The sequence below is a fragment of the Vreelandella venusta genome (assembly GCF_007989605.1).
In the GTDB taxonomy this organism is placed as follows: Bacteria; Pseudomonadota; Gammaproteobacteria; order Pseudomonadales; family Halomonadaceae; genus Vreelandella; species Vreelandella venusta.
Genome location: NZ_BJUL01000018.1, coordinates 1 through 56,757, shown reverse-complemented (window position 1 = coordinate 56,757; position 56,757 = coordinate 1). Strand labels below are relative to the sequence as shown.

The 56,757-nt window shown below is 51.5% G+C and carries 56 protein-coding genes and 2 pseudogenes (1 of these 58 only partly in view); 34 read left to right on the top strand and 24 right to left on the bottom strand.

The annotated features are described in order from the left end of the window. Positions 1-515: the 5' portion of an AraC family transcriptional regulator gene (locus HVE01_RS16365; protein WP_146945125.1), read on the bottom strand. The gene continues 499 nt to the left of window position 1, outside the view; the window shows 515 of its 1,014 coding nt (coding positions 1-515); it begins with the start codon at positions 513-515; the stop codon falls past the left edge of the window. A gap of 153 nt (positions 516-668) precedes the next feature. On the opposite strand from HVE01_RS16365, the gene HVE01_RS16360 reads away from it, so the two are divergent. Beyond that, positions 669-2,588, top strand: coding sequence for an ATP-binding cassette domain-containing protein (locus tag HVE01_RS16360; RefSeq protein ID WP_146945124.1), 1,920 nt, complete (start codon positions 669-671; stop codon positions 2,586-2,588). 50 nt (positions 2,589-2,638) lie between these two features. On the opposite strand, the gene HVE01_RS16355 is transcribed toward HVE01_RS16360, so the two are convergent. After that, positions 2,639-3,091, bottom strand: coding sequence for a universal stress protein (locus HVE01_RS16355; RefSeq protein WP_125746931.1), 453 nt, complete (start codon positions 3,089-3,091; stop codon positions 2,639-2,641). 180 nt (positions 3,092-3,271) lie between these two features. Here HVE01_RS16355 and HVE01_RS16350 point away from each other — a divergent pair, with 180 nt between their 5' ends. After that, complete coding sequence (locus HVE01_RS16350) at positions 3,272-3,814, top strand: preprotein translocase subunit YajC (protein WP_146945123.1); 543 nt, start codon at positions 3,272-3,274, stop codon at positions 3,812-3,814. 8 nt (positions 3,815-3,822) lie between these two features. Here HVE01_RS16350 and slyA read toward each other — a convergent pair whose 3' ends face one another. Both slyA and HVE01_RS16340 read right to left on the bottom strand, forming a co-directional pair. Further along, entirely contained in the window at positions 3,823-4,275 is a 453-nt protein-coding gene (slyA, locus tag HVE01_RS16345; RefSeq protein ID WP_125746935.1) for a transcriptional regulator SlyA, read from the bottom strand. Between the two features lie 71 nt (positions 4,276-4,346). Beyond that, positions 4,347-5,504 (bottom strand): DUF5924 family protein, encoded by a 1,158-nt coding sequence (locus HVE01_RS16340; RefSeq protein WP_146945122.1) that lies wholly within the window; start codon positions 5,502-5,504, stop codon positions 4,347-4,349. Positions 5,505-5,775: 271 nt separating this feature from the next. On the opposite strand from HVE01_RS16340, the gene fadB reads away from it, so the two are divergent. Beyond that, complete coding sequence (gene fadB / locus HVE01_RS16335; protein WP_125746939.1) at positions 5,776-7,950, top strand: fatty acid oxidation complex subunit alpha FadB; 2,175 nt, start codon at positions 5,776-5,778, stop codon at positions 7,948-7,950. 23 nt (positions 7,951-7,973) lie between these two features. Continuing rightward, positions 7,974-9,152 carry an acetyl-CoA C-acyltransferase FadA gene (fadA, locus tag HVE01_RS16330; RefSeq protein ID WP_125746941.1) on the top strand — a complete coding sequence of 393 codons (1,179 nt, stop codon included), beginning with the start codon at positions 7,974-7,976 and terminating at the stop codon, positions 9,150-9,152. 60 nt (positions 9,153-9,212) lie between these two features. On the opposite strand, the gene HVE01_RS16325 is transcribed toward fadA, so the two are convergent. Beyond that, positions 9,213-9,674: a flavodoxin family protein gene (locus HVE01_RS16325; RefSeq protein ID WP_146945121.1), complete on the bottom strand. Its 462-nt coding sequence runs from the start codon at positions 9,672-9,674 to the stop codon at positions 9,213-9,215. Between the two features lie 81 nt (positions 9,675-9,755). On the opposite strand from HVE01_RS16325, the gene HVE01_RS16320 reads away from it, so the two are divergent. The 11 genes from HVE01_RS16320 to HVE01_RS16275 all read left to right on the top strand — a co-directional run bounded on the left by HVE01_RS16320 (position 9,756) and on the right by HVE01_RS16275 (position 18,305). Further along, the gene (locus HVE01_RS16320; RefSeq protein WP_125746944.1) at positions 9,756-10,130 is read left to right on the top strand and encodes a thiol-disulfide oxidoreductase DCC family protein; all 375 of its coding nucleotides are present in this window, start codon (positions 9,756-9,758) and stop codon (positions 10,128-10,130) included. Between the two features lie 28 nt (positions 10,131-10,158). Then, positions 10,159-10,350: a hypothetical protein gene (locus HVE01_RS20070; RefSeq protein WP_244973788.1), complete on the top strand. Its 192-nt coding sequence runs from the start codon at positions 10,159-10,161 to the stop codon at positions 10,348-10,350. 8 nt (positions 10,351-10,358) lie between these two features. Next, positions 10,359-10,730, top strand: a complete 372-nt coding sequence (locus HVE01_RS16315) for a hypothetical protein (protein WP_244973789.1) — start codon at positions 10,359-10,361, stop codon at positions 10,728-10,730. A gap of 149 nt (positions 10,731-10,879) precedes the next feature. After that, on the top strand, positions 10,880-11,221 hold the full coding sequence (locus tag HVE01_RS16310; protein WP_146945120.1) for a zinc ribbon domain-containing protein YjdM: 342 nt from the start codon (positions 10,880-10,882) through the stop codon (positions 11,219-11,221). 275 nt (positions 11,222-11,496) lie between these two features. Next, entirely contained in the window at positions 11,497-11,955 is a 459-nt protein-coding gene (locus tag HVE01_RS16305; RefSeq protein WP_083002775.1) for an SUF system Fe-S cluster assembly regulator, read from the top strand. A gap of 71 nt (positions 11,956-12,026) precedes the next feature. Further along, positions 12,027-13,469, top strand: a complete 1,443-nt coding sequence (gene sufB / locus HVE01_RS16300) for a Fe-S cluster assembly protein SufB (protein WP_125746950.1) — start codon at positions 12,027-12,029, stop codon at positions 13,467-13,469. 69 nt (positions 13,470-13,538) lie between these two features. Then, positions 13,539-14,288, top strand: a complete 750-nt coding sequence (sufC, locus tag HVE01_RS16295) for a Fe-S cluster assembly ATPase SufC (RefSeq protein ID WP_125746952.1) — start codon at positions 13,539-13,541, stop codon at positions 14,286-14,288. Next, positions 14,285-15,625, top strand: coding sequence for a Fe-S cluster assembly protein SufD (gene sufD / locus HVE01_RS16290; protein ID WP_146945119.1), 1,341 nt, complete (start codon positions 14,285-14,287; stop codon positions 15,623-15,625). The genes sufC and sufD overlap by 4 nt, the downstream gene beginning before the upstream one ends. Before the next feature lie 30 nt (positions 15,626-15,655). Beyond that, positions 15,656-16,921, top strand: a complete 1,266-nt coding sequence (locus tag HVE01_RS16285; RefSeq protein WP_146945118.1) for an aminotransferase class V-fold PLP-dependent enzyme — start codon at positions 15,656-15,658, stop codon at positions 16,919-16,921. Between the two features lie 22 nt (positions 16,922-16,943). Next, positions 16,944-17,513, top strand: coding sequence for a putative Fe-S cluster assembly protein SufT (gene sufT, locus HVE01_RS16280; RefSeq protein WP_038483092.1), 570 nt, complete (start codon positions 16,944-16,946; stop codon positions 17,511-17,513). A gap of 18 nt (positions 17,514-17,531) precedes the next feature. Next, complete coding sequence (locus HVE01_RS16275) at positions 17,532-18,305, top strand: SanA/YdcF family protein (protein ID WP_244973790.1); 774 nt, start codon at positions 17,532-17,534, stop codon at positions 18,303-18,305. A 1-nt stretch (position 18,306) separates the two neighbouring features. On the opposite strand, the gene HVE01_RS16270 is transcribed toward HVE01_RS16275, so the two are convergent. The 4 genes from HVE01_RS16270 to HVE01_RS16255 form a co-directional block, all read right to left on the bottom strand. Then, positions 18,307-18,753: a hypothetical protein gene (locus HVE01_RS16270; protein WP_125746958.1), complete on the bottom strand. Its 447-nt coding sequence runs from the start codon at positions 18,751-18,753 to the stop codon at positions 18,307-18,309. 87 nt (positions 18,754-18,840) lie between these two features. After that, positions 18,841-19,749 (bottom strand): 30S ribosomal protein S6--L-glutamate ligase, encoded by a 909-nt coding sequence (rimK, locus tag HVE01_RS16265; RefSeq protein ID WP_125746960.1) that lies wholly within the window; start codon positions 19,747-19,749, stop codon positions 18,841-18,843. A 40-nt stretch (positions 19,750-19,789) separates the two neighbouring features. Then, positions 19,790-20,230, bottom strand: a complete 441-nt coding sequence (locus HVE01_RS16260; RefSeq protein ID WP_009724956.1) for an ATP-dependent zinc protease family protein — start codon at positions 20,228-20,230, stop codon at positions 19,790-19,792. Positions 20,231-20,299: 69 nt separating this feature from the next. Further along, positions 20,300-21,352: a DUF3549 family protein gene (locus tag HVE01_RS16255; protein ID WP_146945117.1), complete on the bottom strand. Its 1,053-nt coding sequence runs from the start codon at positions 21,350-21,352 to the stop codon at positions 20,300-20,302. A 286-nt stretch (positions 21,353-21,638) separates the two neighbouring features. Between HVE01_RS16255 and HVE01_RS16250 the strand changes: the two genes are divergently transcribed. Next, positions 21,639-21,971 carry a YqcC family protein gene (locus tag HVE01_RS16250; RefSeq protein ID WP_120387184.1) on the top strand — a complete coding sequence of 111 codons (333 nt, stop codon included), beginning with the start codon at positions 21,639-21,641 and terminating at the stop codon, positions 21,969-21,971. A gap of 151 nt (positions 21,972-22,122) precedes the next feature. Here the strand turns inward: HVE01_RS16250 and HVE01_RS16245 are convergent, their stop codons facing one another. The 7 genes from HVE01_RS16245 to HVE01_RS16220 form a co-directional block, all read right to left on the bottom strand. Further along, on the bottom strand, positions 22,123-22,749 hold the full coding sequence (locus tag HVE01_RS16245; RefSeq protein ID WP_125746964.1) for an OmpW/AlkL family protein: 627 nt from the start codon (positions 22,747-22,749) through the stop codon (positions 22,123-22,125). A gap of 262 nt (positions 22,750-23,011) precedes the next feature. Continuing rightward, a complete protein-coding gene (putP, locus tag HVE01_RS16240) occupies positions 23,012-24,502 on the bottom strand; it encodes a sodium/proline symporter PutP (RefSeq protein WP_125746966.1) in 1,491 nt (496 codons plus the stop codon). Positions 24,503-24,738: 236 nt separating this feature from the next. Continuing rightward, positions 24,739-28,404, bottom strand: coding sequence for a bifunctional proline dehydrogenase/L-glutamate gamma-semialdehyde dehydrogenase PutA (gene putA / locus HVE01_RS16235; RefSeq protein ID WP_146945116.1), 3,666 nt, complete (start codon positions 28,402-28,404; stop codon positions 24,739-24,741). 132 nt (positions 28,405-28,536) lie between these two features. Continuing rightward, positions 28,537-28,683: a hypothetical protein gene (locus HVE01_RS19905; protein WP_164517070.1), complete on the bottom strand. Its 147-nt coding sequence runs from the start codon at positions 28,681-28,683 to the stop codon at positions 28,537-28,539. A 248-nt stretch (positions 28,684-28,931) separates the two neighbouring features. Continuing rightward, positions 28,932-29,825, bottom strand: a complete 894-nt coding sequence (locus tag HVE01_RS16230) for an AraC family transcriptional regulator (protein ID WP_125746970.1) — start codon at positions 29,823-29,825, stop codon at positions 28,932-28,934. A gap of 26 nt (positions 29,826-29,851) precedes the next feature. After that, positions 29,852-30,211 carry a hypothetical protein gene (locus tag HVE01_RS16225; RefSeq protein WP_125746972.1) on the bottom strand — a complete coding sequence of 120 codons (360 nt, stop codon included), beginning with the start codon at positions 30,209-30,211 and terminating at the stop codon, positions 29,852-29,854. A gap of 328 nt (positions 30,212-30,539) precedes the next feature. Further along, positions 30,540-30,947, bottom strand: a complete 408-nt coding sequence (locus HVE01_RS16220; protein WP_146945115.1) for a CBS domain-containing protein — start codon at positions 30,945-30,947, stop codon at positions 30,540-30,542. 225 nt (positions 30,948-31,172) lie between these two features. Between HVE01_RS16220 and HVE01_RS16215 the strand changes: the two genes are divergently transcribed. From HVE01_RS16215 to HVE01_RS16185, 7 genes are all read left to right on the top strand, one after another. Continuing rightward, the gene (locus HVE01_RS16215; protein WP_146945114.1) at positions 31,173-31,718 is read left to right on the top strand and encodes a YqaE/Pmp3 family membrane protein; all 546 of its coding nucleotides are present in this window, start codon (positions 31,173-31,175) and stop codon (positions 31,716-31,718) included. Positions 31,719-31,803: 85 nt separating this feature from the next. Next, entirely contained in the window at positions 31,804-32,673 is an 870-nt protein-coding gene (locus HVE01_RS16210) for a carboxylate/amino acid/amine transporter (protein WP_125746978.1), read from the top strand. A 116-nt stretch (positions 32,674-32,789) separates the two neighbouring features. Further along, positions 32,790-33,755 carry an NAD(+) kinase gene (locus HVE01_RS16205; RefSeq protein WP_146945113.1) on the top strand — a complete coding sequence of 322 codons (966 nt, stop codon included), beginning with the start codon at positions 32,790-32,792 and terminating at the stop codon, positions 33,753-33,755. 1 nt (position 33,756) lies between these two features. Next, complete coding sequence (locus HVE01_RS16200) at positions 33,757-34,743, top strand: metallophosphoesterase (RefSeq protein WP_125746980.1); 987 nt, start codon at positions 33,757-33,759, stop codon at positions 34,741-34,743. 206 nt (positions 34,744-34,949) lie between these two features. After that, positions 34,950-35,801, top strand: coding sequence for a rhomboid family intramembrane serine protease (locus HVE01_RS16195; RefSeq protein WP_146945112.1), 852 nt, complete (start codon positions 34,950-34,952; stop codon positions 35,799-35,801). Between the two features lie 11 nt (positions 35,802-35,812). Beyond that, the gene (locus HVE01_RS16190; RefSeq protein ID WP_038483142.1) at positions 35,813-36,097 is read left to right on the top strand and encodes a YeaC family protein; all 285 of its coding nucleotides are present in this window, start codon (positions 35,813-35,815) and stop codon (positions 36,095-36,097) included. Then, positions 36,081-36,962, top strand: coding sequence for a DUF2797 domain-containing protein (locus HVE01_RS16185; RefSeq protein WP_146945111.1), 882 nt, complete (start codon positions 36,081-36,083; stop codon positions 36,960-36,962). The genes HVE01_RS16190 and HVE01_RS16185 overlap by 17 nt, the downstream gene beginning before the upstream one ends. Before the next feature lie 109 nt (positions 36,963-37,071). Here HVE01_RS16185 and HVE01_RS16180 read toward each other — a convergent pair whose 3' ends face one another. After that, a complete protein-coding gene (locus tag HVE01_RS16180) occupies positions 37,072-37,956 on the bottom strand; it encodes a LysR family transcriptional regulator (protein WP_146945110.1) in 885 nt (294 codons plus the stop codon). A 57-nt stretch (positions 37,957-38,013) separates the two neighbouring features. On the opposite strand from HVE01_RS16180, the gene HVE01_RS16175 reads away from it, so the two are divergent. Beyond that, entirely contained in the window at positions 38,014-38,793 is a 780-nt protein-coding gene (locus tag HVE01_RS16175; protein WP_198350428.1) for a sulfite exporter TauE/SafE family protein, read from the top strand. A gap of 11 nt (positions 38,794-38,804) precedes the next feature. Here the strand turns inward: HVE01_RS16175 and HVE01_RS16170 are convergent, their stop codons facing one another. Then, positions 38,805-39,104 carry a winged helix-turn-helix domain-containing protein gene (locus HVE01_RS16170; protein ID WP_125746988.1) on the bottom strand — a complete coding sequence of 100 codons (300 nt, stop codon included), beginning with the start codon at positions 39,102-39,104 and terminating at the stop codon, positions 38,805-38,807. 76 nt (positions 39,105-39,180) lie between these two features. Here HVE01_RS16170 and HVE01_RS16165 point away from each other — a divergent pair, with 76 nt between their 5' ends. Both HVE01_RS16165 and tyrS read left to right on the top strand, forming a co-directional pair. Next, positions 39,181-40,023, top strand: coding sequence for a helix-turn-helix transcriptional regulator (locus HVE01_RS16165; RefSeq protein ID WP_198350429.1), 843 nt, complete (start codon positions 39,181-39,183; stop codon positions 40,021-40,023). 117 nt (positions 40,024-40,140) lie between these two features. After that, positions 40,141-41,409 carry a tyrosine--tRNA ligase gene (gene tyrS / locus HVE01_RS16160; RefSeq protein WP_146945109.1) on the top strand — a complete coding sequence of 423 codons (1,269 nt, stop codon included), beginning with the start codon at positions 40,141-40,143 and terminating at the stop codon, positions 41,407-41,409. Here the strand turns inward: tyrS and HVE01_RS16155 are convergent. The 5 genes and pseudogenes from HVE01_RS16155 to HVE01_RS16135 form a co-directional block, all read right to left on the bottom strand. Beyond that, positions 41,406-42,245: pseudogene (locus tag HVE01_RS16155) on the bottom strand (PA0069 family radical SAM protein); the annotation flags it as partial. The gene tyrS and the pseudogene HVE01_RS16155 overlap by 4 nt on opposite strands. A 210-nt stretch (positions 42,246-42,455) precedes the next feature. After that, positions 42,456-43,343, bottom strand: a complete 888-nt coding sequence (locus HVE01_RS16150; RefSeq protein WP_146945108.1) for a restriction endonuclease — start codon at positions 43,341-43,343, stop codon at positions 42,456-42,458. 98 nt (positions 43,344-43,441) lie between these two features. Beyond that, positions 43,442-43,699: pseudogene (locus tag HVE01_RS16145) on the bottom strand (PA0069 family radical SAM protein); the annotation flags it as partial. Positions 43,700-43,767: 68 nt separating this feature from the next. Further along, positions 43,768-45,405 (bottom strand): methyl-accepting chemotaxis protein, encoded by a 1,638-nt coding sequence (locus HVE01_RS16140; RefSeq protein WP_125746994.1) that lies wholly within the window; start codon positions 45,403-45,405, stop codon positions 43,768-43,770. 121 nt (positions 45,406-45,526) lie between these two features. After that, entirely contained in the window at positions 45,527-46,981 is a 1,455-nt protein-coding gene (locus HVE01_RS16135) for a uracil-xanthine permease family protein (protein ID WP_146945107.1), read from the bottom strand. Between the two features lie 517 nt (positions 46,982-47,498). On the opposite strand from HVE01_RS16135, the gene uraH reads away from it, so the two are divergent. The 8 genes from uraH (at position 47,499) to HVE01_RS16095 (ending at position 56,492) form a co-directional block, all read left to right on the top strand. Continuing rightward, complete coding sequence (gene uraH, locus HVE01_RS16130) at positions 47,499-47,861, top strand: hydroxyisourate hydrolase (RefSeq protein ID WP_125746999.1); 363 nt, start codon at positions 47,499-47,501, stop codon at positions 47,859-47,861. 92 nt (positions 47,862-47,953) lie between these two features. Further along, a complete protein-coding gene (locus HVE01_RS16125) occupies positions 47,954-49,153 on the top strand; it encodes a urate hydroxylase PuuD (RefSeq protein ID WP_125747001.1) in 1,200 nt (399 codons plus the stop codon). A 190-nt stretch (positions 49,154-49,343) separates the two neighbouring features. Continuing rightward, positions 49,344-50,141, top strand: coding sequence for an IclR family transcriptional regulator (locus HVE01_RS16120; protein WP_038483184.1), 798 nt, complete (start codon positions 49,344-49,346; stop codon positions 50,139-50,141). A 351-nt stretch (positions 50,142-50,492) separates the two neighbouring features. Continuing rightward, positions 50,493-52,280, top strand: coding sequence for a glyoxylate carboligase (gene gcl, locus HVE01_RS16115; RefSeq protein WP_146945106.1), 1,788 nt, complete (start codon positions 50,493-50,495; stop codon positions 52,278-52,280). A 68-nt stretch (positions 52,281-52,348) separates the two neighbouring features. Then, entirely contained in the window at positions 52,349-53,125 is a 777-nt protein-coding gene (gene hyi, locus HVE01_RS16110) for a hydroxypyruvate isomerase (RefSeq protein ID WP_125747005.1), read from the top strand. Between the two features lie 146 nt (positions 53,126-53,271). Then, a complete protein-coding gene (locus HVE01_RS16105; protein WP_146945105.1) occupies positions 53,272-54,156 on the top strand; it encodes a 2-hydroxy-3-oxopropionate reductase in 885 nt (294 codons plus the stop codon). Positions 54,157-54,314: 158 nt separating this feature from the next. Next, positions 54,315-55,637 carry a glycerate kinase type-2 family protein gene (locus HVE01_RS16100; RefSeq protein ID WP_146945104.1) on the top strand — a complete coding sequence of 441 codons (1,323 nt, stop codon included), beginning with the start codon at positions 54,315-54,317 and terminating at the stop codon, positions 55,635-55,637. A 123-nt stretch (positions 55,638-55,760) separates the two neighbouring features. Beyond that, complete coding sequence (locus HVE01_RS16095; protein ID WP_146945103.1) at positions 55,761-56,492, top strand: GntR family transcriptional regulator; 732 nt, start codon at positions 55,761-55,763, stop codon at positions 56,490-56,492. 140 nt (positions 56,493-56,632) lie between these two features. On the opposite strand, the gene HVE01_RS16090 is transcribed toward HVE01_RS16095, so the two are convergent. Continuing rightward, the coding region (locus tag HVE01_RS16090; RefSeq protein WP_146945102.1) for a 2-oxo acid dehydrogenase subunit E2 at positions 56,633-56,757 on the bottom strand (125 nt) is incomplete at its 5' end.

The following is a 56,757-nucleotide window of genomic DNA, read 5'->3' as shown; positions in this document are numbered from 1 at the left end:
CTATGAGCGGGCTGGGCGTAGCCGCACTCCATCAGGATAGGTGGAATTTTGCGTGCGATCATCCAGGAGGCGATACCGTGAAACAGTTTCAACATCAATTCATGGATCAATATACGGCTGCCATGCAGCGGTGCGCGTTCTTCAAGCGCCATGCGGGCAAACTCGCCTTCAATAGTAAAGTCGTAGCCGAAATCATCTAAGAGAATCCGGAAAAACTGCGTATAGCGATGAAGCGCAACATGCAGCGTAGGTGCATCTAGCAAGCTCAAGCACAGCAGCTTTAGTGTTCCACAGCGTAGCGGCCTGGAGAAAAAGCAGGGTGTTTCATCATCTAGCTCAAGGGCAAGGAGGCGGTAAAGCTCGGCAAACTGTTCAACAGTGACTCGTCCGTTTGGTGCGCTGAGTAGAAAAGGGGAAATTCCAGCAAGCTCCAGATAGCGGACAGGGGAGTGCTCAGTGGCGGGTAAGCCACACAACAGTTCGTTCACAAAGTGCATTGAGACGGTAACGGTCACGATGTCAGCCCTAAACGAGTAGCTTGACGCTACCTTGTTATTATCACGTGATGGTGGGACGTTAGCACGATGTGTCGTTTGGCTCTATAAGGGCTCTCCTTAACGCGAGCGCATGCGTTACACTGTGCGGCTCATGATGAAGGAGGACACTGCGTGACCTTGTTACGACTCGAACAGCTGCAACTCGCTTACGGCACCCAAGTACTGCTTAACCGCGCCGACCTAACGGTTGAAAAAGGCGAGCGGCTGGCGCTGGTCGGGCGCAACGGCACCGGTAAATCAACGCTATTAAAACTAGTCGCGGGCGATATTCATGCCGATGACGGTTCGATTTGGCGTGCGCCGGGCTTGAAGATCGGCGTATTGTCCCAGGAGCTACCTGAGTCCTCAGGTATGACGATTTTTGACATGGTTGCTCAGGGGCTGCCGGAAGCGGGGGAGCTGCTTTCTGAATACCAGCATTTAATCAATGATCCCGACCCCGACATGAGCCGCATGGCCAAGCTGCAAACTCGCATAGAGGCTATCGACGGCTGGTCTTTCCATCAGAACATTGACGTTGTACTCACCCGCTTAGGATTACCTCCTGAAGCTGAAATGAGTGCGCTTTCCGGTGGCTGGCGCCGCCGTGTTGCGTTGGCGCGCGCCTTGGTTTCCGAGCCAGATTTACTGCTTCTTGACGAGCCTACCAACCATCTCGACCTAGACACGATTGCTTGGTTGGAAGAGCAACTGCTAGCTTTCAACGGCGCGGTATTACTGATTACCCACGACCGTGCCTTTCTATCTAAGCTGGCCACCTCCATCCTTGAACTAGATCGCGGCAAGCTTGGCCGTTATCCCGGCAACTATGCCGAGTATCAAGAGCGTAAGCAGCACGAGCTAGAAGTCGAAGCGCGAGAAAACGCGCTTTTCGATAAAAAACTGGCCCAAGAAGAAGTCTGGATTCGTCAAGGCGTCAAAGCGCGGCGTACACGCAACGAGGGGCGTGTGCGGGAGCTTGAGCAGATGCGCTTGGAGCGTAGCCAGCGACGTGAGCGTCAGGGGACTGCCAATCTCACTGTCGACAGTGGCGAGCGTACCGGTAAGCGGGTAGTCGAGCTGAAAGGCGTAACACAGCGCTTTGGTAATGATGTCATTCTGCGTGACGTGAATCTTGAAGTGATGCGTGGCGACCGTATAGGTTTCCTTGGTCGCAACGGTGCAGGTAAAACAACGCTGCTGAAAATCTTGCTCGGCGAGCTTACTCCAACAGAAGGTAGCGTTCAGCTGGGGACCAATTTAAAGGTCGCTTACTTCGATCAGTTGCGTGCCGGTTTAGAGCTGGAAAAAACCGTCTACGACAACGTCGCCCAAGGCAGCGATCGGGTAACCGTTGGCGGAAAAGATCGCCACGTAATGAGCTACCTTCAGGACTTTCTATTCACACCTGACCGCGTTCGGCAGCCGGTAAAAGCCCTTTCCGGCGGCGAATCCAACCGCCTGTTGCTAGCCAAGTTGTTTACTCAGCCTGCCAACGTATTGGTGTTGGATGAGCCTACCAACGACCTGGATATGGAAACCCTGGAGTTGCTTGAAGAGCTGCTACTGGACTTTGATGGCACGCTGCTCCTGGTCTCCCACGACCGGACATTTATGGATAACGTCGTGACCAGCATGCTGGCCTTTGAGGGCGAGGGGGTTGTGCGTGAATACGTAGGTGGTTACACAGATTGGATTCGCCAAGGCGGCAAATTACCACCTGCTCCGTGGGAGGGCGCTGCCCGTCAGAACACCGAGCCGACCAGCGCTGTCATTGAAAAAGCGCCAGAGAAGCCGGTTGCCGAGCCTGTTAAAAAAACCGTTAAGCTGTCTTACAAAGTGCAGCGGGAGTTAGATGCGTTACCTGCGGAGATTGAGCGTCTTGAGGGTGAAGTAGAGGCATTAGAGCAAGAAATTGGCGACCCCGCTTTCTATCAGCAAGAAGCCAGTACTATCACTGCTAAGCTGCAAACGTTAGAGAACGTACAGCAAGCACTTGAAACGGCCATGGAGCGTTGGATGGAGCTTGAGGCGATGGCCAGCGGTGACTGATATGAGTATTGAATGAGTCAAGGCACCCAGTGGGTGCCTTTCTATACGAATTACTCGTCGCTCTCTTCACCTTTTTTGCCGACCCGAACGGCCAAAACGTCGCACTGTGCACCGTGCAGTACACCGGTAGACGTGGAACCTAGCAGCAGGGCAAAGCCATGGCGCCCATGCGAGCCAACAACGATTAGATCGACGTTGTGCTCTTCTGCAAAGCGATGAATTTCAGTGTCCGGCATGCCGACGACGACATGTTGGTCAGCGGGCTCGACGTGAGGAGCGGCAATTTCAGCCAGCCGCTTCTTCGCATGATCATCCAACTGGTCTTGAATGCTGGTGAGATCCATCGGAATGTCACCACCGTAAGCGAAGCCCAGTGGCTCAAGGGTGTGCATGATTGAAATCTTAGCGTCGTTGTTGCGAGCAGCAATCGCGACTGCGCGCTCTAAGATTTTATGGGAGTCCTTAGTTAAATCAACGGCTACTAAAATGTGGTGATAGCTCATGGCTTATCTCCTTCGTGATAATTAACAAAGAGAACGCGTTGTTAGATGACCTTTACTTTAGGCTTCAAGTGCCATCTTAACAACGATCTATGTCATGCTTTTTTAAGTTAATTCGCTAGTATGACCAATTTTTAACATCAATGCTGATGGCCAGTATTTGCGACGAGGGGAAGTGATTAGATGGAGTGGCTTATTGTTATTTTTATATCGCTGTTTGTTATCGCGCCGGTAATGTGGCTTAAGCCCAGCCCGCGGCAGAAGCGCCATATGGCGCTGCGTTTGAATGCCGCCAAGAAGCATGGGGTAGTGATCAAGATGGAGAAGCCCCCGTTGCACAACTTTCGAGGCACGATGCCCGCTTATCGGTGGTATTTTCCCCATCACGCGCCAGGGCCTGATTTTGTGTTAGTGCGTGAATCGAACGCAAGTGAAGCGCTGGAGCTTTATCATGCTGGGTGGCGTTGGCGCATTGCACCGTTACGGCCATTGCCTGAAATGGCAAGCGCTACTTTGAAAACCCTGCTAGAGCGCCTTCCACAAGATGCTTTGGTGGTTGAGTCGAACGCGACGGCGTTAACACTATGGTGGTGGGAGTCACAGACTGCGGAGCGTTTTGCTATCTATGGAGAAGATTTTCAGACGCTAAGAAAGGCGCTTAGCGGATTGTCAGACCGCCCTGCTGCAAAGCCGCTAAACGGGGCTGGCGAAACAGCAGGGCAGTAATACATGTCTTACGCCGTGGGACTGTCTTGGTCTCTTAACTGGATCGCCATACCATTGGCTTCTATTAGCGCTAGCCACTTGTCTAATTGATCTAGATCGCTCTCACTGAGGCCAGCCAGCATCTCTTTGCGTGCCTCTTGGACGACACTGTCGATTTGTTCAAGTAGCGGCATTGCCGCTGGCGTCAGATAGAGTCGTTTGCTGCGCCGATCATTATCGCAGGCTCGCCGCTCAACCAGTCCCTGCTCCTCAAGTTGTCCGAGGGTTCTAACTAATGAGGGCGCTTCTACGCCAATCACCCTTGCTAGATCACACTGAGGGTTGCCTTCACCTAACTTCCATAAATGGTAAAGCGTCACCCAGCGTGTTTGTGTTAACCCCAAGGGCGCCAGCCTTCGATCAAGAATAGAGCGCCACAAGTGGGGCAGACGTGCAATGCGAAAACCAATTGTTGAAGCCATAGTAAACAGCTACCGAAAAATGTAAGTAGGCGAATTGTCATAAGCTGCGCCGCTGAATGCAAGGCGTTATGTTATTCGTCCGTTGGCCGATCGTTGTCAGAATTGGTATTTCCGGGGATAAAACGCCGCAAATTTAGCGCACTCAAGCCGCTAGGTTGGATTTTGCTATCCGCTATCGTGGCTTTTTCCAAATCTTCCGAAACAGTAAACCGGATCAGTCCCAGCCGTTGTCCGCTAGCGGTCATAATGTCGATACGCCACTCTCCCGACGGTGCTTCTGGGAAATTTTGCTTATGGCTCCAAGCCCGATAGCCCTGTTCCCGTCCACCGTTGATAGCAAGTTCTACTTCATCTAACAATTCGCCGTTGTGGTGCCATGCATGATGAATCGTCTCACTTAATCCACGCGGCGCTCGAATGGCGGTGTAAACGTAAAGGCCTTTAGAGCGAATTGCGTCTGGCGTAAGCGCCATTGTTCCCTGCGGTTCGCGGCTCTGAATATCTAGCGCTGGAGAAAGTGCGCTGTTTGTCATCCATAAGCTGGCGGGAGGCACCCATATTTTGCCGAGCCAAGCCATATAGGCTAATGCGATAGTGAGCACAAAGAGCCCACACCAGCGCGTTAACGAACGTTTTTTAAGTAAGTGCCAAAAACTGGGCAGTGCTACCAAGATGGTGATCACTAGCGCAAGGATTAAGCTTTGGCCAGTCGTCAGCTGCAGCATGATCGGCAGAATAACCAGTACCACTAAAAAAACACATTGGGCATGAAAGATAAAATAGAGGCTTCGCCAACGCCCTGCGAGCTTGTAATAGAGCGGATCTATGATCGACAGTATTGCCATTGCGATCACTAGCAGCGCAAACAGTGTCTGTCCGCTATTCCACACGGTTGTAACCAGGATAAACGGCAACGTAAAGAAAAGTGTTTCCTGGTGAATCATTTGGGCGATAAAGGTAGTAACGCCGCGGGGTAAGGTGGGGTGGCCGCGCTTAGCAAGCCAGCGCCCGATGAGACTCTCGGAAAGCAGTAGCAGCCAGGCAAAAAGAAGCCCCAGCGCTAATACCACTCCTAGCCACTGTTGGCGGTCCACCAGAAAGAAACTACCCAGCCCAGCGCCAAACGCGATGGGTGGCCACAGCCAGCTCCAGGGTTTTAAGCGTTCGACGGTGCGTTCAACCCGTGTTTGTAGTGCCGCTATACGGGCGGGAGTAAAGAAACTACCCATGGCGTTGTTGGCTCATAAATGAAAACTGCATGATCGTTGGATTCGTTGGCAAAGTCGATGCGTTCCCTATTGTGTCTATTAAAAGCGCAAAAAATGTGCGCCTGCTGTAAGTTGATTTGTGTAAGTGCACTTGAGAGATAAGCGCATTAGCCAAAAGTCAGGGCTTGACGTTCCTCATTATCTCAACCAAGCTTACGCAATCAAACGACCGTATGAAATGCGTGGCAGGTCCGATTAATGGTGCCAGCCCGAACTTGTGGAGAGAGCGCGGATGATCTATCAAGGCAATGCCATCACGGTGGAGCGTCGTGACACCCAAGGTGGCAATGACATCGCTAAGCTCACTTTCGATCTGAAAGATGAGTCCGTTAATAAGCTGTCTAGCGCTGTTGTGGCAGAGCTGGGTGAGGCAGTTAAAGCGCTTCAAGCTGAAAGCGGCCTGCAGGGGCTGATGATTAGCAGTGGCAAAGATGCGTTTATTGTCGGCGCTGACATCACCGAATTTCACAGCCTTTTTGATAAAGGCGAAGAGTATCTCGTCGAGATGAACCTTAAGGTTCACGACATCTTCAATGCGATTGAAGACCTGCCTTTTCCAACCGTGACGGCCATTAATGGCTTGGCTCTTGGCGGCGGCTGCGAAGTACTGTTGACGACTGACTTCCGAGTAATGAGTGAGAAAGCCAAAATTGGCTTGCCCGAAACCAAGCTAGGCATTCTGCCCGGTTGGGGGGGATGTGTACGTTTACCCCGCCTGATTGGTGCGGATAACGCTATTGAGTGGATTGCTGGCGGTACTGAAAACCGTGCTAACGCAGCGCTTAAAGTTGGCGCGGTCGACGCTGTCGTTACTCACGAGCTACTTGAAGAAGCCGCGCTGGACATTCTGGATCGTGCCAATGCCGGTGATTTAGATTACCAGGCGCGCCGTGAAGAGAAGAAAGCTCCGCTGAATCTTAATGCCATTGAGCAAATGATGGCGTTTGAAACTGCCAAAGGGTATGTCGCTGGCAAGGCTGGCCCTCACTATCCCGCGCCAGTAGCGTCGATTAAAGTGATTCAGAAAGGCGCTGGCGAGACCCGTGCCCGCGCCCAGGCGATTGAAGCAAAAGCGTTTGCCAAGCTAGCACTCAGTAGCGTTGCCTTTAACTTGGTTGGCTTGTTCCTTAACGATCAAGTTGTGAAGAAAAAAGGTAGCAAATACGAGAAGCAGTCGCAGCCAGTTAAGCAGACCGCTGTGCTGGGTGCTGGCATTATGGGCGGTGGTATCGCCTATCAGAGCGCCAGCAAAGGCACGCCCATCATAATGAAAGATATTAATGATGAGGCGATTGAGCTGGGTCTGAAAGAGGCGCGTAAGCTATTTGCTAAGCAGGTAGAGCGTAAAAAGCTGACGACTGAGCAGATGGCTGAAAAGCTGACCAACATTCGCCCCACGCTTTCTTACGGTGATTTCGGCAATGTTGATCTAGTGGTTGAAGCTGTGGTTGAAAATCCCAAGGTCAAGGACGCCGTGTTGACCGAAGTGGAAGGCATGGTGAGCGAAAACACCATCCTGACTTCTAACACCTCGACGATTTCTATCAATCGCCTGGCCAAAAACCTTAAGCGTCCAGAAAACTTCTGCGGCATGCACTTTTTTAACCCTGTGCACCGTATGCCGCTGGTGGAAGTTATTCGTGGCGAGAAGACGTCAGATGCGGCGGTGGCCGCAACAGTTGCCTACGCTCGTGCAATGGGCAAAACCCCGATTGTTGTGAATGACTGCCCCGGCTTTTTGGTCAACCGCGTACTGTTCCCATATTTCGGTGGCTTTAGCTTCCTGGTAGAGCAGGGCGCTGATTTCCAACGCGTTGACAAAGTGATGGAAAAATTTGGCTGGCCCATGGGCCCTGCTTATCTGCTGGACGTAGTAGGGCTTGATACGGCGGTACACGCTAACGAAGTGATGGCAGAAGGTTTCCCTGATCGCATGGCGCGTGACGGCAAAACCGCAATTCAGGTGATGTACGACAATAAGCGTCTGGGCCAGAAGAACGACAAAGGCTTCTATGCCTATGAAGAAGATAAGAAAGGCAAACCTAAGAAAGTGACCGACGAACAAGCCTACGCGCTGGTGAAAGACGTCGTGAAAGAGCAGAAAGAGTTTTCTGATGAAGACATTATTGCTCGCATGATGGTACCGCTGTGTCTGGAAACTGTTCGTTGCCTTGAAGATGGCATCGTGGAAACTCCCGCTGAAGCCGATATGGCATTAATCTACGGCATCGGTTTCCCTCCCTTCCGCGGTGGCGCACTGCGCTACATTGACGCGATGGGTGTTGCCGAATTCGTCAAGCTGGCCGAAAACCTTGCAGAAGAGTTAGGCCCGCTTTACGCGCCCACTGAGAAGCTGCGTCAGATGGCGCAAAATAACCAGCAATTTTATGCTGGCTCTCAGGCCTAACCACCACGCAAAGGAGATATAAGATGAGTTTGAATCCAAGAGATATCGTGGTGGTTGACGGTGTACGTACCGCCATGGCGAAAGCTAAAAATGGTGCATTCCGCAATGTGCGCGCCGAGAATCTGTCAGCAGCCGTCATGCAGGCACTGTTTGATCGTAACGCCAATTTAGACCCGTCCGAAGTGGACGATGTGATCTGGGGCTGTGTTAACCAGACGCTTGAGCAATCCATGAATATTGCGCGTAATGCGGCAATCATGACCGGTATTCCGCGCTCGGTGCCTGCGCAAACGGTTAACCGTCTGTGTGGCTCCTCGATGACGGCACTGCATATTGCGGCGGCCAATATTAAAGCAGGCATGGGCGACTTTTACGTGATCGGTGGCGTAGAGCACATGGAGCACGTGCCCATGGCTCACGGTGTTGATGTGAACCCCGCTGCCAGTAAATACGCCGCAAAAGCCGCCATGATGATGGGGTTGACCGCTGAGTTGTTGGGCAAAATGCACGGTATTTCTCGTGAAGACCAGGATAAGTTTGGCGTGCGTTCTCACCAGCGTGCCCAGGCCGCCATGGAAAAAGGCTACTTCGATAACGAAATCATTGGTGTTGAAGGTCACGACCAGCGCGGTTTTAAAATTCTGGTCAAGAACGATGAAGTGATTCGACCTGAGGCGAGTATCGAGTCAATGGCTAGCCTCAAGCCGGTATTTGATCCTCGCAATGGTACCGTTACTGCAGGCACGTCATCTGCACTGTCGGTAGGGGCTTCGGCAATGGCTGTTATGAGCTACGAGCGCGCTCAGGCGCTGGGGCTTGAGCCGATTGCAAAAGTGCTTTCAACCGGTGTTGCAGGCTGTGATGCCTCTATCATGGGTTACGGCCCAGTGCCTGCGTCTAAAAAAGCGCTGAAAGCCGCTGGCTTGTCGGCAGCCGATATTCAAACGGTTGAGCTTAACGAAGCGTTCGCTGCACAAGGTCTGCCCGTGTTGAAAGATCTAGGCTTCCTGGATGCCATGGATGAAAAAGTAAACCTCAATGGTGGTGCCATCGCACTAGGCCACCCGCTAGGCTGCTCGGGTTCGCGTATCTGTACGACGCTACTTAACGTTATGCAGCAGCGTGATACTACCCTCGGCCTTGCCACTATGTGTATCGGCATGGGGCAAGGGGTTGCGACCGTGTTTGAACGACTCAAATAAACACAGCGTTTACCCACACAACGGCACCCATGCGGTGCCGTTTTTGCGTTTATAGCGGCCTTAAAATAAACCGTTATCCAGTCCCGCTGCCATGTAGAGGCCTAGTTCTTCGACTTGGTCGGCAAAAGTGTCCTGCCATTGACCACGTAACGTGAGTGGTTCCTGAACCCAACGCCAACGTAGCCCTGTCACAATGCTTTCGACTGCCCGCCGGGTGCCGGTGCCGTCGTGCCCTGCGCGAATATAGAGTGCGCATGGAAGCCCTTGTTTCTCTTCCAATATGCTGTAGTAACTGCGATCAAAAAAATCCTTAAGTGCACCGCTCATGTAGCCCAGGTTTTCTGTTGTGCCCAGCAAAATGCCATCGCAGGCGCGAATATCATCAGGGCCAGCCTCGAAAGGCGTTTTTACTATGCAGGCCACCTGCTCAACAACGTTTTGGCTTGCGCCCCGCTGGGCGGCATCACGCAGAGTGCGTGTATTAACGGATGGCGCATGGGCAACGATCAATAGCTGTTTCATTGGAGTGCCCCCGTGAACTGGAAATTTGCGTAGTAAGCGCAAAGTGTCACACTGCTAAGTATGACCACGATGAGAGCCTATATGCCTGACAATGACTCTATCAATGTTTTCTACGATGCCGTTTGCCCTACTTGTCGGAAGGATCGACGTCTGTTTGAAAGTTGGGCAGGTAAGCATGGTAACGGGATTAGCTGGTGTGATGTGACTGAGCATCAGCAGCAATTGCGTGACAAAGGAGTCGCACCAGATGCTGCTTTACGCTCGCTGCATATCGAAAAAGCTGATGGCACGCTTATCGAAGGTATTGATGCCTACCGTTTGCTGATGATGCGTATTCCTCTGCTTGTGCCAATCGCATGGCTTATTGGTCTGCCAGGGATCAAAACAGCGTTACGCTGGTATTATGATCGCTGGGTGAGAAAACGCCTAAAGCAGGAAGGGCGTTGGTATGAATAAGTATGGATATTGATATAGGGAATGTGTCATGAAGCAGTGTCCTCTATGGTTAGTGCCAGCCTTTGCAGTGTTTACTATGTTAGCGGGATGCGCTGGGCAGCCAGCTTCCTCTCAGGCACCGGATGCCGTGGCACAGAAGGTGTCGCCTGACGTGGCGCAGGTATCTTCAGGAGCGGCGCAGCCAGGCTACGTAACTAACCGACAGGTAACCGACAGGTAACCGACTGGGTGCCGCCGCTGTTAACCAGCCCTGAAGAGAAGGCGGCCTACTATGTCAGCCGGTTGGCAGATAGGCGCTTTGTCTCGCAGTACGGCGGACAAGACAATCCCCGAACTTGGTATATCGCGGCAGAGCGGTTGGGCGAAATTGGCTTGCCCGCCGTACCTTTGCTGTTTGCACGTCTCAATACAGCCGATGACTATGAGTTGATGTTAGCCCTATATGCGCTTCAGCTTGCCACCCAAGATCCGCTATTAATGGCAAGAACTCGAGGTGACTATATACAGTTACCCACCGTGTTAGATGTGACGGCAAATGCTGAAAATGTGCGCATCGCACGTCACTGGTGGCAGCAGCATTCGGCACAGCTAGGTGGGTAATAACGCTGTATTGATAGCACAAGTTAACGTGCCCAACTGGAGTATTGTGCTCAAGCCGTGTAGGCTCCATCGCTTTCTAAGTTCTGTGTCTGACTAAGTTCTGTGTGTGACTAAGTCCTGTGTATTAGCCTGATGCGTTGGAGCCTATCATGAGTGATCTACCCAATTGTCCTGCCTGTGCCTCTGAATTTACCTACGATGATGGTATTCAGTATGTCTGCCCGGAATGCGGCAACGAATGGTCAAAAGTAGCAGAAGAGGGCACTGAAGCAGCTGGCTCGGGTATTCGTGATGCTAACGGCAATATGCTGGCAGATGGTGACAGCGTTACTGTTATAAAAGACCTCAAGGTCAAAGGCAGTTCGCTGGTGGTTAAGGTAGGCACTAAAGTTAAAAATATCCGTTTAGTCGATGGTGATCACGATATTGATTGTAAAGTCGATGGTATTGGGCCCATGAAGCTTAAGTCCGAGTTCGTCAAAAAAGCATAGTGCTCAAAGGCAGTGGCTCAAAGGTATAGCACCCTCACCACCAAGTAGTGTTCTGTTAAAAGCCTGCGAAATCATCGCAGGTTTTTTTGTTTGGCCCATCGATAGTTTTTTCAAATGATAATGATTGTTGTTTTTGATGCTATCAGAGCCGAACGTGCTGTTATTTTGCACAAATTGATAACGATTTTGCTCTAGGGCTTCACATCAAATTTATACAGGACTAAAATGGTACCCATTAACGGGTAAGCCAACTGTAACTGCGAATAGGAGTCAACATGCTCAAGCTTTCTCGGCTGACAGACTATGCCGCTGTCGTGATGGCGCAAATTGCTCGCCATCCACAGGCGTCGCATGCGGCGGCTGATTTAGCAGATGCAGTACAGTTACCTCATCCAACTGTTAGTAAGACGCTCAAGATGTTGGTGAAAGCCGGTCTTCTGGAGTCACAGCGCGGTGTCCAGGGTGGTTATCGACTGGCGCGACCAGCGTCGCATATTACGGCTGCCGATATTATTGCTGCAATTGAAGGGCCGGTGGCAATGACCGAGTGTAGCCAAGCGGAGGGTGAGTGCGATCTGGCTGCTACCTGCGGTGTCGCTGATAACTGGCAGCGAGTCTCACTGGCGATTCGTACGTTACTGGAAAGCGTTACGCTGGCGCACCTAGCCGATACGACGCCAATCAAGCTACCCGTACAGTTACCGATTCAAAGCATTAGCCTGGCATCTGCTTAGGCAGTGCAACATAGACTAACTCTATTGACGGCGAGCTAGGCTCGCCACCCAACTGCCCGGAGGGTATCACCATGGCAAGCGAAGAAATGGAACAGTTGGTTCGTCGCGAATACAAAGATGGTTTTATAACCGATATTGAAAGCGACACCCTGCCACCTGGCCTTGATGAAAACACCATTGCCTTTATCTCTAATAAGAAAGGCGAGCCGGAATGGATGCTGGAGTGGCGCCTAGATGCTTATCGTCAGTGGTTGAAAATGAAAGAGCCGTCCTGGGCGCATCTTGATTATCCGCCCATTGACTATCAATCGATCTCTTATTTCAGTGCGCCCAAGCGCCCGGAAGATCGCCCTCAGAGCCTGGATGAAGTTGATCCTAAGCTTCTCGAAACATATGAAAAGCTTGGTATTCCTTTGCATGAGCGTGCAGCGCTTGCTGGCGTGGCCGTCGATGCCGTATTCGACTCTGTTTCCGTGGCAACCACGTTTAAAAAACAGCTCGGCGAAGCGGGCGTTATTTTCTGCTCGATTTCTGAAGCTATTCGCGATTACCCAGATCTTATCAAACAGTATCTCGGTACGGTCGTTCCGGTAGCTGATAACTATTTTGCCGCACTGAACTCGGCTGTATTTACCGATGGGTCGTTTGTGTTTGTTCCTGAAGGCGTAACGTGCCCGATGGAACTGTCGACCTACTTCCGGATTAACGCGGCCAATACCGGCCAGTTCGAGCGCACCCTGATTATCTGTGAGAGCCGTGCTCAGGTGTCTTACTTGGAAGGCTGTACGGCGCCAATGCGTGATGAAAACCAGCTGCACGCAGCAGTCGTAGAGCTCGTTGCGCTGGATGATGCTTACATTAAGTATTCCACCGTTCAGAACTGGTATCCCGGTGATGAAGACGGTAAAGGCGGAATTTATAACTTCGTTACCAAACGTGGTGATTGTCGCGGTGAACGTTCGCGCATCAGTTGGACACAGGTCGAAACCGGTTCAGCGATCACCTGGAAATATCCTTCTTGTGTTTTGCGTGGCAAAGACAGTATCGGTGAGTTCTACTCTGTGGCGGTGACTAACGGCCGTCAGCAAGCGGATACTGGCACCAAAATGATTCATATTGGCGAAGGCACCCGCTCCTATATCGTTGCCAAAGGTATTTCGGCAGGTAAGAGCGATCAATCTTATCGTGGCTTAGTCAAAATTGGCCCTCGTGCCAAAGGGGCACGTAATTTCACTCAGTGTGATTCGTTGTTAATTGGCGATAAGTGTGGTGCGCACACATTCCCTTACCAAGAAATTGGTAACAGTACAGCGACGATTGAGCACGAAGCCACCACGTCTAAGATTGGCGAAGATCAGCTGTTCTACTGCCAAAGCCGTGGAATTTCTGAAGAAGATGCGGTCAGCATGATTGTTAACGGCTTCTGTAAAGACGTTTTCCAAGAGCTGCCGATGGAGTTCGCGGTAGAAGCCGAAGCGCTTCTAAGTGTCACGCTTGAAGGTGCAGTGGGTTAACCACTTCAGCCCCGACTTATTTTACCGGAGACGCGCAAGCGTCCCGCAAGAATTCAAAAGGTTATGACTATGTTGCAAGTTAAAGATTTACACGTCACCGTCGACGGCAAAGAAATTTTGAAAGGTTTAACGCTCACCATCAATGCCGGTGAAGTACATGCCATTATGGGCCCGAACGGCGCGGGTAAATCCACCTTGTCGGCAGTTATTGCCGGTAAAGACGGCTACGAAGTGACCCAGGGTAGCATTACCTTTGAGGGGCAGGACGTGCTGGAAATGGAAATTGAAGAGCGTGCTCAAGCGGGCTTGCTATTAGGTTTCCAATACCCAGTGGAAATTCCAGGGGTGAAAAATATCTATCTGCTCAAGTCGGCGCTTAATGCACAGCGTGCCGCACGTGGTGAAGCAGAAATGCCCGCTCCTGAGTTTATGAAGCTCGTCAAAGAGAAGCTGGGCTTTATGAAGATGGATGCCAGTTTCCTACAGCGTGCCGTCAATGAAGGTTTCTCTGGCGGTGAGAAAAAGCGCAACGAAATTCTTCAGATGCTAGTGCTTCAGCCAAAGCTTGCCATGCTTGATGAAATTGACTCTGGTCTCGATATTGACGCGATGAAAGTCGTTGCCGATGGCGTTAACAGTCTGCGGGCTGAAGAACGCGCTATTTTGCTGGTCACTCACTATCAGCGTCTGCTTGACTATATCGTACCGGATAAAGTGCACGTGTTAGTCGACGGTCGTATTGTGAAGAGCGGCGACGCTGAGCTTGCTAAAGAGCTGGAAGCCAACGGCTATGAAGGCATTGAGGAGTCTGTGGCATGAGCGATACGCAAACGTTTTTGGACACGCTGAAAGCGCGTAGCCAACAGCGCGGAGTTGAGCCAACCTGGATCGCGGCTCGCCGCCAAGCGGGAGCTGCCCGCTTTGAAGCCATGGGATTTCCTACTCGCCGCGATGAAGAGTGGAAATATACTGACGTTCGCACGATAGCCCAGGGTAACTTTGCGCTGGCTGAGACTGCAGATTTTTCCCAGGCACAAGCAGCTGCGCTTACCTTGCCGTTGGATGCGTACCGACTGACCTTTGTGGATGGCATTTTCTCAGCCGCATTGTCGGACTTAGAAGCGCTGCCGAGTAGCGTTCAGGTAATGCCGCTCTCTAAGGCTCTGGCTGATAACCATGAGGCTGTGGGTGGGCCGCTGGGTCGCTTAACGGGAGTAGACTTCTCTCCGTTCGCAGCGTTGAACACCGCGTTTATGGAAGAGGGTGCGGTAGTACGCATTGCGCCGGGTACCGTGGTGGAAAAGCCCATCTTGCTGCAATTTTTGTCCCGTGCGGGCACGCCAGTAATGAGCCATCCGCGCATTTTGGTTGAAGCAGCAGGGCGCAGTGAAGCAACGTTAATTGAGCACTATATCGGTGAAGCCGATGCGGCCAACTTCACCAACGTGGTTGCAGAGCTGATGCTTGATCGCGGTGCGATTTTGAATCACTACAAATTGCAAGAAGCGCCCTTGGGTGATCTGCATGTTGCCAGTATTCATGTTGAACAGAGCCGAGATAGCCGCTACAGCTCCTACAATCTGAATTTGGGCGGTGCGCTGGTGCGCAACGACCTGATTAGTGATTTAAACGGCCAAGGCGCAGAAACCAACTTCTATGGTCTGTTCTTTGGTCAAGGCCGCCAGCACGTGGATAACCACACCAAGGTTAATCACAATGCGCCGCTGACGTTCTCGAACGAGAACTACAAAGGCATTTTGGATGACCGTGCCCATGGCGTGTTTAACGGTAAAGTGTACGTCAAGCGCGATAGCCAGAAGATCGAAGGTTTCCAAAGTAACCAAAACTTATTGCTTTCCGATCGCGCGCAGATTGATGCCAAGCCTGAGCTTGAAATTTATGCTGATGACGTGAAGTGCTCTCATGGCACCACCACGGGGCAGTTGGATGAAGACGCGATCTACGCGTTGCGTACCCGCGGTATCGACAAAGCGACAGCGCGAGGTTTGTTAACGCTTGCATTTGCTGGCGAGGTGCTTGAACAGGTCGCGCTAGATGTGATTGCTGAACGAGTAGAGTTAGCGGTAGCAGGCAAGTTGCCGGAGCGCTTTAACCTTGCTGGATTGGTAGAAGCAGCGGCTGCGCTCAACGACTAACGCACTCAACGACTAGCCAAGGAGTCATCGATGCCCCATAGCGTGATTGAGAAACCTACCGTGATTGCCCCTGCGGCCTTTGATGTTGAGGCGCTGCGCAACGATTTTCCGATACTAAACCGGGAAGTACATGGCAAGCCGTTGGTATACCTAGATAATGCCGCGACAAGTCAAACGCCCCAGCAGGTCATTGACGTATTTAGCGACTATTACTCGCGCTATAACGCCAATATCCATCGGGGGCTGCACACTTTGTCAGATGAGGCGACAGCAGCGTTTGAAGCCACACGGCATCGTGTTAAGGCGTTTCTCAATGCGGAAGATGCGCGCCAGATTATCTTTACTCGGGGCACGACTGAAGCGCTCAATCTAGTGGTGCAAAGTTGGGGACGCTCCCAGCTTGCTGCGGGTGATGAAGTGCTAATTTCAATGCTGGAGCATCACTCCAACATTGTTCCTTGGCAGCTATTGGCGGCTGAAATCGGCTTTACCATTAAGGTCATTCCCGTTGAGGCGAATGGGGCGCTAGATATGGCAGCGTACCGCGCGCTGCTCAATGAGCGCACTAAACTTGTGGCCGTCAATCATGTCTCTAATGCGTTGGGTACCATTAATCCAGTAAAAGAGATGGCCACGCTTGCTCATCAGCACGGTGCGCTTATTCTGGTGGATGGTGCTCAGGCTACGCCGCATCAGCAGGTTGATGTTCAGGATATTGATGCTGATTTCTATGCGTTTTCTGGGCATAAGATTTATGGCCCTACTGGGGTTGGCGTGCTGTACGGTAAGCAGACCTTATTAGAAGCGATGCCGCCTTGGCAGGGTGGCGGCGAGATGATTAAAACGGTCTCTTTTGACGCCGGCACCACCTTTGCAGAACTCCCGCATAAGTTCGAGGCTGGTACTCCCGCCATTGCGGAGGTGATTGCCTTGGGACGCGCTATTGAGTGGTTAGATAGCGTGGGCGTGGAGGCGATTGGCGCTTGGGAGGCCGTGCTGCTGGAACATACCACTGCAGCGGTAAATCAAATAGATGGTTTGCGCATTCTTGGCACCGCGCCGCATAAAGCTGGCGTGCTGTCGTTCGTGGTCGAAGGCGCCCACTCCCAGGACATTGGGCTGTTGATTGATCAGCTAGGCGTCGCTATTCGTACCGGGCATCACTGCGCGCAACCATTACTACATCACTTTGGCGTAGATGCCACGTGTCGTGCATCATTTGCGGCGTATAATACGCTTCAAGAGATAGATACGTTTGTTGCAGCGCTAAAGCGTGTGATTGGAATGGTGCGTTAAAAGCCGTCATTTAAGGACCGTTATGGATATTGAGCAAGTGGCCAGCCTTGAACGTGGTCAAAAACTGCCGCTTCAGCGAGATGTTGACGCCATTGCTATTCCGTTTGGCAAAACGGAGACACTGGCTGAGGACAGTGTCGTCAGCGTGATGCAAGCGAAGGGCAGCTCGGTAAGTGTTGGCTTTGAAGGACGGCTTTATCTGATTGAAGGGCGTAATTTGGATGCGTTAGGGCTCGAGCCATTGCCGCGTCCAACACTGCCTGAAAGCGCCAGTGATGAAGAAATTGAACAGTTTGTCTGGGAGCAGCTGCGCACCTGCTTTGATCCCGAAATACCGGTTAATATTGTTGATCTAGGACTGGTCTATGGCTGCCGTCTTGAGCGTTTGATCAGTGGCGAGCGGATGGTCACTATTCGTATGACGCTTACTGCACCAGGCTGTGGAATGGGCGATGTCATTGCGGCGGACGCACGCAATAAAATCCTAGGTGCACCTCAGATTAACAAGGTACATACTGAAATTGTCTTCAGCCCGCCCTGGAGTCGTGACATGATGAGCGATGAAGCCAAGCTTGAGCTCGGCATGTTTTAACCCCTGGTGGGGAGCTGGATGCACAGCCTGCTATCGCGGTACATAAAACGTTTTTTGATGTCGCTAGGAGCACTTATGCTGCTGGCGACATTGCTGTTTATAGTTGGTAATTTTTGGGTGGTTGCTAGCACGGCACGCTATATTGATGACAGCTTGGCGGAGTGCCGCTCAACCGATGTGGCGATCGTGTTTGGTACCTCTAATTGGACACGCAGCGGCTTTCGCAATCCTCATTTTAGCGCTCGTATGCGAACCTCTGCGCGCCTGATTGCCGATCAGCGGGTAAGTCATTTACTAATCTCTGGGGATAATCGTACTCAAGCCTATAACGAGCCTCGCGCTATGTGGCGTGATCTTTATCGTCGCGGTGTGCCAGCAGACCAGCTCACCATGGACTTTGCTGGGTTCAGTACCTATGACACGCTTGCGCGAGCAAGAGATGTCTTCCAGTTAGATCAGGCACTGTTGGTTACCCAGAGTTGGCATCTTCCTCGGGCGGTTTTTATTGGGCGCGCATTAGGAATGGATGTTACTGGCTGTGTCGCGGAAGAGGAATCTGTTGCTGGGGAGTGGCGGTTGAAAATTCGCGAATGGGTGGCGCGGGTCGCTACCTTAGGTGATCTATATATTTGGGGAAGAGAGCCTCACTTTCTAGGCTCTCCAGAACCTATCGAATTAAACGCCAGTAGCAACGTCGACGAAGTGTCTCGCCTTCCTATTGGCCTTGATATTTACCACTACCTTGTGGGGTCGGCGAAGACATCACATGTGCAGGCGGTGAGTGGTCAATAGGTTAGCGATACGTTTTGCGCTTTTGTAAGTTATACAATTCGCGTATTAACTTGCGGCAACCTTGCATGCACTCATCCACTACCGGCTCAATAGGATCGGGCAGGGGGTGGGTGAATAGCGTTGAAAGGGCCTGCATCAGTACACGCTCTTGTTCCAACAGCTCATTGATTAATACCTGACTATCGTTGCCCACAAAGCTTTTTAAACGACTCCATAGCCATAAAAAGTCATCACGCTCAACGTCAGCATCTCGAGGCAGCATTTTTAAGTGCGCACGGGCCAGTTCCTGAAGTTTACGCATCTGATTTAACCGCTCGGTATAGTGCGGCTTCAGTGCATCACGCAGCGTGGGTCTCAGGCGTTCAATATTATCCTGGAAATAATCAATGCTATCGGCCAGCGCTTCCAGCACGCTGTCCATCGCCACTTGGCGATTGTCGAGAAACATGAGCGTCTACCTCCTTCGGTGACGCAGATTGTGGGGGTGGCAGCGCTAATTTGCCACCCCTAATACGGATTATTTTTGCATTCAGCCTTAGCCTTTAGGCTTGGGTGGCGTTTTACGCACTGGCATGGCATTTTTTTCGATGTGTTCGATGATCATGCTGGCGATATCTTTACCTGTTGCATTCTCAATGCCCTGTAAGCCAGGTGATGAGTTGACCTCCATAATCACCGGTCCATGGTTAGAGCGCAATAGGTCGACACCTGCAACGCGCAGCCCCATCGCCTTTGCCGCGCGAATGGCCGTTGAGCGCTCTTCGGGGGTAATGCGGATGACGCTGGCGGTGCCCCCACGGTGCAGATTTGAACGGAATTCACCTTCGGCGGCCTGGCGCTTCATCGACGCAACCACTTTATCGCCAATCACCAGACAGCGAATATCGGCACCGCGTGCCTCTTTAATGTACTCCTGCACCATGATGTTGGTTTTCATGCCCATAAACGCTTGAATAACCGACTCGGCTGCTTGGTTCGTTTCAGCAAGTACAACACCGATACCTTGCGTTCCTTCCAGCAGCTTGATGACCAGCGGAGCACCTTTGACCATGGTAATCAGGTCAGGAATGTCATCAGGCGAGTGGGCGAACCCCGTGATGGGAAGGCCCAACCCCTTTCTAGAGAGCAGCTGTAGCGAGCGCAGCTTGTCCCGTGAACGAGTGATGGCAACTGAATCGTTTATAACGTAGGTGCCCATCATTTCAAATTGGCGCAGTACGGCGCAGCCGTAAAAGGTAACCGATGCCCCTATGCGAGGAATAACGGCATCGAAGGGCTCGATTTCAGCGCCTTTATAATGAATCGACGGATGGTGGGAGGCGATGCTCATATAGCAGCGCAGCGTGTCGACCACGCGAGCGGTGTGCCCACGCTGCTCGGCGGCCTCAATAAGGCGGCGAGTAGAATATAGATTGCGATTGCGCGAAAGCAGGGCAATATGCATGCAGGGCTCCGGGGCCAAAAGATATGGCTAATAAGTAAGTTTAAGGCTCGCCGTGCAAAAATGCAGCACCAGGGGCGATAAGCAAGCGTCGCATAGCGCGGCGCCCAAGCAGCATGGGATGGCGCATATTGCTACGGTCAGTCAGGGTTAGTTCAACCGGAAAATTTAGTTCACCCAATTGCATCGGGGTGCGAATCACATAGCGCCACTCGCTGTGCCCATTAGAACTGGTAACGCGCCGCCGGTCGTGCAAGTGGAGTTGGTAACGGTGGGCAGGCGTTTGCGGGCCACCGCTATGGGTAATAAAACTTACCCACAGCTGCCCATCCTCGTCTTCATGAGTGTCAATCTCTTCGGCATGCAAAGCAGAGGTGCGCGCGCCAGTATCGGCTTTGCAGCAAAGGTGAAGCCCTAACTCAGGTAACGTCACCATTTCACGGCGGCCGATGACTGCTTTGGCCTGATAGGGTAATTCCTTCACGGCTTACTCCTGGCAAATGAAGGTTTGTCATCAATAAATGCGTCGTTCTAGCGTCTCATAAATAAATAGCTAGCTTCTAGCTTGGTTAATCAACGCACTTAGCCGTCGCTGAATCGCAGAATCAGACGGCGCGTCGCGTAGTGTCAGCATAACCAATAGGCGAAGTCTAGGTATCAGTGCAAGATCACGTACGACGGCATTAAAGTTAGTGCGTTTGTCTTCTGCTAAACGCTGTAACAGCAACGGTAAACGTTCAGCGTCTTCTAACAATAGCCATCCGCGGCCAGCGATGGCTGCGATAATATCTGGACCGCCGGCAGCGGGGTCATTCAACAGGCTTGAGTACCATTGGCCAACATCTGCTGATGGAGTGCAGCCCACGGCGCGCACGCAGGCGCACAGGGTTTCTACGTCTCCATCAATGGCTGCCTGCTCTCCACGCGCCCGTAATGCACTTACCAGCGGCTCTGCAAGAGGTCTATGCTCAAGGCAATAGCACAGCGAGTGAGTGACACTAGTGGGCAACTGGGGAAGGCGCAGCGCAAGCGCTTCTGATGTGGATAAATCGAGGCGTACCACATAATCAGCGATGCCTTGTAGCCCTAGTGCTTGCCAGTCAATGGTCTGCTGACCACTTAGATAGGCCTCGACAGGCTCTAAGTGTTGGCTAGCAGCAAGTTCTAATGCATAAGTGGCCTGAGCATTAAGCATTGCTTGAAAAGTAATATCCGGCGAAAAAGCGAGCGGATTATCCTTCATTAGATGATCCACGTCTGCAGTTTCCGCTTGGCCTAGCGGTTTATTTTCTATCTGCACAGCATTTCGCCCAAGGGTCTCGAGCAAGCGATTAATAAAACCGTCTCGTTGGGCGGGGGAGAGCTTGCCTTGCTCGTCTAGCGGCAGCGCCAAAAACCAGATGGCTGGTTCAGGCATGTCACCCATACGAAATACTACGCCAAGACGAGCCTGCTGCTGCCAGGGTTCTGGCCAGGCTATCTCGCCGTTTTCAAATGCTCGCAGCGTTTCTCGTGGGCAGTCTGTTACTCGTCGTCCCATATGGTAGAGAGAAACGTCCGCGCCGCTTCGGGTAAAAAACTCATCAAGTGTCTGGATTGGTTGCATGACATCCTTCCGCATTTCAAGCCTGCACTCTACCTTGCTGATGTGTCACTGTCAGCCGCAAACGCTGATTAATCCGTGCTTTATTATCAACGTGGTTAAAAATTGCACAACTTGGTGTAACCCGCATGAGAGTAACAGTAGCGACATCTTTCCATAGTTTATCCACAGCCTCTTGCAGGTTTTCTGTGAATCTGTGAATAAGGCACAAATTCCTGCCTGACGGTTGGCAACTTACTCACAGTGCTGGGATAATAAAGGTTCATAGATTTAAATGGAAAAGGTGCTTATGAGCGTCCATCAACAGCTTCAAACCGCGCTTCTTGAGCTTGAAGCCACTATGAAGGCCGCTAACTTATGGCGCATGCCAACGCCTGATATTTCGGCATTTAACAGCCAGCAACCCTTCTGTATCGACACGATGTCGCTGCCTCAGTGGATTCGATTTGTTTTTATCGCTCGACTAAATGCACTGATTGATGCCCAGGCTGCCATGCCTGCCAAGTGCGATGTGGCGCCGGCAGTGGCTGCCTACCTGATGCAGGAAAAGGTTCGTGCCAGCGACCAGCTACTGGTTGTTCGAGCTGTTGAAAAGATAGATCGGCTAGTGACTGAAAGCTAGGTCGCGCTAATGCGAGGAGCTGAAGCCTAGTGTGGTGAAGGTATCAGCAAAGACAATGCCCAGCACCCTAAGAGCGGTACTGGGCATTTTCATGCGACTATGCAACTAGCACGGCGCAACTAGCACAGCTGTTTGCGCCGCCGTAATAGTGTTAGAAGCGGTAACTCAAGCCTGCCATAACCACCAACGGATCAATCTCTACCGTGCCTGCCGCGGCGCCGTTAACGGTCGCGTCAGTATCGATGTCGATATACCACGCTGCTGCGTTAAGTGCCCAGTTCTCATCGATTAGCAAATCGATACCCACTTGAGCAGCGGCACCCCAAGAGTCGTCCAGCTCAAGTTCGCCTATGGCTAGCTCTTCGTCGGAGAAAAAGGTGTAGTTAATACCCGCGCCGACATAAGGCTGTACACGCGCATCCGTTCCACCTAGTGGGTAGTACTGGAGCGTTAGAGTTGGCGGAAGGTGTTTGGTAGAGGCAAGATTATCCCCATTCAGAGCAATGTCATGCTCAAACGGTAGAGCTGCCAGTAGCTCGACGCCCATTTTGTCGTGGAAGCGGTAGCCCAGGGTAAATGCGAAATCGGTTTTGTCTTGAACATCAACCGCGAACGCACCTCCGGCTAATGAACCGTTGTCGCTTTTGGGCTCCACTTTGGCAACACCCACGCGAGTGAAGAAATCGCCAGCGCCGTAAGCTAAAACTTGGCCGCTTGCCATCAATGTGGCTGCTGCAAGTCCAGTGGTAAGCAGTGTTGAAAGAGAGTTATGGCGCATAGCATCGCTCCTGACCATTGATGTGAGTCTTCGCAGTAGTGGTTAACGTGAACCGTTGTTCGGCGTGATCGCGAACCATGTAAAGAGTGTATCGAGGAGAGGAGGGCAGGTTATTGACCTGGGGCAAAGAGTGGAACTCCGCCGCTAAATAATGGGGTTAAAAAGAGCCTATCAGAAGTGAAAAAGGCCTTCCCATGGTATGGGAAGGCCTCGATGATCAGCTTAATTGTTTAATTAAGCTGAGCGTGTCATTGACGCTCGTCTAGCGGTCAATATGCTGATATTCACCCGCATCGGCAGTAATGCTGCTAACCACCAAGATGGCAATAAAGGCAGCGATGAAGCCTGGGATGATCTCGTACACGCCGGGGCCACCCATAAATTCTCCGTTCCAGCCTAATGCAATCCAAATCATGACAGTTGCAGCGCCCACTACCATACCGGCAATGGCGCCAGCTCCGTTCGTGCGAGACCACATCAGCGACAGAATGATCAGCGGGCCAAATGCTGCGCCAAAGCCAGCCCAGGCGTTACTGACGAGCCCAAGAACTTGGGAGTCCGGATTTGATGCAATTACAGCGGCTACCAAGCCAACCAGTACGACACAGATTCGGCCCACTGTTACGCACTCTTTATCGGTGGCTTCTTTTCTTAGGAACAGACGATAGAAGTCCTCGGTCAGTGAAGACGATGATACTAACAACTGGCTGGAAATGGTGCTCATAATCGCAGCAAGCAGTGCCGCATAGAGGAAGCCGGTGACCAGCGGGTGGAAGAGTAGATTCGCCAGAATGATGAAGATCGTTTCGGGGTCCTCGATATCCATGCCATTGCGAATTGCATAGGCCCGGCCAAATAAACCAAGAGAGACTGCGCCAATCAGGGAGATAAGCATCCAGCTCATGCCGATGTTACGGGCAGTAGGAACATCCTTCAGCGTCCGGATGGCCATAAAGCGTACAATGATGTGGGGTTGACCAAAATAGCCTAGCCCCCAGGTTACCGCAGAGAGCCAGCCAATAAAGGTCAGCCCTGACGTCCAGGATAGCAGGGTGGGGTCAACTTCATTGAGCGTCTGTGATGCTTGGGAGAACCCGCCGCCGCCTTCGCCAAATAGCACCACTGCAGGCATGATTACTAGCGCTAGCATCATGATACAGCCTTGCACGAAGTCGGTCATACTCACGGCCAGGAAGCCGCCAACAACGGTGTAGACAAGTACCACGCCAAGTGTAATGAGAATGCCGATCGCGTAGTCGCTCATGCCGCCGATGTTAAAAATACCGGCAAACGCGCTCTCAAACAGTTTGCCCCCAGCGACGAGGCCTGAGGCCGTGTAAACCGCGAAAAAGATGACGATAACGATCGCGGACACCGTGCGCAGTGAAAGCGCACGTGTCGGAAATCGGTTGGCCAAAAAGGCTGGAATGGTAATCGCATTGCCGTAGTGAACGGTCTGTTCACGCAGTCGGGGGGCGACCAGGGTCCAGTTGAAGAACGCACCCACCAAAAGGCCAATGCCGATCCAAGCCGATCCCAAGCCGGACACAAACATGGCGCCGGGCAACCCAAGCAGCAGCCAGCCGCTCATGTCCGAAGCGCCAGCCGACAGCGCGGCTACTTGTGGACTGAGGCCACGTCCCCCCAGCATGTAATCTTCTGATGAAGATGTCGCTTTGCGCATGGCATAGATGCCGATGGCGATCATGAGCGCAAAGTAGGCAAAAAGACTAATCCAAACACCGATAGCCATGAAAGTTCTCCAATTTGTCAGGACGGAGCTAGCTCCGACAGGTTAGCGCGCTTGCCGTGCAGAACCGCTAGTAGCACGCATGTTTAACTCCGCTTCTTATTCGTGTAGCAAGGCGCTACCGCTTGGTCCTCGATATTTCTTGCTAGGGAAGCGCCTGTACTGGCGCCTCCCGGCAACACGAGGTTATTGTCGTCTAAGTTTAGTTGAGAAGGTTGACGCCGACAAAGCCAGCGAGCCTATTCGGCCGTTGCCAGCAAGCTGGCGTTGCCACCCGCTGCGGTCGTATCGATGCACAGATGACGTTCCACCACGTAGCGATCTGGTGAAATGGTCTGAGTCTCGAGCGGCACAATGGCACCGTCGCGCTTAGCGAGTGCTATCCGCAGTTCATGCGTCCAATCACTTTTGCCAGCCGCGGCGACGGCGGCAATCCCTTGAACCTCGCTTAGTGTATCTGGCGTGATGCTACCGTCGAGTCCAATCACTGGTGCGCCAGCATCGACCAGCGGCTGGACGGCTTGCACTGCGCCTGGTGCGATCACGACTGCCGTACAGCCCGCGCCAAGCGCCTGTACTGCTTGGGCAGCGGCGATATCCAGCGTTGGTCCAAGGCAGAGCACCGCTCCTTTGGGGTACATCGCCAAGCGGTTGCTTTCCCCTGTTGGTCCTGGAAGCGTCTGCGGTGTCATATCGAGAGCTGCTGTCTCGTTAAGGGCCTTGCGGATCACGCCGCCCTTGCCGGAGAGTGCCTTGCGGAGTACTTCGATCCGATTAGGCCGTACCGCCCAGTTGCGCGCGTCTAACCCATCTAAGGCCGATTGGAGGTCGCTGAGTGAGAGGGTCTTGCCCTCCGGAGCCTCGTGGTGCTCGGCGGTGGCAGTGCGGCGGAAGCGCGTGACATAGAGCGGGCCGCCAGCCTTGGGCCCGGTGCCTGAAAGGCCTTCACCGCCGAATGGTTGGGAGCCGACAATGGCGCCGATTTGGTTGCGGTTAACATAAACGTTGCCGACATGGATGCGCTCGACGATTTGCTGCACACGATCATCGATGCGGGTATGTAGGCCAAAGGTCAATCCGTAGCCTTTGCCATTGATGTCGTCGACCACGTTGTCGATGTCTCGCGCCTTGAAAGTCGCCACGTGTAGAACCGGGCCGAATATCTCGCGTTCGAGATCTGCGATGCCCCCAACCTCAATGACCGCGGGGGTCACGAAGGTGCCGGTCTGCGGTGCGGACAGTTTCTTCAGCACCTTGCCTGTCTTCTCGTGAGCTGCGATGTAATCGCTGATCTCGGCTTGGGCGTCGGCGTCGATCACTGGTGAGACGTCGGTGTCAGTATTCCAAGGGTCACCGATGGTGAGCGAGTCCATGGCGCCATCAAGCATGTTGAGCAACCGGTCGCGCGCCTCTTCCTGGACATACAGCATGCGCAGTGCTGAACAACGCTGCCCAGCCGATTGGAAGGAGGAGATTAAGATATCGCGGACTGCCTGTTCGGTCAGCGCCGTAGAGTCCACGATCATCGAATTGAGGCCGCCGGTTTCGGCAACCAGTATCGCATCGGGTCCTGCGTTCTGCGCTAGAGCTTTGTGGATAATCTGAGCCACTGGGGTCGAACCCGTGAAACAGACACCAGCGATACGCGGATCGCTAGTCAGTGGGCCACCCACCGTGGGTCCATCGCCAGGCAGCAGTTGAAGTGCCGCTTCTGGCAGGCCAGCCTCGCGCATTAATTCGACGGCACGAGCGGCGATCAACGGTGTTTGCTCGGCGGGCTTGGCAAGCACCGCGTTGCCAGCCACCAAGGCTGCAGCAATCTGCCCGGTGGTAATGGCCAGCGGGAAGTTCCAAGGGCTGATGCAGACGAAGATGCCACGGGCGCTGCCGGGTTCTTCTGCTTCTAGCCGTTCGCCCTCATTGGCGTAGTAGCGCAGGAAGTCAACCGCTTCGCGCACTTCAGCGATGCCATCAAACATCATCTTGCCGGCTTCGCGGGTGGTGATGACGGTCAGCTCAGCGATATGTTCTTCATAGAGATCGGCGGTACGACGGAGCACTTCGGCACGCTCGGCCACAGGACGTGCTGACCACTCGCGGAAACCCTGCTCTGCAGCGTCGAGCGCAGCGGCTACCTCTTCTGGGGTGGCCTCATGCACCTTGCCGATAATACGCGACCCGTCGGCGGGAGAAACTGCATCGCGAGCCGGGCCTTGGGGAGCAGGGCTTCCCACTAACATCGGGCCTGCTGTCCAGGTCTTGTCGGCAAAGGCTTCCCGTGCATTAAGCAGCGGCAGGATTGAAGCGGGTTCATTGATACGATAACCCTTGGAGTTCTTGCGATCTGGCGCAAACAGCTCACCTGGCTGGCGGATCAACGGACTTGAGATGGCGTCGCCAAGCTGTTTAAACCCTTCAACTGGATCTCTTGATACCTCGCTGGGGGGAATTGAGCTATCGACTACTTGGTTAACGAACGAGGAGTTCGCGCCATTCTCTAGTAGGCGACGCACCAAGTAGGCCAGCAGGTCGCGGTGAGCACCAACCGGAGCGTAGATGCGGCAGTGCGTGCCCTCTGCCTCCTTGACGATGTGGTGCAGCGATTCGCCCATGCCGTGCAGGCGCTGAAACTCGTAGCTGTCCTTGTCATCGCCTGCCATGGCCACGACGGCGGCGCAGGTATGGGCGTTGTGTGTGGCGAACTGAGGATAGATGCGGTCGCGACGGTCGAGCAGCATCTGGGCGCAGGCCATGTAACTGACATCAGTGTTGACCTTGCGGGTGAAGACCGGGAAGGTTTTAACACCCATTTCCTGGGACAGCTTGATCTCGGTATCCCAGTAGGCACCCTTGACCAAGCGCACCATGATCTTGCGGTTGAACCGCTCGGCAAGTTCGTAAAGTGTTTCTATCACTGGCGCTGCGCGGCGCCCGTAGGCTTGTACAACGACCCCGAAACCATCCCATCCATCTAGGCTGGGATCGGACATCAATGCCTCGATCACATCGAGCGATAGATCCAGTCGATCCTGCTCTTCTGCGTCAATATTGAAACCGATATTGGCTTTGGCCGCTTGTTTGACCAGTTCCAACGCACGGGGTACAAGCTCTGCCATTACCGTGTCACGGTGGGTGTATTCATAACGCGGATGCAGGGCTGATAGTTTTACCGATATACCGGGACTGCCACGGACATCGCCTTTGGCCTGTTCGGCGATTGCGGTGATCGCCTTGGCATAGGCCTGGTGGTAGCGAACGGCATCCTCATCTGTGCGAGCCGCCTCGCCAAGCATGTCGTAGGAATACGTATAGCCCTGTTTCTCAAGCTCGCGGGCATTTTTCATGCCTTCTTCGATGGTCTGGCCGAGTACGAACTGGCGACCGAGAATCTTCATCGACTGACCAACCGCCTTACGCACTACCGGCTCGCCCATGCGGCGTACTAGGCCGCGTAGCGCCCGGGTTGGGCCCTTGGGGTCTTCTTCCAGCACTTTACCAGTTAGCAAAAGTGCCCAGGTCGAGGCATTAACCATCGATGAGGACGATTTTCCCAGGTGTGCGCCCCAGTCGGATGGCTCGATTTTATCGTGGATCAAGTCGTCGATGGTTTCCGCATCAGGCACGCGCAGCAGGGCTTCAGCCAGACACATCAGGCCGACGCCCTCGGTGGTGGAAAGGCCGTACTCAGCGAGGAACGCTTCCATCATCGAGGGCGATCTCTCTTTGCGAACGCGCTGTACGTAGTTGGCTCCGGCGGCGGCAACTTGGCGTCGGTCATCCTCTGACAGCTTGATACGTTCGATCAGCTCATGCAGCACTGCCGCTTCATCGGCGTCATAGTTGCTGCGGATACGTGAGCGTAGATCACTCACGTCGCTATGCGAATTGAAGTTAGCTTTGTTCATGATGGGGTTCTCCTTGCAAGTCGACACATCAGCATTGCTGAGCTGTTCACTTATCGCCAAGCGCCAGAAGCGACGCGTTACCACCCAGCGCGGCAGTGCTGTTGGTGATTGTTTATTCAGTCACAAAACGCTTTAGGTAGTGTGGGCCAGCGTTGAGAGCCTTGATTCACTGACAAAGGCATCCTCATCGACAAGATAGTGATCACTGATACGCTCCATAAGCGTATCAAGATCAGTTTGCCAAATGGCAGGGTCACGCATTTTCTTGGCATTGAGCATTGAGGCCCCCATAAGTCTAAACAGAAAGCGAAAAGCTGGATCAAATAACCGAAATAAAGCGATGGTAGGGCACTGCGCCCAAGGTAACGGTCGAATGTAGAGCGAGCTGCCATTAGGTGTATGTCGTTTTCATGGCAAAACGTGTCAAATTCTCGGTAAGAAACGCTTTTTAAGACTTTAGTTTAGTCTCTAAACGGCTGCCAGCACGCAAAAGCACGTGTTATGTGCCCAAGCTAACTGCTTTGCCATCAGCGAGATGAGAGTGCGCTAGTCTTAACGCTTGCCCCTGAAGACGTCGCGGAAGATGCTAATGAGGTTGCACAAGATATTGAGGAAGGCGTTAACTGGTTTGCTGAATCGAGCGGCGTATTGGTTGCGCCTACTCCTTGGCGTAACTGGCGGGGTGATAAACCGTAATTACGCCGAAAAGCATGCGAAAGAGCGCTCTGATTCGCAAAGCCTGTTTGGATAGCTATGTCAGTAAGTGGTAGACGGCTTTGCAATACAAGTTGGCGAGCCGCATGTAGGCGTTGGCGTCGCACATACTGCCAGGGCGACAGGCCTGTCTGGACGCGAAAGCGTTCAGAAAAGTGTGCCTCACTAAGGCAAGCCAATTTTGCTAAATCAGCGACTCTCAGTTCATCGGCTAAGTGACGGCGAATAAATCGATCTATTTGATCGAGATTGAGCCGCCGTTGTGATGCGCTCTCTGGTGCACCCAGGCGCGCTTTTAATGAACCTAACAACGTGGCAGCAAGCCGATCCTGCTGAAAAGACATTGCCAACGTGTCAAAACCTTGGGCAAGCTCGCTTTCTACGAAAGCAAGGTAATGGCGTAATGGGTTGTCGAGTGCAAAAAAGCGCGGTGCATCAAACAGTGCTACCAGCTCACGATGTTCACCCGTTAAGGCAGGTGCATCTTCAGGCAGGTCCAGTATCAGTTGACGATTATAGCCGCTACCGGAATAGAAGTGCTCGTGATTAGCGGGAACAATGCAGCCTGAAAACGCGTTTATCCGGCCGCCGAGGCCTTCGATTTCAAATTCTGAAGAGCCGCATAACGTAATGACGATTTGGTGAAAATCGTGGGAGTGGTGTTTTGTGGCACTTTCTAAAGGGATTTGACGAATAGTACTCGGCATGGGGTCTCCTCGGCACGGCTGGCCGGTTACTGCTGGCGCAGCGCTGTGTGTGCCGCTAAATGATCACGTAATGCTTTCAGTTCCGCGTAACCCTCTTGGTTAAGTAACGGCTTGCTTCGAGCAATTTGCCAATGGCGACCGTGGATGTCCATTAAATGTGATGCACGGCGGCGGACACTCTCCAGATACTCATCGTGGCGAATGGGGTAGCCAATGATCGCATTCCACTCTGTTTCGCTGATGCTGCTTTCCAGCGCTTTGTCGAACAAATTGATCAGATCGTTAGGCTCAGTGCGATAGCGTGGCGTACCTACGGTCATTAATATTACCAGTACACCACCTATTACCAGCAAACAGACGCCAAACACTAATAGGTACAGCGCCATACTCCACTCCCTGCAAAATCGGTATCAGCATTCGTTTAACAATCCACAACAGTATACGCCTGCTGCTCGTTAAGACGAAAATTTTGCAGTTTTGCGAACTTTTCCTCAGCAAGGTGTCAGAGTGTGTACAGGCAACATCGCGATAGCAGTCGTTAAGAGTGTTGTTCTGGCTATTGTTTTCGATCCCTTGCTTCCGCTGCTCATCAAGCAGCGGTTTTTTTTGCTTATCAGTCGGCCGTTTTGTGGCTATGAACGATGGTTTGATTGGCTGGAAGTCGCTAGCTTGGCGAATAGGTCGTGCCAGTGAATAGGTCGTGACAGTGAATAGTTAATGTCGGCGAATGGTTAGCAGCGCCATTAAGATGTCACGGCGCGTCACAATCCCTACTAAGCGTTGTTGCTCCACAACGGGATAAACCTTTGGTTTTGCTCCGAGCATTTCCTGCGCTAGGTCGGTGATGCTTTTATTGGGCGTTGTGGTGAGCACGTCTCGACGCATTAGCTCACGTACTAGCGGCGCTTCATCATCATGGTAGATGCTGTCTAATACGCGTCCCATCACATCTTGTTCGGATATAAAGCCAATCAACCGATCAGACTCATCTACCACAGGAGCGCCTGGTAGGCGATGCAATGCCAAACCTTGAGCTAAGTTGGTGATCGAGGTTTGGCCAGTGACGCGGTAGCAGTCCCGTGACATGACATCGCGTACGGTATCGGGGGTTCTTTTATTCATCTTGACACTCCTTGACGCAATACGCGCAGTTTCACTCTTAAAGAGAATAGGTCAATAACCGCTTGCGGCATGCAGGCCATGAATCACAAGAGCCATCAATCACAAGAGCTATGAGCCACGAGACCTATAATTCTATTAATGTAGAAGATTTAACTCACCCTGCGTTGTCCTTATTATTGTTACATTCAACGCTTTGCTTCATTCCAGAAGCTGCAAGGAGCCATTATGGACGCACGTGAATATCTCAATCGCAAGGGCGTAGGCATAGAGAGGGACCCTGAGCGGCCCAACACATTAGAAGAAAAAGCGTGGGAGAGAGCTCGTGGGTCAGGTAGCCAGCGTCCAAAATCCGGTACACCACATGATTGGGAAGACTGGGAGCGCTATCACGACGATTTGGCAGACGGTGCGGAAACGCTAGAGCAGAAAATTGATAAACAGGCTCACCAAAAAGCACTAGCTAAGGAAAAACAGCAAGCTAAGCAAGCGCAAGCGGCGGTAGAGCACTTTACGCCTACCGCGCCAACCAGCGAGACTGATAGTGCGCTTAAGCATCAAACCCCATCACCCATTGCTTCTGAAGGCGTGCCAGCATCGCCTCAACCGACATCGGTTCTGTTCGCCTACCGCGCGTTAGCCGTTTTGCTACCGCCTTTGGCCGTTGGGTTAACAGAGGGCGGGACAAAACGTGTTGCCCTTAGTGTTGTGTTGACGTTGTTGGGCTGGCTTCCTGGCGTAGTGCATGCGTTTATATGGTTAAAAAAGCACTAAGCTAGCGATTCTTCGTCTAGCCCATTGGCAGTTGTTGTGAAGCGCGTATAATTCCAGTCAACTTTTCTTTTGGGTGGGGTTTACTATGGGCTACCTTGTTGGCGTGACGGCGTTGTGGGCGTTCTCATTCTCGTTGATTGGTGTATATCTGGCAGGCCAAGTCGATAGCTACTTTGCGGTGCTTGTACGGGTAACGCTCGCTATGCTGGTGTTCCTGCCATTTTTACGGCCCAGTTTGCTGCGTGGAAAACAGCGTTTAGCGTTAATGGCACTGGGTGCGGTGCAGCTAGGCGTCATGTATACCTTCTTCTATCACTCGTTTTTGCTGCTATCGGTTCCTGAAGTTCTGTTATTCACGATTTTCACGCCAGTTTATATTGCGCTTCTAGATGACCTAATGTTTAAGCGCTTCACGCCTATTTATCTAGTGACTGCACTATTGGCGGTAATCGGGGCCGGCGTGATTCGTTACGATGGTATCGATAGCGGGTTCTGGCTGGGCTTTTTGGTAGTCCAGGGAGCCAATCTTTGTTTTGCGTTAGGTCAGGTTGGCTATCGTCGTCTCGCGGCTGATTTGCCGCCTACCTTGGCGTGGCATAACGTGTTTGGCTGGTTCTTTATTGGTGCAATGCTAGTAGCACTCCCAGCCTTTTTGCTGTTTGGTAATACTGCAGCTCTGCCCAGTACACCGGTGCAGTGGAGCGTATTGGCATGGCTTGGGTTAGTCGCTTCTGGCGTCGGCTATTTCGCTTGGAACCAAGGGGCCACCAAGGTCGATGCAGGAACGCTGGCAGTAATGAACAATGCGCTGGTGCCCGCTGGCTTAGTGGTTAATTTGATGATTTGGAATCGGGATGCAGATATAGGCAAGCTCCTATTGGGCGCTGCTATCATGGCTGCTTCTCTGTGGTTAAATCACTGGTGGTTGCAGCGCCGTCGCGTTATACCGGTCTAACTAGTTCAAGCGATTGTTTTTGCCCAGAGTAGCCAGCGGTTTTGCGTCGCGCTGGGCAATTTGCTCGACACCCTCATACTCTCCATAATGTGGGCTGATGCCAGCGAGAGTTGTCCATGTCTAACACCCCATCGTCAGGTTTAGCACCCTTGAGCCATGCCGAGCGCACGCAGCCTTCAGAAGATGCGCCACTTAAAAAAGCGACTTCCTTTAAAACAATCGGCTTAATCGGTCGTTTAGGCAGCGACAAAGTGGTCGATTCGCTTAAGCGGTTGGTCAGCTATCTAGTTGCCCACGACTATAAAGTTCTGATTGAAGACCGCACAGCAACGGCTCTACCGAACCATGGACTGCCTGAAGCTAGCCGACGCATGCTGGGGGAACTGTGCGATTTGGTTATTGTTGTGGGGGGGGATGGTAGCCTGCTTGGGGCTGCTCGTACGCTATGTCTTAGCGGTACATTGATGTTAGGTGTGAACCGGGGGCGGCTAGGCTTTTTAACGGATATTTCCCCTGATGAGCTAGAAAGCCGGGTTGGCGAAGTGCTGGCGGGAGAGTTTGAAGTTGAAGAGCGGTTCTTGCTAGATGCCGTGTTGTACCGAAACGGTAAAGCGGTGGGTAGTGGTGCTGCGCTCAATGAAGTGGTGGTTCATCCCGGTAAAGCGGTGCGCATGATTGAGTTCGAACTGTTTATTGATGGACAGTTTGTGTATAGCCAACGTAGTGATGGCTTAATTATTGCCACGCCCACCGGTTCAACTGCCTATGCACTTTCTGGCGGCGGGCCAATCATGCACCCCAAGCTGGATGTGGTGACGTTGGTGCCTATGTTCCCCCATACGCTGTCGAGTCGTCCTATTGTGATTGACGCTGCCAGTGAAATCCGTGTCCACATTGGTGAAACCAATCAGACCTATCCCCATATCAGCTGCGACGGGCAAACTCGTGCCGTGGCAAAACCTGACGATGTGCTCGTTATCCAACGAAAACCAGAGCGCGTTCAGCTCGTGCATCCTATTGGGCATAACTTCTATGAAGTGTTGCGCAGTAAACTCGGCTGGAGCCATCGGCTAGGGGATTGATATGGAGGGTTACGATTTAATCGGAGATGTACATGGCTGTGGCGCAACACTGGCAGCGTTATTAGAGCGACTTGGCTATCATCAGCGGGGTGGGGTGTATCGTCATCCACGCCGAAAAGTGATTTTTTTAGGCGATTTAATTGATCGTGGTCCGCGTATTCGTCTAGCGGTTACCATCGCTCGCCGGATGGTTGAAGAGGGCGAAGCATATATTGTTATGGGTAACCATGAATACAATGCCCTGGCCTATACGCATCCTGCGCCCCCTGGGAGCAACAAACGCTGGCTGCGCGAACATACGCCGCGCCATAACCGTATTATTGAAGACACGTTGGCCCAGTACCGCGATTATACCAATGAGTGGGAAGACACCTTGGCGTGGTTTAAGACGATTCCGCTATGTCTTGAACTGGATGGGATTCGTGTGGTGCATGCCTGCTGGGATGACGAGTTAATTCGACAGCTTAAACAGCGCGCCCCCAACGCCTGCATGGACAACCACTTTCTGGTTGAGTCCACGGACCCCTCAACACAAGCCTTTCGTATACTTGATCGTCTAACCCGTGGGCCTCATATACCGTTACCCAAGGGCATTGCGATACACTCAGGCGATGGCTTTACTAGGCAGAGTTTTCGTGCGCACTTTTGGTCAGCAAACCCTCAACAGTGGGGGGACGTGGTATTTCAACCAGATAACCTTCCTGGCGATCTAGAGACCAGGGCGCTGACCGATACTGAACGACAGCGCCTTAGTTATTATGGCCCTGAACAGCCACCTTTATTTATCGGCCATTACTGGTGCGAAGGTATTCCCGCCTTACCAGCACACAATATTGCCTGCTTGGATTATAGTGCGGTGAAATTTGGCCGTTTAGTGGCTTATCGCTGGAGCGGAGAAACACGCCTAAATGCCGATCATTTTGTATGGATACAAGTGCCAAGAGAGGAGCGTGCACTGCCTAAACCGTGGGAAATAGATTTTGATTAATAGCGATATTGTTAATCTTTACACTCGGTTACATATTTTTTTCAAAATAGCTGAACTAACGGTGTTGTCGGTTATCAGAGTAAGTGTTCCCTTGAATGATCCCTTGCTTTTTGATCCGGCGGCCCCCTCCGCCGGATTTTTTTCGTCTATCCGTTGGTGACGCGGCGTGACGTTGCGCCGATTCTTATTGGTTGAAAGGAACTGCCATGCATCCAGTAATGCTTTTACCCACGGGCGCGGACACAAAAGAGCTGCGTAAAGCGCTATGGCACTACCGTATTGGTCATCGTATAACCGATGAAGCAGATGGCCAGCTGCTATGGGTTGCCGACCCGCGTCAGCATGATGAAATGAGATCGTTGGTTAGCCGCTGGGAGCGAGGCGAGCCGCTAATTACCGAGACTGTTCGACCCCACCACCGAAGCGGGATGAATCGCTTGGTGCCGGTGTTGCGCCAAGTGCCGGTTACAGCGCTAATCATTGGTATTAGCCTATTAGTTTTTGCCCTAACAGGGGTATTTGGCGACTTACTGATTGTAGGGCTGACCATCGTGCCGGTGGGCGTTTCAGGCGGGCAGCTCGTATATGGCAGCCTTAGTGACACTGTTATGTCTGGCCAAGTATGGCGTTTACTGTCGCCTGCGTTTTTACACTTTGGTTGGATGCATTTGATCTTCAACCTGATGTGGGTATGGTACTTCGGGCGTCAAATCGAGCAGCTCCAGGGTAGCCGTACCATGCTGCTACTGCTTGTGGTTGCCGGTATTGGCGCTAACATTGCGCAATATGTCACTGGCACCGTGCTGTTTGGCGGTATGTCGGGTGTGGTTTATGCCTTGCTGGCTCATGTGTGGCTGATGTCCTATCGTGCCCCGCAATGCGGATTCTTCGTCCCCCAGATGCTGGTCGTCTTCATGCTGGGCTGGATGGTGTTCACCATGACCGATATTGCCGGTAGCGTGGGGTTTGGCAATGTAGCGAATGAAGCACACTTGGGCGGGTTGCTCGTGGGGCTGGTTACAGGCTGGTATTATTCATCTAAACGAAGCAAACATTAAAGGTGCCTACGATGAGTGACATGACCTTCGATAAAATGATTAACCAAATGACGCCTGCTATTTACGAAAGCCTTAAGCAGGCAGTTGCGTTGCGCAAATGGCCCGATGGCCGGTATTTAACGCCAGAACAGACCGAGTTGTGCCTGGAGGCGGTAATGCGTTTTGAGGTGGAGAATAACGTTCCTGAAGAGAGCCGTGTTGGTTATCTGGAGCAGCGTACCTGTGGTGCTGGTGCGACCGGTGCCGGTGTTTCCCCAGAAATGGCAGGCCTTGCCCGGGATGCCACGCGTGACTGATGATCTGTTTGCCTCGGTAGCATCGCCGGTGCAAGGATGTTTGCAGAAAATGGCGGCTGACTTACCAAGCCGCCAAGATGGTCAGGTGGTGTATCACCTTCGTGCGGGCGACCATCGAATGCCACTCAATGAGCGTATTGGCTCATCGATGCGTCTTACCTGGAGCGGCGCGATTGCTTGCACCCACTGCGGGCGGGCAACCAAAAAAAGTTTTGCTCAAGGCTACTGTTACCCCTGCTTTAAGCGCTTAGCCCAGTGTGATACCTGCATCATGAAACCTGAGACTTGCCACTATCATCAGGGCACCTGCCGAGACCCCGAGTGGGGTGAAAAGCACTGCTTCCAGCCACACGTAGTCTACTTAGCCAACTCATCCGGTTTGAAGGTAGGTATCACCCGCAAAACGCAAATGCCGACCCGCTGGCTGGACCAAGGTGCCATACAGGCGCTGCCTATTCTTGAGGTAAACACCCGGCAACAGTCTGGTTTTGTCGAAATGCTCTTTAAAGAGCAGGTGGCAGACCGAACTAATTGGCGCGCCATGCTTAAAGGCGAAGTGAAGCCACTGGATTTGTGCGCAGAGCGTGACCGTCTTTTTCACCTGCTAGCCGATGGGTTAGGGCAGTTACGTGATATGCACGGCGAGGATGCCATTCGCACGCTGGATGAAACGCCATTGAACTTCCATTATCCCGTGGCGACTTTTCCAACTAAAGTCACGTCCCATAACTTTGATAAGCAGCCGCTGATTGAAGGTACTCTTCAAGGTGTAAAAGGGCAGTACCTGATCTTTGATACCGGGGTTATTAACCTGCGTAAATTCACCGGTTACGAAATTGCTGTCTCGTCGTCGCCGCCTAACTAGCCATCATTAATGTTAGTGCTCGCCATGGCAGTAAGCTCGCTCAGCGTGCCGCTTAATGCTGAGTGATTAGGATAGCCCAAACGGCGGGCGGGCAGTTCTCGTTCAGTGCTTAGGGAAGCCGTAAATGAGTAAACAGGCTTTGCATAGCCGGTGACAGTGATGCTTCATCGCGATAGCACAAGCACAGTTGCCGTTTGGCCCACGGGTCGTTTAGGTTTACAGCGCTAAGGTCGTAACGCCGTAGCCATTGTTGCGCAATGCCTTTAGGAATAATGGCGATGCCTACTTGGTGGGCTACTAAGTTGCACAGCTCACCAAACCCTTTCATGCGTATCCGTAGGGTTAATGAAGCCCCAAGCTGGCGAGCCTGCTCTTCGATTTGAGTTTGCAAGGCACTTTCCTCGCTCAATCCAACCATTGGCAGCCCGACAACTTCGTGAAAACTAATCCATGATTGGCTAGATAGTGGATGCTCCTTGGCCACCACAACGACTAAATGGTCAGGCGCCAGAATGTCGCGTTTTAAGCCCTCTGCGTTAGCCACATCGGTGATGATTCCCCCCTCAATAATGCCGGCTTGGATTGACTGAATGATCGCTAGACTGGTTCGCTCCTTAACGTCCATATGCAGCGAAGGGTGGGCCTGTAACCAGGGCGCGAGCTTGCCAGGTAAAAACGAGGCAAGTGCAGCCGTATTGGCATGCAGTCTTAGCGTTCCTGACAGCCCCTCAGCAAATGCCTTAAGCTCACCACGCATTTTTTTATGCTGCAGTAACATTTGCCGAGCGTGGTGGGCTAGGGCTTCTCCGGCCTCTGTTGGCATGACACCGCGAGGATGGCGTTCAAGCAGTTTGATTTCAACATCGGCCTCAATACGGCGCAGGCGTTCACTGGCAGAACCCAAGGCTAGGTGAGCATTCATGGCCCCTTGAGTGATGCTACCTGCTTCAACAATGCACAGAAAAAGATGAAGGTCTGATAAATCCAAGCGCATAAAAGCTCCTATTGCACCCTAAGGCTGAGCCGAAGCCTGAGAGGAAAATACCTGATTGTGGCGGGGCTCCCGCCGCGCTTCAATGTCGCCATGACAAACGATATTGCTACGCTAATTTGGTTGTTGGGCGCATTCCTGCTGGCAGGCTTGGTCAAAGGGGTAACCGGAATGGGGTTGCCTACCGTTGCTATGGCTCTGCTGGGGGCACTTTACTCACCCGTTGTTGCCGCTGCGTTATTGATAGTTCCTTCATTAATTACCAATGTCTGGCAGTTCTTGAAGGGCGGTTATCGCTGGCACGTGCTAAGCCGCTTTTCCAGCATGATGCTTGGTATTCCCGTGGGGGCCTTTTTGGGGGCGCCGCTATTGAGCCAGCTAGATGCAGACTGGGCAGCGTTTAGTCTGGGGAGCGCCTTAATGCTCTATTCCATATACTCTTTTTGGGCACCTGCTATTAATATTTTGCCCAAACATGAGTCCTGGTTGTCACCCATTATCGGCCTTTTGACCGGATGGATTACAGGCGCAACAGGTGTGTTTGTACTTCCTGCTGTGCCTTATTTGCAAGCGCTTGGGATAGCCAGGAACGAACTGATCCAAGCATTGGGACTCTCGTTTACGGTTTCTACCCTGGCGCTACTCAGCAGCCTAGCGCTGCAACACTCTTTGGAAACCGTGCACCTGGCACTTTCGCTGTACGCGGTACTGCCTGCATTAGCCGGTATGTGGTTGGGGGGCTTGATTAGAAGCCGTATATCGACAGGGCAGTTTCGTGGTTGGTTTTTGCTAACCTTGTCGCTGCTGGCCGTAGACCTGATGTCACGTCCCTTTCGCTAAGTACTTGTGCGTCAGCAATAGCCAAGTGCCACCTTTAGCCGTTCCGCATGAGCAGCAACCCAGCTAGGATCTATCGCCCCCCAGTCACGTATCTGGTAGTGGCCAATATTATGCCGCTCACCTTCGCCTTTCTCGAATACGCACTCGATATCCAGCTCCGCAAGTGAGGCGATAGTATCCTGCGCGGTACGCCGAGGCATACCGGTGGCCTCGATTAACGCTGGTACGCTTGCGACGCCATGGTCAATTAAATGCGCGACATACAAGCGGCGGTAAAAACTTGATTTGGTCTTGCTCAAAGCAACAGTCATGCATTGTCCTGTGGGAAATCAAAAGTGTTGTAGAATAATGCAAGCAGCATAACGTAACTTTAAGGTTTATAGAGTCATGGTTAACGATAACGTGATGCATCGTAACGTGGCTGCATCTTCGAGTGAGCTTAGTAAAGCACTTGCTAATGCTATCAGTGCACTGCGCACTACCCAATTTACGTCCGCTTTTATCAAGCTGCTAAATCGGTTAGTCGCCTTCGACTGCGCTGTAATTATCGGTTACCGGCCCGGTAAGCATCCTATTTATTTATTCGATTCTTTGCATCAGCAGCGAGAGCTTCTGTTCCAGCGCTACTTAATGGATGCCTACCAGGATGACCCGTTTTTGTTACTGCTTGCCCAGCACCAACAAGAGGGAGTGTTTACACCAAAAGATACTCGCTCATTTAGTGACAAAAATGCCTATTACCAACAAGATTTTTACCAGCAAACAGGCTGGCGAGATGAATTGTGTATAACGTTGCGCCTAAGTGAAGCCCGTTGGATTGTCGTATATCTGGGAAAGCTAGAGGGTCACGCTGTACAGCAGGCGCGCTTTGCTGACGTCGAGCTTAATCAGATAGCTGGCTACCTGAGCGTACTTTCTGCGCTTTGCCAGCAGCACTGGAATACTCCTTTCCACTTGGCTAGTGCGACAGTGAATTGTGATATCGCGGCAATGCTGCGCCAATCTGTTGGTAGCTTTGGGAAAACGCTATTAACAGTAAGGGAGCAACAGGTTGCTGCATTGTTGGTACAGGGAATGGATAGCCAGGAAATTGCTGAATACTTAGCCATCGGCCACGGTACGGTAAAGAATCACCGTAAACGCATTTATGCCCAGTTGGGCGTTGTCTCACTGAGTGAGCTATTCAGCCTGTTTCTAAATCATGTTGTAGCGGCGTCGGCTAGGCCCTGATCGCTGCGGGGCAATGCCTTTGTCTCTATTGTCGCTATTTATCCCTATCGGGATATCGTTCTTTACCGAGGTGCGCCTTAGCCTAATGCTATTAATTAACTGCAAAAGGGCAGCATCATGGACGCGACGGCATTATTGCAGGACCTGCAGCAACGTGGGCTGATTGCGCAGTCAACGCATGAACAGCAGGCGCTTAACGAGCTACTCAGTACCCCGCAAACCATCTATTGTGGCTTCGACCCGACAGCGGGCAGTCTACACATTGGGCATCTAGTGCCACTTTTGATGCTTAAGCGCTTTCAAGATGCTGGGCATCATGGTGTTGCCTTGGTTGGCGGTGCGACAGGCATGATTGGTGACCCTAGTTTCAAAGCCACCGAGCGATCGCTCAACTCTGCTGACACTGTTAAAGGCTGGGGGAAGTCGCTAAAAGAGCAGATCTACTGGCTGATGGCTGCGCACTTAGAGGCGCCATTTAAGGTAGTCAATAATGCAGATTGGATGAACGAAATTAATGTGATTGAGTTCTTCCGTGATGTGGGCAAGCACTTCTCCGTAAATGCTATGGTTAATCGGGAATCGGTCAAGCAGCGGCTAGAGCGCCCCGATCAGGGAATGTCGTTCACCGAGTTTAGCTACGCACTACTGCAATCCTACGACTTTGCCTATTTAAACCGCACGCTGCGTTGCACTATACAGATTGGCGGTAACGATCAGTGGGGCAATATTGTCAGCGGTATTGATTTAACCCGCCGTCTTAATGGTGAGCAGGTCATGGGGATGACGCTGCCCCTTATTACCAAGTCAGACGGTGCTAAGTTTGGCAAAACCGAAAGTGGCACTGTATGGCTCGATCCAGAGCAAACGTCGCCCTATAACTTCTACCAGTTTTGGCTAAACACGGATGATAGCGATGTCTACCGGTTTTTACGCTACTACACCTTTATTAGCTGCAATGAGATTGACGAGATTGAAGCCAATGATCGAGCCGTGGCAGGTAAGCCCCAGGCACAAAAGGTACTGGCGGAAACTGTCACGCGTTTCGTGCATGGAAGTGAAGGGCTAAAGACTGCACAGCGTATTTCCCAAGCGCTCTTCAGCGGCAACGTAGCTACGCTAACGCAGCATGAACTTGAACAACTAGCGTTAGATGGTTTGCCATGTATTCAGGTATCGCCAGAAGAGTCGTTAGACAGCGTACTGGTTAAAGGTGGTTTAGTTGGCTCTAAACGCCAAGCCCGTGAGCTGATTGAGCAGGGGGCAGTACGTCTCAACGGCGAACGGGCCGTGCAATCCCGCTTGGAGGAAAGCTTCGCGTTATTTGATACCTATTGGGTCGTACAAAAAGGCAAAAAGCACTTCTGTCTGTTTAAGCGCGCACGCTAATAGAATAAATCTCCTTGCGCCCGTGGTGGTCTAAAGTCGTGGGTGTTCAGGCCCTGTTCGGTGCGTGGCTGCATGTTCCACTTGCGGCTGGCGCGATTAAAGCGTTGGGCAATCAAGTCGGCAAAGACGCCTTCACCACGGAAGCGTTTACCAAATTGTGCATCGTAGTGTTGGCCGCTTCGGCATTGGCGAATCAGGCTCATTACCTTAGTGGCTCGCTCCGGGTAGTGGGCTTGTAGCCATGCTTCAAACATCGGTGCGACTTCATGGGGTAGGCGCAGCAGCATCCACGTTGCTGTGCGCGCGCCTGCACGGCTGGCTGCTTCTAGAATACGTTCAATTTCGTGATCAGTAAGGCCAGGAATAATCGGTGAGACCAGCGTACTCACTGGAATGCCTGCGGTGTTGAGCTCGCGGATCACTTTTAAGCGCGCCTGAGGCGAGGCCGCCCGGGGTTCCAAGGTACGCTTTAGATTGGCATCCAGACTTGTCAGGCTAACAAACACCCGTACTAAGCGATGCTCGGCCATTGCTGCGAGCAGGTCTAAATCCCGCAGTATTAGCGTACTTTTAGTCACCAGGGTGACCGGGTGCCTGCATGCTAGTAGCAGCTCTAATAAACGACGAGTTGTTTGGTATTTTGCTTCCAATGGCTGGTAACAGTCGGTGTTGCCGGAAAGGTTGATAGGACGACAGACATAATGGGGATGGCTAAGCTCGTCTGTTAAGTGCTCAACTAAGCCTGTGCGGGCGATTAATTTAGTTTCAAAATCGAGCCCCGGTGACAAATCCCAGTAGGCGTGGGAAGGGCGAGCGTAGCAGTAAATGCAGCCGTGTTACTCTAAAAGACACAACGTCTTTTGAGGCTGGTCAGATGCCACGGAAATGCTACCCCTACATTCGTTTCTCATCGAAAAAGCAGGAGCTTGGCACCTCATACGCACCGGATCACCATCTGATACAGAATCCGAGCTATGCAAAGTAGTGAGTATCGCCATAAACCATGCAATACACAAAAGTCATGTATTGCATGGTCTTTTAGACTTTTAGCTAAGAAAATCCATCAGCTCTCCATCTGAAAATAATCTAACACCAGTTGCATCAGCCAATTCACCTGCCGAGTTAGTAAATCCAGAGTTAGAAATCACAAAGGCCAAATCCGCACCATAGTATTTTTTAGCAGAAAACGCTTCTTGAACGGCGCTATTCCCAACCTTCGCAGCATGATATTTTGTTTGAACGACAATCGTCATTTGAGATTTTGATAGCAGAATATCTGCACCTTGGTCGCCAGATGCCTTGGTTAGTGTGGCATGCCAAGCCGTATCGGCATTAATTTGGCTGGCAAGTTTCGCCTCATATTCTGCCCCAGACATATCAATATCTGACGGAACAAAATCAGCTCTCTTGAACTCAATGAAAAAATCTAAGGTTTTTAATGTTGCACGAACAACATCGTCCTTATTCATTGCATTCCAGGCAAAGTGATTCATCCGAGCTGTATCGAAATGTTCGAAGACATCATCACCTACGCTGTCAAGCAAACCAGCGGTAAACGGTTCGATTTTCTCTTTATAATATTTGCCAAGGTAGTTTAACCAATCCTTGTGAACAGTGTCGCCAAACTCATCCTTGCGTATCGCCCTATCCTTTTTTGTCAAAAGAATTGGAAGATGTTCTTCAAATTTTGGAGAAATGGTTTTCAGAAATACGGAGTGTATTCCAACATGCTTCAAAAAATCATCTTCCAGTTGCATCAGCGATAAGACCATATCGTCAGCAGAGAAATCTGCGCCTCTACAAAATCCAAATGTCCAAGCCGCAGAATTAAATTCTTGAATTTTGTTTATAACATGCATTCTCGGCCCAAAGCTCGACATAGGTATCGAACCGCCCATGACAAGCCTTTCAAGCTCTTTCTGCATTTCAGACATTTTCGTTCCTTGATGGTGGTCAGTAAATTACACAATGATCCTCAGTCATCTATACGAAAGCAAGAGGTTGAGCTTCGCAAAATGGCCTTGTGTCTTATAGCGTGACATAGGCAGCCATGCTCGCAGCCGCGAAATGGATTGAGTGAGCGGTCAAAGGGTAAATCTGGTGAACGGTTCCAGGAAAGCGCGCTTTTGCTGGGTTCCTCGCGTACCTCCGTTGCAAGCGAAGTAGAGGCCTCCTCATGCCACCAGCCATCATCCTCTACCACGCTGCAGGTTGGTGCGAAGCGGTTATGCGGATCGTAGGTCGCACCGCGCCCTTTATATACAGTAGTGCTGGAAGGGGAATAAGCCATTAGTTGCCACCTCTGCACGGACTAGAATTGCCATATATGTTTTTATATACAGTATATGGCGTTTAGCTCTAGGTGCAAGGTACAGCTTGGTGAGTTAGCGAAACCAACTGGGCACCTGATTGGGTGTTTGCAGCGCTGGCGTTGAGTTTAAACCTAAGCACAACCTCGGTTAACCGTTCAGCTTCATGCTCTAACTGAGTGGCGGAGGTGCTGGCTTGCTCCACCATGGCGGCATTCTGCTGAGTCGTCTGCTCCATTTCGCTAATAGCACTATTGACTTCGTTGATGCCAACACGTTGCTCCTCGCTAGCGACTGCGATCTCATCCATTAAAGTGGTAACACGCTTAACGGATTCCATAATGGCGACCATTGACTCACTGGCTAAATCCGCGTGTTGAGTACCTGATTCTATCTGGCTTACTGACGTTGCAATCAGTTGACGAATATCCGCTGCGGCATCCGCGCTGCGTGTTGCCAGCAAGCGAACCTCACTGGCGACCACGGCAAACCCTCGACCATGTTCACCTGCTCGGGCTGCTTCAACGGATGCATTGAGCGCCAAAATATTGGTCTGAAAGGCGATTGAGTCAATTAAGCCAATAATGTCGGTAATCTGTTGCGAGCTATGACGTATCTCATGCATTTTACTCACCACATGAGTCACGACATCGCCACCTTGCTGTGCATTATGCGCAGCTTCTTGAGCAACGCGGCTAGCTTGCGCTGCGTTATTACTGTTACGTTCCATAGTGGCCGTCATTTCTTCAATACTGGAGGCAGTTTGTGTTAATGAAGCGGACTGACGCTCGGTTCGCGAGGCGAGATCTTGGTTGCCCAACGCAATTTCTCGTGCGCCTGCAAAAACCTCTTCACTGCTATGACGCACGGTTGCCACCGTTTCCAACAAATCTTTTTGCATGTTGCGTAGCGAGTTGAAGAGAATGCCGATTTCATTTCGGCCATGCACCTCAATTTCTCTAGAAAGATCACCTTTAGCAATATATTGAAAGTGCTCGTTGATGCGCTGCGTTGGGCGAATTAAGTTGACGCTCACGCCCCAGTAGACAATGGCAGTAATGATTAACGCGATGATGAATACACTGACAATAGCGGAATTAGCTAAGTTGACCACTGAAGAGAAGTTATCCAAGCGCTGATTACCTTCGTCTTCTACCGTATGAAAAAAATTAACCGCATCTTGATAAAATGTGTCATAGGCAGCATGGGTGCTATTGCGCAGGCGTTGGTAGTCAGCAGTGTTCCCTTGATAAAGCGAATCAAGTTGAGGAAGTAGCTGGTGACTCATCATGTTATTGAAGCTACTCTCTATTTCACGAACGAAGTGCTCATGAGACGGGTTGAATGGTAAAGCAAGAAATTCAGTGAACACATTGTCTGCGTTTTCAAGCAAATGACGCATTTCATCCGCTCGTTGGCGTCTTTCAACGGCAGTAAGAGAAGGGGGTGCCTCTAGCAGCTCTTCGTACAGACGGCCCATTTGTAAACGTACATTTTGTAGCGACGAATTGGTTCTGTTCAGTGTCGATTGTTGATTGACGTTAACGTTGGTAAATTGCTCGATACTTTCCTGGCTATGATTGACCGCGTAGAGGCCAGTGCCACTCAGCAGCAGCAGTAATGTCAGAAAAGCGCATAAAACGAGTGACCAGCTCATTCTCATTGTTAGATTGTTTAAGCGGTGCATGTGTCACTCCAATCGTCTCATTATTATGTTCTGCATAGAGAAATAGAACTGCCGGGCTAACGGCAGTTCTAAAGCGTCGTGCATGTTTTAAATGATGCTTTTATTGCTAATTAATAAATCATTATTCGGCATGAACGCTACGTTGACTAAGGTTATCGCCTTGGTTATGGGCTTCGTCCTTAGTGTCTTTATCTTCGTTAGCAATTTTTTCTCTCTCTTTAGCCTCATCGGTAAGAGATTTTTTGGGTAGGACGATATTCAGCGTGAAAGCTGTAATAGCGGCTACAACAATGGGGGCACCACCTATCAAGTCTCTTAATACTGCAGGAAACTGCTCAATAGCGGATGGCTCAGCAGCGATACCCAGGCTAAGTGCTAGAGCAAGGCCGACGATGGTCATATTACGTGCGGACATCTCATCTTTAACCAGTAACTGGATGCCAGTCATGGTAATCATGCCAAACACAGTAATTGTTGCACCACCTAAAACGGGGTAAGGAATCGTCGTGATTATTGCGCCGAATTTCGGACTGAGACCCGCCAGAATCATAAAAATACCTGCCAGTGCCAGCACGTATCGGCTAATTACCTTGGTCATGGCTACGATGCCAACATTCTGGCTGAACGTGGAGGTGGGCAGGGCACCGAAGAAAGAGCTGACGGTAGTGGTTAAACCATTGCCGAGCAGGCCACCGGTAAGTTCTTTTGTTTTTAGCTCACGGTTCATGCCGCCAACGGTTGTGGCAGATAAATCCCCAATAGTTTGCACGGAGTTGATAACACAAATAACCACCATTGAAGCAATGGCCGCGGTGTGAAACTCCATCTCAAACGGCATTAGTTTAGGAACGGCTACCCAGGATGCATTGGCGACGTTGTCGAAACTAACCAAGCCCAGCGATAGGGAGAGTAAATAGCCCACCACAATACCGACAATAATGGCTGAGAGCTTAATCACTCCTTTACCAAATTGGGCAGCAATTAAGACAGTGAGCAACGTAACGACAGCGACCATCCAATTGATTGGGTCACCAAAATTGGCCGCATTGACGTTTCCACTGCCTGCCATATAACGGATAGCGATGTCATATAGCGACAGACCGATCACCAACACCACGGTTCCTGCCACGACAGGGGGGAACAAGTGGCGAATGTATTGGATGAAATAACCCACCACGACCATAGTCATACCGCCAATCAACTGGGCGCCGAGTATGCCTTCAATTCCATATTGAGCGCCAACTGCTACAAGCGTTGGTACGTAGGCAAAGCCGACGCCAAAAATGGCAGGTAAGCGCGCTCCGAACTTCCACACGCCATATAGATGAAACACAGTGCAAACACCTGATGCCAGCACAGCAATCTGAATAAGCAGAAGCTTTTCTTCAACGCTCGCGCCGACGACCCCAGCAACGATAATAGGAGGAGTTATCACGCCAGCAATCATGGCGAGTAGGTGCTGAAGAGAAAGTGGCAGTACCTTTAGGAATTTAGGTTTTCCATAAAAATCAAAGAGGGAGGTGCTCTTTCCATCTATTCGCGTTCGCTCTTCAGACGAGGATGTGGCGTCACTCATGAAGGACTCTCCTTTGTTGTTGTATTCAATGATTTGAAATTATTGTTCATTTTTAAAGTTAATACTGTACACAAAAAATCTGCTGAAAATAAATAATTTCGCCCTGTTTATGCTCATCTATTTGGCTAATAGCGCTTCTTGCTGCGACAAATAGCATGATGTTTGCACAGCGACGCCTATCAATTTTCTTGTTCAAGTTTTTGATTTTTAATTTATTTTTGGGACCTGCCACCAGGGCTAGGCTTGTGCTTAGATGCCTGGTCGTCGCCTAGGCAAGAAAATTTGAACAGCTAGAGTTGCGTCAAAATTGTGGTGCTCGATGAGGTGCATAGCGCTGCCAAATAAAAATGTATACAAAAATACTTTGAAATGTGTCGATTTTTTATATAGAAATGTAGTCATTGGGTTTTGAGCTGTGGCGTGTCTCATCCGCTGTTGAGCTGCTGATGGTTAGCAATACATAGGAAAAAGACATAGTAGTGGCTCTAATTACATTAATAAAATATTGGAGAAACCAATGGGTTACGTAACAACTCATGTTCTGGATACTGCGCAAGGATGCCCAGGCGAGGGGGTCAAAATTGATCTGTACCGTGTCGTTAACGGTGAGCGCAGCTTCCTCAAAACGGTAACCACCAATGATGATGGCCGCTGTGACCATCCCATATTAGATGGCGACGAGCTACAAGAAGGGGAGTACGAGTTGACGTTTCATGCAGGCGACTACTTCGCCAGTCAGGCTGGTCGAGTTGCCAATAATAACGGGCCTGCGTTCTTAAATGTGATACCGCTTCGCTTCGGGGTCAATGACGCCACACAGCACTATCACGTGCCATTGCTGCTATCGCCCTATGCCTACTCAACGTATCGCGGCAGCTAAAGAGGCTTAACCAATCGTCCTACTAAAAATAGCCCTGATAAAAAACATAATGCTGCCGACTAACAATAAACAAATGAGGCGAGGAAGCCGATATGCTGTCCTACTTAATTGATTTTTCTAACTTTATGCTTCGCTGGCTACACGTTATTGCCGCGATTGCCTGGATTGGTGAGTCTATCTACTTTGTTATGCTAGATAATGGCTTGAAATCCCCCAAAGATGAAAATTGCCGTAAAAAAGGCGTATTTGGTGAAATGTGGGCCGTGCATGGCGGCGGTTTCTACCATAATCAGAAATATGCTACCAGCCCGGAAAAGCTGCCTGATGACCTCCACTGGTCTTTCTGGAAGGCTTATACCACTTGGTTGTCTGGCTTCGCTCTATTCATCATTTTGTACATGTTTAATCCTGGCTTTTACTTGGTTAACCCCAATAGTAGCTGGGAGTGGGCTGCCAATATGACCGGCTGGCAGGCCAACGTTTTAGCGCTGACCTTCTTGTTGCTGGGGTGGGTGGTCTATAACGAAATGTGTAAACGCATCAGCCCCAACATGGAGCGCGATGGCCTATTAAGTATTGGTGTTGCGATCATGATGGTAGTCGTCGCGTATCTGAGTACTCACATGTTCTCAGGTCGTGCCGCATTTCTATTGACCGGGGCTGTTATGGCAACAGCGATGTCTGCCAACGTGTTCTTCTGGATCATTCCTGGGCAGCGCCGCATTGTTAAGGCAATGAAAGCTGGCGAAACGCCAAATCCGTTAGACGGCAAACGTGGTAAGCAACGCTCGGTACACAATACGTACTTTACGTTACCCGTTGTCTTATTAATGATCAGTAACCACTACTCCTTTGCATACTCTCACGCTTATGCATGGGTCATCATGGCATTGCTGATTTTTGCGGGTGCCTTAATTCGTCAGTATTTCGTGTTGATGCATGCTGGCAAAATACGGCCTGGTTACCCTGCCGCAGGCGTTGCCTTGATTATGGTGGCGTTTTGGATAGGGATGCCAGCTAACCAGCAAGCTAATGCTAGTGCAGAGAGTGGTCCAGATATTACTGATGTGCAGGCGGTTGTTGAGCAGCGCTGCGTTGCGTGCCATTCCCAAACGCCAACACAACCTGGTTTTTCTGCTCCTCCTGCGGGCTTTGCCTACGATAACCTTGAGCAAATTTTGCATCACAAAGAGAGCATTCAGCAGGTCGTAGCCAGTGGATACATGCCTCTCGGCAACATGACCAGTATGACAGATGAAGAGCGCGCCTTGATTGGAGAGTGGTCTGAGTAACTAGCTCGCTCGTTGTGAGGTCAGTAGCTAGCACTTTCTAGCGCTCTAGCGGTGTTAGCTACTGTATTAGCTGAGTTCCTTAACGCATGCTTTAAATCATGAATGGCAATCGGCCAGTAGTAGGTTTGTGCAGGCGTTGGGGGTTTTACGTTATCTCGATAATACAAATAACGAAGTGAGTTAACCCGCCATGAGTGATAAGGAAAAAAAGCATTTAATTCCCGCGCTTGAAAGAGGGCTGACGATTTTAATGGAACTCAATCGTCATCATCGTGAAATGAGTTTTGCTGAGATCGTCAAACGCGTTGGCTATCCCCAGTCGACGTCATATCGCGCAGTACAGACCTTAGAGCATATGGGGTTTCTGCGCCATCACCCGGTCACTGGGCTGTATTCGCTGGGTGTTAACGTGCTAAAGCTGGGCTTTGAATATGTGGCCTCATTAGATGTTGTTCAGGTAGGCCACCCCGTCATTGAGTCGCTATGCGAGCAAACCGGCTGCTCAAGCCATATTGCGGTTCGCGATGGAAGGGATGCCGTTTATGTGGCACGTGTGGGCGCCACTAACGCCACAATTCGTCGCGTTAGCGTTGGAACAAGAATTCCACTGCACTGCACGTCACTAGGGCGACTACTGCTGACAGACCTATCAAAAGAGGAATTTGAATCGCTCTATCCTGACGATCAACTGCTTAATAAAGAGCTTGGCGCCCCCATTCGGCGGGATGTGCTGTGGGATCTAGTTCAGGAAGACCGTCAGCGTGGTTATGTCATTGCCGACTCTTACTATCACTTTGGAATTTCGTCGATTGCCTACCCGCTCTACAACCATGATGGGGTAGTGGAGGGCGTCGTTAGTATCATGGTGCCGGTACATGAGTTTGCCGAAGATGAGCGAGCCAAGTTGCAAACGCTGGTGCAAGAAGCCGCGAGAACAATCTCCGATATGCTCGGGCACGATCAAGTCCTTGCGAAACGCGATGGCTAGATGTTGCAGATGGCAATAGCGCTCTGCACGCGGGGGTAAATCTACACAATGTCTACCAAGGTATGGACTGGATGCAAAAGCACCGGTCCCGTTGGCATGCCTGTTTTACCACTGCTAGGCGTGTTTCGTTAGTCACTCGTGTGCTCCCATGTGCGTGTTTTTACTTAATTTAATTCATGTTAGGCATTTGATTTTAAATGCTTTTTGTTGATTCTGATGAATTTAGTGGAAATATTTTCCATTAAATATTGACAGTGTGCCGGATGGCGCATACTTTGAATATTGTCTCGTATACAAAATTAAATACAAAAATGAATACTAAGTGTATTCACTCTTCGAGGAGAAGTTGTGATGGCTAAAATGACAGCTGCAGAAGCCGCCATTCACGTCCTGAAAAATGAAGGTGTTGATGTTGCCTTTGGCGTGCCAGGTGCTGCGATCAACCCTTTCTACGCTGCGATGCGTAAAGTAGGGGGCGTAGATCACGTGTTAGCACGCCACGTGGAAGGCGCCTCACACATGGCGGAAGGGTATACCCGCACAACCGCTGGCAACATTGGTGTGTGTATCGGTACTTCTGGCCCCGCAGGCACGGATATGATTACGGGTCTGTATTCAGCCAGTGCTGATTCAATTCCGATTCTATGTATCACTGGCCAAGCACCTCGCTCCAAGATGCATAAAGAAGACTTCCAGGCCGTCGATATTCAGACGATTGCTGGTCCGGTGACCAAGTGGTCCGTCACGGTGATGGAACCTGCACAGGTACCGCGCGCGTTCCAGAAAGCCTTCCAGCTTATGCGTTCTAGCCGTCCAGGGCCGGTATTGATCGATCTTCCCATCGATGTACAGATGAGCGAGATCGAGTTTGACCCAGACACCTATGAATCACTTCCGGCTTATAAACCCTCAGCAACCCGTGCCCAAATTGAAAAGGCACTGACGCTGCTCAACGAAGCCGATAAGCCGCTGATCGTGGCCGGTGGCGGTATCATCAATGCCGATGCTGCTGAGCAATTAGTTGAATTTGCTGAGCTAACCGGCGTGCCGGTGATCCCGACGCTAATGGGCTGGGGAACGATCCCTGATGACCACCCATTGATGGCAGGCATGGTGGGGCTGCAAACGTCGCACCGGTACGGCAATGCGACCATGTTGGCCTCTGACTTTGTCATGGGGATTGGTAATCGTTGGGCAAACCGACACACTGGCAATGTTGAAACGTATACAAAAGATAGAAAGTTTGTTCATGTTGATATCGAGCCTACGCAAATAGGTCGTATTTTTGGACCTGACTACGGCATCGTTTCTGACGCAAAGCTTGCCCTGGACCTGTTTATCGACGTCGCGCGTGAAATGAAGGCCAGCGGACAGCTTAAAAACCGTAGTGCCTGGGCCGAAGAGTGTCAGGAGCGTAAGCGCACGCTACTGCGCAAAACGCACTTCGATAATGTGCCGGTGAAACCGCAGCGTGTTTACGAAGAAATGAACAAGGTTTTTGGCAAAAATGCGCGCTATATCAGCACCATCGGTTTGTCGCAGATTGCCGGCGCTCAGTTCCTGCATGTGTACAAGCCTCGTCACTGGATTAACTGTGGTCAAGCTGGGCCACTAGGCTGGACAGTGCCTGCTGCACTGGGTGTTTGCCGTGCCGATCCTGATGCTGAAGTGGTTGCGCTGTCAGGCGATTACGACTTCCAGTTCATGGTCGAAGAGCTGGCGGTTGGGGCACAGTTTAACTTGCCGTATATCCACGTGCTGGTGAACAACTCTTATCTCGGTTTGATTCGCCAGGCCCAGCGTGGCTTCGATATGGATTATTGTGTCCAGCTGTCGTTCAAAAACATCAACTACACCGACGAAGAAGCGGCGCTCGCTGAGTACGGCGTAGATCACGTGTCGGTTGCTGAAGGCCTTGGCTGTAAAGCGCTGCGTGTCACTACACCCGATGAGATTGCGCCTGCGTTAGAAAAAGCGCGTGAGCTAATGCGCCAATACCGTGTGCCGGTCGTAGTGGAAATCATTCTAGAGCGGGTTACCAATATCTCGATGGGCACTGACCTTGATGGGGTTAATGAGTTCGAAGCGTTAGCTGAAAACCTAACCGATGCACCGAGCTCTATCGCCAGCCTGACGTAAGGCACCAAGGTGCTTCCAGGCAAGTCGCTGAAGTCGTTATTAAGACGCTAAAACGTTAGGAGAACACTATGGCTAAGTTTGCCGCGAATCTCAGTATGCTGTTCACTGAAGTCGATTTTCTTGATCGCTTTGAGGCTGCCGCAAAGGCGGGCTTTAAAGGGGTTGAGTACCTTTTTCCCTATGACTATGCGGCAGCTGACATCAAGCAGCGCTTGGATGCGAATGGCCTAACCCAAGTACTGCACAACTTACCTGCGGGAGATTGGGGAGCTGGTGAGCGAGGCATTGCTTGTCACCCCGACCGGGTAGAAGAGTTTCGTGCCGGTGTGGATAAAGCGATCGACTATGCCACTACGCTTGAGTGCAAGCAGGTGAACTGCCTTGCGGGTATTCAGCCTGAGGGCGTTAGTGATGCGGAGGCTCACCGTACTTTGGTTGAGAACCTTCGCTACGCTGCCGAAAAGCTCAAAGCAGCCGGTATTTTGCTGCTTGCAGAGCCTATTAACACCCGTGATATTCCAGGCTTTTTCCTTAATCGCACCGAGCAGGCGTTGGCACTTTTTGACGAAGTCGGCAGCGATAACTTAAAGCTCCAGTATGACATCTACCACATGCAAATCATGGAGGGTGATCTTGCGCCCACTATTGAAAAGCATTTTGCACGTATCGCTCACGTGCAGTTGGCGGACAACCCGGGGCGCCATGAGCCAGGAACGGGTGAGATCAATTATCCCTTCTTATTTAGCCACCTGCAGCAGCTTGGCTATGACGGCTGGATCGGCTGCGAGTACAAGCCCAAGACCACGACGGTAGAAGGTTTAGGTTGGTTAGATAAAACGCGTTAACCCCGTATGACTTAAATCAGGCAAGTGAATGCTTGGTTGTTAAGGGCCGGTCGTTAAAGGCCGGTCGTTAAGGGCGCTAATTCACGAAATTTAAATCATTTAGAAACAATAGGTTGGTTTCTAAAAGACGCGAATGGAGAACAATTATGAGTAAGATTGGTTTTATTGGCTTAGGCATTATGGGTCGTCCTATGGCGGGGCACCTGCTCGACGCTGGTCACTCGTTGGTGACTGTTAAACGCGGTACTTTGGATGCTGCGCTTGCCGAAAAAGGCATGAGTGAAGTCGCTTCACCCAAAGCGGTGGCTGAGGCATCTGACGTCATTATCACCATGGTGCCCGACACGCCCGATGTCGAAAGCGTGTTATTTGGTGAGGGTGGCGTGATTGAAGGCCTGAAGCCCGGCACCCTAGTGATTGATATGAGCTCCATTGCTCCAATGCAGACCCAGGCATTTGCCAAGCGCATTACCGATGCGGGCGGAGAGTTTGTCGATGCGCCGGTTTCTGGTGGTGAAGGTGGTGCAATTAACGCTGCACTTACCATCATGGTGGGCGCAACAACGGAAGGGTTTGAGCGCGCCAAGCCATATCTGGACGTTGTTGGGAAGACGATTACCCACATCGGCGGTCATGGTGCAGGTCAGACGTGTAAAGTGGCCAACCAGATTGTGGTGGCGCTAACCATTGAAGCGGTGGCAGAAGGGTTGTTATTTGCCTCTAAAGCGGGTGCTGATGTCGCTAAAGTGCGTGAATCACTGATGGGCGGTTTAGCTCAATCGAAAATCCTTGATGTTCATGGCGAGCGCATGATCAAGCGCACCTTTGAGCCTGGATTCCGCGTTCGTCTGCACCAGAAAGATCTCAACTTGGCGTTAGAAGGTGCCAGGACGTTAAATCTGTCATTGCCAGGCACCGCCAATGCACAGCAGTTGTTCCAAGCATGTGTCGCCAACGGGGGCCAGGATTGGGATCACGCGGGTATTGTGCGCGCTTTAGAGAAGCTGGCAGACCATGAGGTAGGCCAATAACGCGCCTTTGTCAGGCAGGCCAGCGCCTGTTGGCCTGCCATTAAGCTCTTTTTTAAGCATTAAGTTCTTTTTACTAAGCTTTCCAAGCGCTGTGTTTTTGTTCTTTTCTAAGCTCCTTTCTGAGCCCTTTTCCTGATCCCTGCCCGAGGAGTCTTTTGATGAATTCCCTTGTTCGCCTGGCGCCTTTTACCAGTGAAGAGGCGACCCGCCAGTGGCTGATTCAACTGGCCGAAACGGCCATTGCTGCGGTACATCCTGATAGCTTATTAACTGCCCAGTTGCCTGAAAAACCGCCAGGCCGAACTGTCGTTGTGGGCGCGGGTAAGGCCGCCGCCTCCATGGCGCGTGCATTAGAGTTGGCGTGGGAAAAACGCGCTCGTGAGTCAGGCGAAGAGGTCGACTTAACAGGCGTAGTAGTGACCCGTTATCAGCATGGGGCAGCCTGTCGCTATATCGATGTACTGGAAGCCTCTCATCCAATGCCTGATGCGCTGGGTGAGCAAGCCGCTAAGCGCATGCTTGATGAAGTAAAAGGCCTGGGTGAAGACGATCAAGTGATCGCACTTATCTCCGGCGGCGGCTCCGCGTTAATGACCCTGCCGGCGGACGGCATTTCGTTAGCAGATAAACAGGCTCTGAATAAGGCGCTGCTTTGCTGCGGTGCACCGATCCGTGAAATCAACACCGTAAGACGCCATTTGTCTGCAATTAAAGGCGGGCGGTTGGCCACTGCAGCGCATCCTGCTCAAGTGGTGACACTACTTATTTCGGATGTTCCTGGTGACGTGCCTTCCTTAATTGCCTCAGGCCCGACGCTGCCGGATAACACAACGTCGTTAGATGCATTGGCAATTTTAAACCGCCATGAGATTGAGGTGCCTGAGCATGTGCAGCGCCATTTAATGGCCGATCATCGTGCGCCTCAGACCTGGAACCAAGGATTTGCACGGGACAAATCGACTATCCTAGCCCGCGCGCGCGACGCACTGAAGGCCGCCCAGCTCAGTGCCGAAGAGAGTGGCCTAGAGGTAAGAGTGTTAGGTGATGATCTTGAGGGAGAAGCGAGAGATTTAGGTATTGCCCAAGGACGTATGGCGTGCAAGTTGCAATCTGAAATTACTCGTCCGCTGCTGGTACTGTCAGGTGGCGAAACCAGCGTTACCGTGCGTGGTAATGGTCGAGGAGGGCGCAACGTTGAGTACCTGCTGGGGCTTTTTGATACGCTAAAAGGGTGTGATGGCATTTATGCGATTGCGATTGATACCGATGGAATTGATGGCTCTGAAGATAACGCAGGCGCGTTAATTGGGCCTGAATGCTGGCAGCGGGCGAAGGCATTAACGCTTTCTGCACAGGATTATCTTGCTCGTAACGACGCGTACAGTTTCTTTGACGCTTTAGATGACCTTGTGGTGACGGGGCCAACCCGAACCAATGTTAACGATTTCCGGGCGATTCTTATTCTACCCAACCCGTCGTAAGGCTGTGGTTGTGCCCGAATATCGACCCGATTACCCGTTAAGACATTGTTTTGCGTGGTTCTGAGTGGTTGTCTGAGGGGTAAACATGATAAGTTTCGTCGAGGTTCATTAGAGAGTTAAGCCATGACCCTCGGCTGGCACAAGAAAGGTTTTACCAAAACGAAAGAAGGCCGCGTTAGCGATCAAGATATTGTTGAACACATCCGGTCTGCGGTACTGATGCAGCGACTGGCACCGAATACAAAACTGCCTGAAGTCACCATCGGCGATGTATTTGGAGTCAGCCGTTCAGTGGTGCGTAAAGCGTTAACACGGCTTGATGCAGAACATGTTATCGACCAACGACCAAATCAGGTCGCCCGCGTCAGAGCGCCTTCGATTGACGAAACGCGAGAGACGTTTTCCGCGCGTAGGTTAGTGGAAGGTGAGATTGTCTCGCTGTTGGCGGGTAAGCTGGATGTGGTGACTTACAAAGCGTTAGAGAAGCAGGTCGCCCTCGAAAAGCAGGCTTTTGAAAACAGTGACGAACCGTCACGCATCGAACACTCCCTCAATATTCATCATCTCCTTGCCCAGCATGCCCCGAATCGTATTTTGGGCGCGATGCTGACCGATCTCGTCTTGCGAACGTCAATTGTCATTGCTCTTTATAAGCGTCCAGGCTTGTCTTCTTGCTACTTGGAAGGCGACCATGCCAACTTGCTTGGGCACTTGGCGAGTGGTGATGCGCAGGCGGCTAAGCAGGCGATATACACGCATCTTAATAGCTTAGAGTCTTTGCTGGTGCTGTCGTCTCAAGAGCCGGAAAACGACGATTTGATGACTATTCTAGGCGGTAAATCCGTTAGGGCGTGATTCGCTAGCACTAGGTTTTCGTTAGCCCCGGGTTTTCGCTAATTACAGTTTTTCGCTAACAATAGATTTCAATGCCTCAAACAGATGTCTCAAAAAAGCGGCGCCCTACTGGGCGCCGCTGGTGGCTTACGCTGAGACGATTACAGCAGCAATCGACGTATATCCGTCAGCACATCGGTCAGGAAGGCCGTAAAGCGGGCGGCATCCGCACCATTAATTGCCCGGTGATCGTAGGAGAGCGAGAGCGGCATCATTAAGCGCGGTT

What these genes read in the sequence shown, in the direction of transcription:
- HVE01_RS16355 (WP_125746931.1), bottom strand. Translation starts at nt 3,091, where the DNA reads ATGAGCTATCACCACATTTTAGTAGCCGTTGATTTAACTAAGGACTCC.
- HVE01_RS16350 (WP_146945123.1), top strand. Translation starts at nt 3,272, where the DNA reads ATGGAGTGGCTTATTGTTATTTTTATATCGCTGTTTGTTATCGCGCCG.
- slyA (WP_125746935.1), bottom strand. Translation starts at nt 4,275, where the DNA reads ATGGCTTCAACAATTGGTTTTCGCATTGCACGTCTGCCCCACTTGTGG.
- HVE01_RS16340 (WP_146945122.1), bottom strand. Translation starts at nt 5,504, where the DNA reads ATGGGTAGTTTCTTTACTCCCGCCCGTATAGCGGCACTACAAACACGG.
- fadB (WP_125746939.1), top strand. Translation starts at nt 5,776, where the DNA reads ATGATCTATCAAGGCAATGCCATCACGGTGGAGCGTCGTGACACCCAA.
- fadA (WP_125746941.1), top strand. Translation starts at nt 7,974, where the DNA reads ATGAGTTTGAATCCAAGAGATATCGTGGTGGTTGACGGTGTACGTACC.
- HVE01_RS16325 (WP_146945121.1), bottom strand. Translation starts at nt 9,674, where the DNA reads ATGAAACAGCTATTGATCGTTGCCCATGCGCCATCCGTTAATACACGC.
- HVE01_RS16320 (WP_125746944.1), top strand. Translation starts at nt 9,756, where the DNA reads ATGCCTGACAATGACTCTATCAATGTTTTCTACGATGCCGTTTGCCCT.
- HVE01_RS20070 (WP_244973788.1), top strand. Translation starts at nt 10,159, where the DNA reads ATGAAGCAGTGTCCTCTATGGTTAGTGCCAGCCTTTGCAGTGTTTACT.
- HVE01_RS16310 (WP_146945120.1), top strand. Translation starts at nt 10,880, where the DNA reads ATGAGTGATCTACCCAATTGTCCTGCCTGTGCCTCTGAATTTACCTAC.
- HVE01_RS16305 (WP_083002775.1), top strand. Translation starts at nt 11,497, where the DNA reads ATGCTCAAGCTTTCTCGGCTGACAGACTATGCCGCTGTCGTGATGGCG.
- sufB (WP_125746950.1), top strand. Translation starts at nt 12,027, where the DNA reads ATGGCAAGCGAAGAAATGGAACAGTTGGTTCGTCGCGAATACAAAGAT.
- sufC (WP_125746952.1), top strand. Translation starts at nt 13,539, where the DNA reads ATGTTGCAAGTTAAAGATTTACACGTCACCGTCGACGGCAAAGAAATT.
- sufD (WP_146945119.1), top strand. Translation starts at nt 14,285, where the DNA reads ATGAGCGATACGCAAACGTTTTTGGACACGCTGAAAGCGCGTAGCCAA.
- HVE01_RS16285 (WP_146945118.1), top strand. Translation starts at nt 15,656, where the DNA reads ATGCCCCATAGCGTGATTGAGAAACCTACCGTGATTGCCCCTGCGGCC.
- sufT (WP_038483092.1), top strand. Translation starts at nt 16,944, where the DNA reads ATGGATATTGAGCAAGTGGCCAGCCTTGAACGTGGTCAAAAACTGCCG.
- HVE01_RS16275 (WP_244973790.1), top strand. Translation starts at nt 17,532, where the DNA reads ATGCACAGCCTGCTATCGCGGTACATAAAACGTTTTTTGATGTCGCTA.
- HVE01_RS16270 (WP_125746958.1), bottom strand. Translation starts at nt 18,753, where the DNA reads ATGTTTCTCGACAATCGCCAAGTGGCGATGGACAGCGTGCTGGAAGCG.
- rimK (WP_125746960.1), bottom strand. Translation starts at nt 19,749, where the DNA reads ATGCATATTGCCCTGCTTTCGCGCAATCGCAATCTATATTCTACTCGC.
- HVE01_RS16255 (WP_146945117.1), bottom strand. Translation starts at nt 21,352, where the DNA reads ATGCAACCAATCCAGACACTTGATGAGTTTTTTACCCGAAGCGGCGCG.
- HVE01_RS16250 (WP_120387184.1), top strand. Translation starts at nt 21,639, where the DNA reads ATGAGCGTCCATCAACAGCTTCAAACCGCGCTTCTTGAGCTTGAAGCC.
- HVE01_RS16245 (WP_125746964.1), bottom strand. Translation starts at nt 22,749, where the DNA reads ATGCGCCATAACTCTCTTTCAACACTGCTTACCACTGGACTTGCAGCA.
- putP (WP_125746966.1), bottom strand. Translation starts at nt 24,502, where the DNA reads ATGGCTATCGGTGTTTGGATTAGTCTTTTTGCCTACTTTGCGCTCATG.
- putA (WP_146945116.1), bottom strand. Translation starts at nt 28,404, where the DNA reads ATGAACAAAGCTAACTTCAATTCGCATAGCGACGTGAGTGATCTACGC.
- HVE01_RS19905 (WP_164517070.1), bottom strand. Translation starts at nt 28,683, where the DNA reads ATGCTCAATGCCAAGAAAATGCGTGACCCTGCCATTTGGCAAACTGAT.
- HVE01_RS16230 (WP_125746970.1), bottom strand. Translation starts at nt 29,825, where the DNA reads ATGCCGAGTACTATTCGTCAAATCCCTTTAGAAAGTGCCACAAAACAC.
- HVE01_RS16225 (WP_125746972.1), bottom strand. Translation starts at nt 30,211, where the DNA reads ATGGCGCTGTACCTATTAGTGTTTGGCGTCTGTTTGCTGGTAATAGGT.
- HVE01_RS16220 (WP_146945115.1), bottom strand. Translation starts at nt 30,947, where the DNA reads ATGAATAAAAGAACCCCCGATACCGTACGCGATGTCATGTCACGGGAC.
- HVE01_RS16215 (WP_146945114.1), top strand. Translation starts at nt 31,173, where the DNA reads ATGGACGCACGTGAATATCTCAATCGCAAGGGCGTAGGCATAGAGAGG.
- HVE01_RS16210 (WP_125746978.1), top strand. Translation starts at nt 31,804, where the DNA reads ATGGGCTACCTTGTTGGCGTGACGGCGTTGTGGGCGTTCTCATTCTCG.
- HVE01_RS16205 (WP_146945113.1), top strand. Translation starts at nt 32,790, where the DNA reads ATGTCTAACACCCCATCGTCAGGTTTAGCACCCTTGAGCCATGCCGAG.
- HVE01_RS16200 (WP_125746980.1), top strand. Translation starts at nt 33,757, where the DNA reads ATGGAGGGTTACGATTTAATCGGAGATGTACATGGCTGTGGCGCAACA.
- HVE01_RS16195 (WP_146945112.1), top strand. Translation starts at nt 34,950, where the DNA reads ATGCATCCAGTAATGCTTTTACCCACGGGCGCGGACACAAAAGAGCTG.
- HVE01_RS16190 (WP_038483142.1), top strand. Translation starts at nt 35,813, where the DNA reads ATGAGTGACATGACCTTCGATAAAATGATTAACCAAATGACGCCTGCT.
- HVE01_RS16185 (WP_146945111.1), top strand. Translation starts at nt 36,081, where the DNA reads ATGCCACGCGTGACTGATGATCTGTTTGCCTCGGTAGCATCGCCGGTG.
- HVE01_RS16180 (WP_146945110.1), bottom strand. Translation starts at nt 37,956, where the DNA reads ATGCGCTTGGATTTATCAGACCTTCATCTTTTTCTGTGCATTGTTGAA.
- HVE01_RS16170 (WP_125746988.1), bottom strand. Translation starts at nt 39,104, where the DNA reads ATGACTGTTGCTTTGAGCAAGACCAAATCAAGTTTTTACCGCCGCTTG.
- HVE01_RS16165 (WP_198350429.1), top strand. Translation starts at nt 39,181, where the DNA reads ATGGTTAACGATAACGTGATGCATCGTAACGTGGCTGCATCTTCGAGT.
- tyrS (WP_146945109.1), top strand. Translation starts at nt 40,141, where the DNA reads ATGGACGCGACGGCATTATTGCAGGACCTGCAGCAACGTGGGCTGATT.
- HVE01_RS16150 (WP_146945108.1), bottom strand. Translation starts at nt 43,343, where the DNA reads ATGTCTGAAATGCAGAAAGAGCTTGAAAGGCTTGTCATGGGCGGTTCG.
- HVE01_RS16140 (WP_125746994.1), bottom strand. Translation starts at nt 45,405, where the DNA reads ATGCACCGCTTAAACAATCTAACAATGAGAATGAGCTGGTCACTCGTT.
- HVE01_RS16135 (WP_146945107.1), bottom strand. Translation starts at nt 46,981, where the DNA reads ATGAGTGACGCCACATCCTCGTCTGAAGAGCGAACGCGAATAGATGGA.
- uraH (WP_125746999.1), top strand. Translation starts at nt 47,499, where the DNA reads ATGGGTTACGTAACAACTCATGTTCTGGATACTGCGCAAGGATGCCCA.
- HVE01_RS16125 (WP_125747001.1), top strand. Translation starts at nt 47,954, where the DNA reads ATGCTGTCCTACTTAATTGATTTTTCTAACTTTATGCTTCGCTGGCTA.
- HVE01_RS16120 (WP_038483184.1), top strand. Translation starts at nt 49,344, where the DNA reads ATGAGTGATAAGGAAAAAAAGCATTTAATTCCCGCGCTTGAAAGAGGG.
- gcl (WP_146945106.1), top strand. Translation starts at nt 50,493, where the DNA reads ATGGCTAAAATGACAGCTGCAGAAGCCGCCATTCACGTCCTGAAAAAT.
- hyi (WP_125747005.1), top strand. Translation starts at nt 52,349, where the DNA reads ATGGCTAAGTTTGCCGCGAATCTCAGTATGCTGTTCACTGAAGTCGAT.
- HVE01_RS16105 (WP_146945105.1), top strand. Translation starts at nt 53,272, where the DNA reads ATGAGTAAGATTGGTTTTATTGGCTTAGGCATTATGGGTCGTCCTATG.
- HVE01_RS16100 (WP_146945104.1), top strand. Translation starts at nt 54,315, where the DNA reads ATGAATTCCCTTGTTCGCCTGGCGCCTTTTACCAGTGAAGAGGCGACC.
- HVE01_RS16095 (WP_146945103.1), top strand. Translation starts at nt 55,761, where the DNA reads ATGACCCTCGGCTGGCACAAGAAAGGTTTTACCAAAACGAAAGAAGGC.